50 protein-coding genes (2 of these 50 running past the window's edge) are annotated in these 56440 nt (G+C 67.4%); 23 read left to right on the top strand and 27 right to left on the bottom strand.

The window, feature by feature from the left end; translation table 11 throughout:
• Positions 1-364, top strand: the 3' portion of a protein-coding gene (locus QTI68_RS07170; protein WP_286520608.1) for a serine hydrolase domain-containing protein. The gene continues 851 nt to the left of window position 1, outside the view; the window shows 364 of its 1215 coding nt (coding positions 852-1215); the start codon falls outside the window, past its left edge; its stop codon occupies positions 362-364.
• A 74-nt stretch (positions 365-438) separates the two neighbouring features.
• Here the strand turns inward: QTI68_RS07170 and QTI68_RS07165 are convergent, their stop codons facing one another.
• From QTI68_RS07165 to QTI68_RS07145, 5 genes are read right to left on the bottom strand one after another with little or no spacing between them, the layout of a single operon-like run.
• The gene (locus QTI68_RS07165; protein ID WP_286520606.1) at positions 439-2175 is read right to left on the bottom strand and encodes an acetyl/propionyl/methylcrotonyl-CoA carboxylase subunit alpha; all 1737 of its coding nucleotides are present in this window, start codon (positions 2173-2175) and stop codon (positions 439-441) included.
• Complete coding sequence (locus QTI68_RS07160; protein WP_286521538.1) at positions 2172-3782, bottom strand: 5-oxoprolinase subunit B/C family protein; 1611 nt, start codon at positions 3780-3782, stop codon at positions 2172-2174. The genes QTI68_RS07165 and QTI68_RS07160 overlap by 4 nt, the downstream gene beginning before the upstream one ends.
• A complete protein-coding gene (locus QTI68_RS07155; RefSeq protein ID WP_286520604.1) occupies positions 3782-4564 on the bottom strand; it encodes a LamB/YcsF family protein in 783 nt (260 codons plus the stop codon). Before QTI68_RS07155 ends, QTI68_RS07160 begins: the two co-directional genes overlap by 1 nt.
• A 10-nt stretch (positions 4565-4574) precedes the next feature.
• Positions 4575-5531, bottom strand: a complete 957-nt coding sequence (locus QTI68_RS07150) for a DUF979 domain-containing protein (RefSeq protein ID WP_286520603.1) — start codon at positions 5529-5531, stop codon at positions 4575-4577.
• A 2-nt stretch (positions 5532-5533) separates the two neighbouring features.
• Entirely contained in the window at positions 5534-6271 is a 738-nt protein-coding gene (locus tag QTI68_RS07145) for a DUF969 domain-containing protein (RefSeq protein ID WP_286520602.1), read from the bottom strand.
• A gap of 187 nt (positions 6272-6458) precedes the next feature.
• On the opposite strand from QTI68_RS07145, the gene QTI68_RS07140 reads away from it, so the two are divergent.
• Entirely contained in the window at positions 6459-7172 is a 714-nt protein-coding gene (locus QTI68_RS07140; RefSeq protein ID WP_286520601.1) for a GntR family transcriptional regulator, read from the top strand.
• 4 nt (positions 7173-7176) lie between these two features.
• Here the strand turns inward: QTI68_RS07140 and QTI68_RS07135 are convergent, their stop codons facing one another.
• Entirely contained in the window at positions 7177-7779 is a 603-nt protein-coding gene (locus QTI68_RS07135; protein ID WP_286520600.1) for a DJ-1/PfpI family protein, read from the bottom strand.
• 63 nt (positions 7780-7842) lie between these two features.
• On the opposite strand from QTI68_RS07135, the gene QTI68_RS07130 reads away from it, so the two are divergent.
• Genes QTI68_RS07130 through QTI68_RS07120 form a run of 3 tightly spaced genes read left to right on the top strand, consistent with a single transcriptional unit; the run spans position 7843 to position 12608 of the window.
• Positions 7843-9177: an aminotransferase-like domain-containing protein gene (locus QTI68_RS07130; RefSeq protein ID WP_286520599.1), complete on the top strand. Its 1335-nt coding sequence runs from the start codon at positions 7843-7845 to the stop codon at positions 9175-9177.
• A 51-nt stretch (positions 9178-9228) separates the two neighbouring features.
• Positions 9229-9945, top strand: a complete 717-nt coding sequence (locus tag QTI68_RS07125; protein WP_286520598.1) for an EAL domain-containing protein — start codon at positions 9229-9231, stop codon at positions 9943-9945.
• Between the two features lie 14 nt (positions 9946-9959).
• Complete coding sequence (locus QTI68_RS07120; RefSeq protein ID WP_286520597.1) at positions 9960-12608, top strand: diguanylate cyclase domain-containing protein; 2649 nt, start codon at positions 9960-9962, stop codon at positions 12606-12608.
• Between the two features lie 34 nt (positions 12609-12642).
• Here the strand turns inward: QTI68_RS07120 and QTI68_RS07115 are convergent, their stop codons facing one another.
• Positions 12643-13671 carry a zinc-dependent alcohol dehydrogenase gene (locus tag QTI68_RS07115; RefSeq protein WP_286520595.1) on the bottom strand — a complete coding sequence of 343 codons (1029 nt, stop codon included), beginning with the start codon at positions 13669-13671 and terminating at the stop codon, positions 12643-12645.
• A gap of 206 nt (positions 13672-13877) precedes the next feature.
• Here QTI68_RS07115 and QTI68_RS07110 point away from each other — a divergent pair, with 206 nt between their 5' ends.
• The 3 genes from QTI68_RS07110 (at position 13878) to QTI68_RS07100 (ending at position 16741) form a co-directional block, all read left to right on the top strand.
• A complete protein-coding gene (locus QTI68_RS07110; RefSeq protein WP_286520594.1) occupies positions 13878-14474 on the top strand; it encodes a TetR/AcrR family transcriptional regulator in 597 nt (198 codons plus the stop codon).
• 102 nt (positions 14475-14576) lie between these two features.
• Positions 14577-15281 (top strand): SDR family oxidoreductase, encoded by a 705-nt coding sequence (locus QTI68_RS07105; protein ID WP_286520592.1) that lies wholly within the window; start codon positions 14577-14579, stop codon positions 15279-15281.
• Between the two features lie 29 nt (positions 15282-15310).
• Positions 15311-16741 (top strand): MFS transporter, encoded by a 1431-nt coding sequence (locus tag QTI68_RS07100; RefSeq protein WP_286520590.1) that lies wholly within the window; start codon positions 15311-15313, stop codon positions 16739-16741.
• On the opposite strand, the gene QTI68_RS07095 is transcribed toward QTI68_RS07100, so the two are convergent.
• A complete protein-coding gene (locus QTI68_RS07095) occupies positions 16738-17847 on the bottom strand; it encodes an OmpA family protein (RefSeq protein WP_286520589.1) in 1110 nt (369 codons plus the stop codon). The genes QTI68_RS07100 and QTI68_RS07095 overlap by 4 nt on opposite strands.
• 324 nt (positions 17848-18171) lie before the next feature.
• On the opposite strand from QTI68_RS07095, the gene QTI68_RS07090 reads away from it, so the two are divergent.
• A complete protein-coding gene (locus tag QTI68_RS07090) occupies positions 18172-19338 on the top strand; it encodes a hypothetical protein (protein ID WP_286520588.1) in 1167 nt (388 codons plus the stop codon).
• Between the two features lie 15 nt (positions 19339-19353).
• Here QTI68_RS07090 and QTI68_RS07085 read toward each other — a convergent pair whose 3' ends face one another.
• The 5 genes from QTI68_RS07085 to msrB all read right to left on the bottom strand — a co-directional run bounded on the left by QTI68_RS07085 (position 19354) and on the right by msrB (position 22132).
• Positions 19354-19728 (bottom strand): hydroxyisourate hydrolase, encoded by a 375-nt coding sequence (locus QTI68_RS07085; protein ID WP_286520587.1) that lies wholly within the window; start codon positions 19726-19728, stop codon positions 19354-19356.
• A gap of 104 nt (positions 19729-19832) precedes the next feature.
• On the bottom strand, positions 19833-20192 hold the full coding sequence (locus tag QTI68_RS07080; protein WP_286521537.1) for a c-type cytochrome: 360 nt from the start codon (positions 20190-20192) through the stop codon (positions 19833-19835).
• A 41-nt stretch (positions 20193-20233) separates the two neighbouring features.
• On the bottom strand, positions 20234-20803 hold the full coding sequence (locus QTI68_RS07075) for a ferritin-like domain-containing protein (protein WP_286520586.1): 570 nt from the start codon (positions 20801-20803) through the stop codon (positions 20234-20236).
• A gap of 2 nt (positions 20804-20805) precedes the next feature.
• Positions 20806-21531 carry an RNA polymerase sigma factor gene (locus tag QTI68_RS07070; RefSeq protein WP_286520585.1) on the bottom strand — a complete coding sequence of 242 codons (726 nt, stop codon included), beginning with the start codon at positions 21529-21531 and terminating at the stop codon, positions 20806-20808.
• Positions 21532-21622: 91 nt separating this feature from the next.
• Entirely contained in the window at positions 21623-22132 is a 510-nt protein-coding gene (gene msrB, locus QTI68_RS07065) for a peptide-methionine (R)-S-oxide reductase MsrB (protein WP_286520584.1), read from the bottom strand.
• Between the two features lie 181 nt (positions 22133-22313).
• Between msrB and msrA the strand changes: the two genes are divergently transcribed.
• A complete protein-coding gene (gene msrA / locus QTI68_RS07060) occupies positions 22314-23069 on the top strand; it encodes a peptide-methionine (S)-S-oxide reductase MsrA (protein WP_286520582.1) in 756 nt (251 codons plus the stop codon).
• A gap of 31 nt (positions 23070-23100) precedes the next feature.
• Here msrA and QTI68_RS07055 read toward each other — a convergent pair whose 3' ends face one another.
• From QTI68_RS07055 to QTI68_RS07045, 3 genes are read right to left on the bottom strand one after another with little or no spacing between them, the layout of a single operon-like run.
• Positions 23101-23949, bottom strand: coding sequence for a fumarylacetoacetate hydrolase family protein (locus QTI68_RS07055; RefSeq protein ID WP_286520581.1), 849 nt, complete (start codon positions 23947-23949; stop codon positions 23101-23103).
• 52 nt (positions 23950-24001) lie between these two features.
• On the bottom strand, positions 24002-25501 hold the full coding sequence (mhpA, locus tag QTI68_RS07050) for a bifunctional 3-(3-hydroxy-phenyl)propionate/3-hydroxycinnamic acid hydroxylase MhpA (protein ID WP_286520580.1): 1500 nt from the start codon (positions 25499-25501) through the stop codon (positions 24002-24004).
• Complete coding sequence (locus tag QTI68_RS07045; RefSeq protein WP_286520579.1) at positions 25494-26051, bottom strand: VOC family protein; 558 nt, start codon at positions 26049-26051, stop codon at positions 25494-25496. Before QTI68_RS07045 ends, mhpA begins: the two co-directional genes overlap by 8 nt.
• A 148-nt stretch (positions 26052-26199) precedes the next feature.
• On the opposite strand from QTI68_RS07045, the gene QTI68_RS07040 reads away from it, so the two are divergent.
• Entirely contained in the window at positions 26200-26889 is a 690-nt protein-coding gene (locus QTI68_RS07040; protein ID WP_286520578.1) for a glutathione S-transferase family protein, read from the top strand.
• A gap of 10 nt (positions 26890-26899) precedes the next feature.
• Here the strand turns inward: QTI68_RS07040 and QTI68_RS07035 are convergent, their stop codons facing one another.
• Positions 26900-28396, bottom strand: coding sequence for a DASS family sodium-coupled anion symporter (locus QTI68_RS07035; protein ID WP_286520577.1), 1497 nt, complete (start codon positions 28394-28396; stop codon positions 26900-26902).
• A 241-nt stretch (positions 28397-28637) separates the two neighbouring features.
• Here QTI68_RS07035 and QTI68_RS07030 point away from each other — a divergent pair, with 241 nt between their 5' ends.
• The 3 genes from QTI68_RS07030 (at position 28638) to QTI68_RS07020 (ending at position 37343) form a co-directional block, all read left to right on the top strand.
• A complete protein-coding gene (locus QTI68_RS07030) occupies positions 28638-29681 on the top strand; it encodes a catalase family peroxidase (RefSeq protein WP_286520576.1) in 1044 nt (347 codons plus the stop codon).
• A gap of 95 nt (positions 29682-29776) precedes the next feature.
• On the top strand, positions 29777-36586 hold the full coding sequence (locus QTI68_RS07025) for a PAS domain-containing protein (protein WP_286520575.1): 6810 nt from the start codon (positions 29777-29779) through the stop codon (positions 36584-36586).
• Positions 36587-36599: 13 nt separating this feature from the next.
• On the top strand, positions 36600-37343 hold the full coding sequence (locus tag QTI68_RS07020) for a response regulator (protein WP_286520574.1): 744 nt from the start codon (positions 36600-36602) through the stop codon (positions 37341-37343).
• Here QTI68_RS07020 and QTI68_RS07015 read toward each other — a convergent pair.
• The gene (locus QTI68_RS07015; protein ID WP_286520573.1) at positions 37304-37714 is read right to left on the bottom strand and encodes a response regulator transcription factor; all 411 of its coding nucleotides are present in this window, start codon (positions 37712-37714) and stop codon (positions 37304-37306) included. The two genes, QTI68_RS07020 and QTI68_RS07015, sit on opposite strands and share 40 nt — an antisense overlap.
• Before the next feature lie 284 nt (positions 37715-37998).
• On the opposite strand from QTI68_RS07015, the gene QTI68_RS07010 reads away from it, so the two are divergent.
• Positions 37999-38760, top strand: a complete 762-nt coding sequence (locus QTI68_RS07010; RefSeq protein WP_286520571.1) for a helix-turn-helix domain-containing protein — start codon at positions 37999-38001, stop codon at positions 38758-38760.
• 30 nt (positions 38761-38790) lie between these two features.
• Here the strand turns inward: QTI68_RS07010 and QTI68_RS07005 are convergent, their stop codons facing one another.
• Positions 38791-39417, bottom strand: coding sequence for an SCO family protein (locus QTI68_RS07005; protein WP_286520570.1), 627 nt, complete (start codon positions 39415-39417; stop codon positions 38791-38793).
• Positions 39414-41024, bottom strand: coding sequence for a linalool dehydratase/isomerase domain-containing protein (locus QTI68_RS07000; protein ID WP_286520569.1), 1611 nt, complete (start codon positions 41022-41024; stop codon positions 39414-39416). The genes QTI68_RS07005 and QTI68_RS07000 overlap by 4 nt, the downstream gene beginning before the upstream one ends.
• Positions 41025-41209: 185 nt before the next feature.
• Between QTI68_RS07000 and QTI68_RS06995 the strand changes: the two genes are divergently transcribed.
• Positions 41210-41872, top strand: coding sequence for a TetR/AcrR family transcriptional regulator (locus QTI68_RS06995; protein WP_286520568.1), 663 nt, complete (start codon positions 41210-41212; stop codon positions 41870-41872).
• A gap of 35 nt (positions 41873-41907) precedes the next feature.
• Here the strand turns inward: QTI68_RS06995 and QTI68_RS06990 are convergent, their stop codons facing one another.
• Positions 41908-43500: an MFS transporter gene (locus tag QTI68_RS06990; RefSeq protein WP_286520567.1), complete on the bottom strand. Its 1593-nt coding sequence runs from the start codon at positions 43498-43500 to the stop codon at positions 41908-41910.
• An 11-nt stretch (positions 43501-43511) separates the two neighbouring features.
• A complete protein-coding gene (locus tag QTI68_RS06985) occupies positions 43512-44852 on the bottom strand; it encodes an HlyD family secretion protein (protein ID WP_286520566.1) in 1341 nt (446 codons plus the stop codon).
• 54 nt (positions 44853-44906) lie between these two features.
• On the opposite strand from QTI68_RS06985, the gene QTI68_RS06980 reads away from it, so the two are divergent.
• Entirely contained in the window at positions 44907-45485 is a 579-nt protein-coding gene (locus tag QTI68_RS06980; RefSeq protein WP_286520565.1) for a cupin domain-containing protein, read from the top strand.
• A 13-nt stretch (positions 45486-45498) separates the two neighbouring features.
• Entirely contained in the window at positions 45499-45954 is a 456-nt protein-coding gene (locus QTI68_RS06975; protein WP_286520564.1) for a carboxymuconolactone decarboxylase family protein, read from the top strand.
• 21 nt (positions 45955-45975) lie between these two features.
• Here the strand turns inward: QTI68_RS06975 and QTI68_RS06970 are convergent, their stop codons facing one another.
• A complete protein-coding gene (locus QTI68_RS06970; protein WP_286520562.1) occupies positions 45976-47427 on the bottom strand; it encodes an efflux transporter outer membrane subunit in 1452 nt (483 codons plus the stop codon).
• A gap of 237 nt (positions 47428-47664) precedes the next feature.
• On the opposite strand from QTI68_RS06970, the gene QTI68_RS06965 reads away from it, so the two are divergent.
• Genes QTI68_RS06965 through QTI68_RS06945 form a run of 5 tightly spaced genes read left to right on the top strand, consistent with a single transcriptional unit; the run spans position 47665 to position 52593 of the window.
• On the top strand, positions 47665-48216 hold the full coding sequence (locus tag QTI68_RS06965) for a flavin reductase (RefSeq protein ID WP_286520560.1): 552 nt from the start codon (positions 47665-47667) through the stop codon (positions 48214-48216).
• Between the two features lie 39 nt (positions 48217-48255).
• Positions 48256-49809 (top strand): 4-hydroxyphenylacetate 3-hydroxylase N-terminal domain-containing protein, encoded by a 1554-nt coding sequence (locus QTI68_RS06960; RefSeq protein ID WP_286520559.1) that lies wholly within the window; start codon positions 48256-48258, stop codon positions 49807-49809.
• Between the two features lie 9 nt (positions 49810-49818).
• Positions 49819-50700 (top strand): FAD synthetase family protein, encoded by an 882-nt coding sequence (locus QTI68_RS06955; protein ID WP_286520558.1) that lies wholly within the window; start codon positions 49819-49821, stop codon positions 50698-50700.
• Positions 50697-51677, top strand: coding sequence for a SphA family protein (locus QTI68_RS06950; protein ID WP_286520557.1), 981 nt, complete (start codon positions 50697-50699; stop codon positions 51675-51677). The genes QTI68_RS06955 and QTI68_RS06950 overlap by 4 nt, the downstream gene beginning before the upstream one ends.
• A 34-nt stretch (positions 51678-51711) precedes the next feature.
• On the top strand, positions 51712-52593 hold the full coding sequence (locus tag QTI68_RS06945) for an intradiol ring-cleavage dioxygenase (protein ID WP_286520555.1): 882 nt from the start codon (positions 51712-51714) through the stop codon (positions 52591-52593).
• Here the strand turns inward: QTI68_RS06945 and QTI68_RS06940 are convergent.
• The 4 genes from QTI68_RS06940 to pyk all read right to left on the bottom strand — a co-directional run.
• Positions 52581-53561 (bottom strand): LysR family transcriptional regulator, encoded by a 981-nt coding sequence (locus tag QTI68_RS06940; protein ID WP_286520554.1) that lies wholly within the window; start codon positions 53559-53561, stop codon positions 52581-52583. The genes QTI68_RS06945 and QTI68_RS06940 overlap by 13 nt on opposite strands.
• A gap of 149 nt (positions 53562-53710) precedes the next feature.
• Positions 53711-54685 carry a Bug family tripartite tricarboxylate transporter substrate binding protein gene (locus QTI68_RS06935; protein ID WP_286520553.1) on the bottom strand — a complete coding sequence of 325 codons (975 nt, stop codon included), beginning with the start codon at positions 54683-54685 and terminating at the stop codon, positions 53711-53713.
• Between the two features lie 76 nt (positions 54686-54761).
• Positions 54762-56054 carry a phosphopyruvate hydratase gene (gene eno / locus QTI68_RS06930; protein ID WP_286520552.1) on the bottom strand — a complete coding sequence of 431 codons (1293 nt, stop codon included), beginning with the start codon at positions 56052-56054 and terminating at the stop codon, positions 54762-54764.
• Positions 56055-56064: 10 nt separating this feature from the next.
• Positions 56065-56440 carry the 3' portion of a pyruvate kinase gene (gene pyk, locus QTI68_RS06925; protein WP_286520550.1) on the bottom strand. It continues 1040 nt past the right edge of the window, so only the last 376 of its 1416 coding nucleotides appear in the window; the start codon falls outside the window, past its right edge; the stop codon is at positions 56065-56067.

Here is a 56440-nt window from a genome sequence, read left to right as displayed (position 1 = left end):
GGCGGCCACGCGCGACTTCGCGCGCTTCGGGCAGTTCGTCCTCGACGGCGCGCGTGCCGGCGGGCAGCCCGTGGTGGCGGACGGCTGGCTGGCCGAGGCCACCACGCGACAGGCCGACATCGGGCAGCCGGGCCGCGGCTACGGCTTCCAGTGGTGGACCTACGACGACGGCAGCTTCGCGGCGCGCGGCATCTTCGGCCAGGGCATCTTCATCGATCCGAAGCGCAGGCTGGTGATCGCCTCCAACGGCGATTGGGCGGGCGGGGCCAACGACCGTGCCGACAGCATGGCGCGAGAGGACTTCTACAAGGCGGTGCGCAAGGCGATCGACGACGAGTCGGCGCCGGCTGCGGGAACTCGGTGAAGATTCGACTCAGGCCAGATCCCGCCTGGCGCGCTCGATGGGTCGAGTGGACGGCTTGAGTCCGACCTGCTCGGTCAATGAATCTCCGCGATGCTCGCTCCCGCGGCGACATAGGCGCCCTGCGCCGACTTCAGCGTGATGCGTCCGGTGCGATGCGCCTTGACCTGCATCTCCATCTTCATGGCCTCCATCGTGCCGATCGTGTCGCCCGCTGCGACGGCGTCGCCGTCGGCCACGGCCCACGCATGCAGGGTGCCGGAGATCGGCGCCGCGATCGATGCGGGATCGACCGTCGCCGGCGCCTCGGCCGTGCCTTCGCTTGCCGCGCCGGTGCCCGCTGCCGAGCCGAGCCCACGCAACAGCGCGGCCGGCAGGCCCAGCGCCATCCGGCGGCCGTCGATCTCCACCGCCGTCCGCACGAGCGCCACGTCCGCCAAAGGCTCGGGCCGCACCGCCGCGGCCAGCGTGTTCGCGAAGTCGGTTTCGATCCAGCGGGTGTGGACCTTGAAGGCATCGGCGGAGACGAAGTCGGCGTGCGCCATCACCGCGCGGTGAAAGGGAAGCACCGAAGCCACCCCTTCGATGCGGAACTCCTTGAGCGCACGACGCGCTCGCGCGATGGCCTGCGCGCGCGTCGCACCGGTGACGATCAGCTTGGCCATCAGCGAATCGAAAGTGCCCGGCACCGTCGAGCCCGACTGCACGCCGGTGTCGACACGCACGCCGGGACCCGAAGGCGCTTCGAAGAGGTGCACCGGTCCGGGCGTGGGCAGGAAGCCGCGGCCGACGTCCTCGGCGTTGATGCGGAACTCGAAGGCGTGGCCGCGCGGCCGGGGCGTCTCGGTGATCGACAGCGGCAAGCCGTCGGCGATGCGCAGCTGTTCGACGACCAGGTCGATGCCCGTGGTTTCCTCGGTCACCGGATGCTCCACCTGCAGGCGCGTATTCACTTCGAGAAAGGAGATCGTTCCCGAAGGGCTCAGCAGGAACTCGACCGTGCCTGCACCGACGTAGCCGGCACGCGCGCAGACATCGCGCGCGGCCTGATGGATGCGTTCGCGCTGCAGGTCGCTGAGGAATGGCGCGGGCGCTTCCTCCACCAGCTTCTGGTTGCGCCGTTGCAGCGAGCAGTCTCGCGTGCCGAGCACGACCACGTGACCGTGGGTGTCGGCGATCACCTGCGCCTCGATATGGCGCGGCCGATCGAGGAACTGCTCGACGAAACACTCGCCGCGTCCGAACGCGGTGACGGCCTCGCGCACGGCCGATTCGTAGAGATCGGCGACTTCGTCGAGCCGCCACGCGACCTTGAGCCCTCGGCCGCCGCCGCCGAAGGCCGCCTTGATGGCGATCGGCAGGCCGTTCTTCTCGGCGAAGGCGACGACCTCCTGCGCGTCGCGCACGGGTTCCGATGTGCCGGAGACCAGCGGCGCGCCGACTTCCAGCGCGATCTTGCGGGCCTGCACCTTGTCGCCCAGCGCCTCGATGGCCGCGGGCGGCGGGCCGATCCAGGTCAGGCCGGCGCCGATGACGGCACGCGCGAAGGCCGCGTTCTCCGACAGGAAGCCGTAGCCCGGGTGCACCGCATCGGCGCCGCTGCGTGCCGCCACTGTCAGCAGCTTGTCGATGTCGAGGTAGGTGTCGGCGGGCCGCTGGCCGTCGAGTCCGTAGGCCTCGTCGGCCATCCGCGCATGCATCGCGTCGAGGTCGGCATCGGCGTACACGGCGACAGACTGGACGCCGTAGTCGGCGCATGCGCGAACGATTCGCACGGCGATCTCGCCGCGATTGGCAATCAGGACTTTTTTCATGGGTTCTCTCGCGGGACGGAACGGGTGGTCGGATGGAAGGAGCGGATCGGGTTGAAGCGAACGACGGCGCCGATCGGGATCTGCCCGGCGCGATCGCGGTGATGCGGCGCCACGGTGCCGATCACTGGGTAGCCGCCGGTCAACGGGTGATCGGCAAGGAACAGCACGGGCTGGCCGCTCGGCGGCACCTGGATCGCGCCGAGCGCCGTGCCCTCGCTCGGCAGTTCACCGGCACGGGCGCGGGCCAGCGGGACTTCGCCCGCGAGGCGCAGGCCGACGCGGTTGGATTGCGGCGTCACGGACCACGACTGGCTCGCGAGCAGCGCGATCGCCTCGGACGTGAACCAGTCGGTGCGCGGGCCCATCACGACGTCGAGCACGACGACGTTGCCTGAAGTCGGCAGGTCGCCCGGCCCCGGTTCGGGCAGGCCCACCACGGCGCCGCGTTCGACCGGTCGCAGTCCGAGCCGGTCGCCGGCTTGGATGGGCGGCGGGCCGATGCGGGCCAGCGTGTCGGTCGAGCAGCTGTGCAGGACCGGGGCGACGTTGAAGCCGCCGCGAACCGCGAGGTACGTGCGGATGCCGGCGACCGGTTCGCCGAGCGTCACGGTGTCGCCGTCCGCGAGCGCCACGGCTTCATGGCGCCGAAGTGTCAGCACCGTGCCAGCGGCGTTCACGAGGCGAACCGGCGCATCGGCACCGGTGAAGGCCACCACGGCTTCGCCCCGGCAGACGAACTGGAAGCCGCCGTAGACGAGTTCGAGGCCGGCCGCGTCCGCGCGATTGCCGACCAGCCGGTTGGCCGCGCGCAAAGCGCCCTGGTCCATCGCGCCCGACGCCGACACGCCCTGTCCGGCCTGTCCATGCCGGCCCAGGTCCTGGAACAGTGCCTGCAATCCGGTGGCGACGACCTCCAGCGCCGCGACGCCGGGATCGGAGGCGACGGCCGGTTCGGCCGCCGCGATCCGCGGCGTTGGCGAGGGCGGGGCGGGCCGCCTGGCGGCGTCGACGAAGCGCACCTTGAAGCCCGGCTGCAGCAGCGCCGGCACCTCGCGGCCCAGGTCCCACATCGGCGTGGCGGTCAGGCCGATGATCTGCCAGCCGCCCGGGCTGGCTTGCGGATAGACGCCGCTGAACAGGCCCGCCAGGCCGACGGCGCCCGCGGGGATGCGCGTACGCGGTGTCGTGCGCCGCGGCACGTCGAGGCCCGGATCGCCGCCGCTCAGGTAGGCGAAGCCCGGCGCAAAGCCGGTGAAGGCGACGGTGTAGTCGCTGCCGGTGTGGCGACGGATCACTTCCTCGCGCGAGATCCCGAGCATCTGCGCGACCTCGTCGAGATCCTCGCCCTGGTAGTCGACCGGAATCTCGACCCGGGTCGCCGCGCGCGCCACCGGCGCGTGCAGGCTGCGGCCACCGATGCGCTCGACGAGTTCCTCGTGCGACACCCTCGTGGGTCGATAGCGGATCAGCAGCGTGCGTGCCGCGGGCACCAGTTCCTCGATGCCGGCGATGGGTTCGGCCTGGAGCGATTCGAGCAGGGCCAGCGTCTGCGCCAGGTCGTCGAGCTCGACCATCAGCGCGTCGAGGTTGACGGGCAGGAATCGCATCATCGCGGCGCCCCCTGGGCCGCGGCGTCGACGAAGGGCCGGATGGTCACGCCCGAGTGCTCGAGCAGGCTTCGCACCTGCCGTGCCATCTCGACGGCGCCGGGGCTGTCGCCATGCACGCAGATCGAGTCGGCCCGGATGCGTACCGTGCTGCCGTCGATGGCCTCGATCACGCCGTCGGTCGCGAGCCGCGACATGCGCGCCGCCACCGCCTGCGGATCGTGCAGCACGGCGCCCTGCAGGCGACGCGAGACCAGCGAGCCGTCGGGCATGTACGCACGATCGGCGAAGGCCTCGGACACGGTGTGCAGCCCGGCCGCCTCGGCCCAGTCGAGCAAGGGCGAGCCGGCCAATCCGACCAGCACCAGCCGGGCGTCGATCGCACGGATGGCGGCGATGACATCGCGCGCCTGGCGCTCGTCGTGCGCGATGGTGTTGTAGAGCGCGCCATGCGGCTTGACGTAGCGCACCGTGGTGCCCGCGGCCGTCGCGAGGCCCTGGAGTGCACCGATCTGGTAGATCACGTCCGCCACCAGGTCGGCGCTGGCGACGTCCATGTTGCGCCGGCCGAAGCCGGCGAGGTCGGGGTAGGCCACGTGGGCGCCCACCGCGACGCCGAGCGCCTGCGCCCGGCGCAGCGTCCGCAGGATGCCGGCCGCATCGCCCGCATGGAAGCCGCAGGCCACGTTGGCGCTGCTCACGATGCCGAGCATCGCGTCGTCGTCACCCATGCGCCAGGCGCCCAGGCTTTCGCCCAGGTCGCTGTTCAGGTCGATCTTCATCACGGAACCTTCAGCGGAACATCAGGAAGTACAGCAGGAACACGTTGCAGGTCAGCAGCGTGAGCGCGGTCGGTATCTGGGCGCGGATCACCGCGTTCTTGTCGGGCAGCTCCAGCAGCGCGGCGGGCACGATGTTGAAGTTGGCGGCCATCGGAGTCAGCAGCGTGCCGCAGTAACCCGAGAGCATGCCGATGGCGGCCATCACCGCCGGGTTGCCGTGGAACACCCCGACCAGGATCGGCACGCCCACGCCGCCCGTCATGACCGGGAAGGCCGCGAAGCCGTTGCCCATGATGACGGTGAAAAGCGCCATGCCCACCACGTACACGACGACGGCGAAGAAGCGCACGTCCATGTTGATGTAGTTGGTGGTGATGTGCGCGACGGCCTTGCCCACGCCCGCATCGGAGAACACCAGTCCCAGCATGCCGAGCATCTGCGGCAGCACCAGCGCCCAGCCGAGCGCATCGGTGAGGCGGCGCGATTCGCGGATGCCCTGCACCGGCGTTTCCTTGGTGAGCCAGCACGCCAGGCCCAGCGCGAAGATGCAGCCCACGCCCAGGCTCACCAGCGTGCTGTTCTTCGGATCGAGCAGGGGCGTGCCGCCGAACACGAGGTACTTGGCGAAGACGGTCCCGAGCATCGTGATCAGCGGGATCGCCAGCGCCGGAATGAACAGCTTGTTCCCCAGCCGCTTGGCGCTGGCCGCGTAGTCGGCCGCGGAACGCTCGCTGTGGCGGCCGACGCCCACACCGCCGAAGGCGGCGATCAGCGCCATGACCACGACGCCGATTCCGACCCACACCGGCGGCAACTGGTCGCCGACCAGGAACACCAGGGAATAGAGGCCCCAGAAGAAGGCACTCGAATAGCGCTTGGGATGCTGGCGGTCCCTGAGCGTCATGACCGCGGTGATGGCGAGTATCCCGCCGACCAGATAGTAGAGGTGAACGATCGAGAGCGTCATGATCAGGCGCCCTTCACTGCGACGTCATCGCCGGTCGCTGGCGCAGGCGCGGCGCCGCCGAGTTCGCGTTCCAGCATGCGGTCGAGCCGGCGCAGGCGCCAGGCGTGGATCAGGAAGGCGCAGGTCGCGGTCGGAATGCCCCACAGCGCGACATGGATCGGCTCGATGTCGATACCCGCCTCGCGCAGGAAGGTGGTCATGAGCACGATGGCGCCGAAGGCCACGAAGATGTCTTCGCCGAAGAACAGGCCGACGTTGTCGGTGGCGGCGGCGTAGGCGCGCAGCTTGTGGCGGATGCGGTCCGGCAGCTTGCCGTAGCGCGCTTCGGCCGCACCCTCGGCCATCGGTGCCAGCAGCGGCCGCACCATCTGCGGATGGCCGCCGAGGCTGGTGAGGCCGACCGCGGCCGTCAGTTGCCGTGCGCCCAGGTAGACGATCAGCAGGCGCCCGACCGTCGCCGACTTGATCGTGCTGATCCAGTTCTGGGCATGCTGGCGCAGCCCGTGGCGCTCGAGCAGGCCGACCACGGCCAGCGGCAGCAGGATGATCAGCGGCAGGTTGCGCGTCTTGATGAAGCCGGTGCCGATCGCCGCGAGGATCTTGTCGACCGGGAAGTGCGCGGCGAAGGCGGTGACGATGGCCGTGACGATGACGACCAGCATCGGATTGAAGCGCAGGATGAACCCCGCGATGATGACGGCGACCCCGAGCAGAGGCCAAAGGTTGATGTCGGTGGGCAAGGCGGTTACTCCTGGTGAAGGGTGGTTGGCTCAACAAATTGAATGTTCAGTTGAGTCAAAGGCATAAGATTGTTGAACAATTCAATGAAGATTGCTGGCAAGTTTCGTGCCAATCTATAGGTAAAAACCCCAGTTTTGTTGAGCAATCGCGGGGCGGTGGCAGCGCATCTGTTAGAACCAGGGCCCCATGAGGCCTGCCGCACCCCCCCCTTCTTCCCCGCCCCCCGTCCCCCTCGAGACGCAGAATCAGCCGCTCAGCGAGCGTCTGGCCGAACAGCTGCGCCTGAAGATCACCCAGGGCGAGTTCTCACCCGGCCAGCGGCTCTCCGAGCAGGCGTTGAGCGACAGCATGGGCGTCTCGCGCAACACGCTGCGCGAGGTCTTCCGCGTGCTGACCAAGGACGGCCTCGTCAAGCACGCGCCCAACCGCGGGGTGTTCGTCGCGGTTCCGAGCATCGCGTCGATCATCGACATCTACCGCGTGCGGCGGCTCATCGAGTGCCAGGCACTCGCCCAGGCTTATCCAAGGCATCCGGCCAAGAAGAAGATGCGCGACGCGGTCGAGACCGCGCTGCGTTGCCGTGCCGAAGGCGACTGGCTGGGCGTGGGCACCGCGAACATGGCCTTCCACATGGCCGTTGTCGAGCTGGCCGACAGCGAGCGGCTCAATCAACTGTTCGCGCCGGTCCTGGCCGAATTGCGGCTGGCCTTCGGGCTGTTGCGCGATCCCGAGTTCCTGCACGCACCGTACGTCGACATGAACGTCAAGATCCTCCAACTCGCGGAAGCCGGCGACTACGCGGGCGCGGCGGCCGCGCTCAACGACTACCTCGTGCATTCCGAGCGCATCGTGCTGGCGGTCTATGCGCGGCATATCAGCGACGCCGGCCGGGAGAGCTGAGACCTTATTGCGGCAGGTACGGTGCGATCTGCCCGAAGGCATTGGCGACGTACGCTTCCTTCTCCCCCACGGGCGCCACGTAGTGCAGCGCCGCCCTCGCGGCCTCGGGTCCTTCGGTGCGGGCGATGATCCAGGCCGCCAGGTAGGGTGAGGCCAGGCAGCCACCCGCGGTGGCGACGTTGCCGCGTGCATGGAAGGGCTGGTTCAGGACTTCGACGCCGGCCGCCTGCACCCAGGGCCTGGTGGTCAGGTCGGTGCAGGCCGGCACGCCGCCGAGCAGGCCGAGCCTGGCCAGGATCAAGGCGCCGGAACACTGGGCCGCGATCAGCTGCCGGCCGGAGTCGAAGGCCAGGCGCCCCATCAGCGCAGGGTCGTCGACGACTTCACGTGTCCGCACGCCGCTGCCGACGACGACGGCATCCGCATCTCGAGCGTCCGCCAGCGACGACTGGGCGCGCACGGTGACGCCGTTCATGGACGTGACTTCCGCCGTCGGGCAGCACAGCGTCACGCGCCAGTCAGGCTTCTTGATCCGGTTCAGGACGCCCAGGGCGATCAGCGAATCCAGTTCGTTGAAGCCGTCGAAGGTGAGGATGGCAATGTGCATGGTGTTGCCATCGTAGGCGCAGCGATCAATACAATCAAAAAATTGTCATGAATACACCGAACGATGGCCGAAGCCCGATACAAGCAGCTGGTCGATGAACTCGCAGCCGAGATCCGCACCGGGCGTCTTCCGCCGGGCACGCGCCTGCCCACCCATCGCCGGCTGGCCGAGCGCCACGGCCTGGGCCTGGTCACGGCGTCGCGTGTGTATGCGGAGCTCGAGGCCATGGGCCTGGTCAGCGGCGAGGTCGGACGCGGCACTTTCGTTCGGGAGGCGGCGCTTCCCTACGGCCAGGGCGTCGACCAGCAGGCGGTGGCGGCGGGCCTGGTGGACCTGAACTTCAACTACCCGTCGCTGCCGGGACAGGCCGAGCTGCTGCGCGCGGCCCTGCGACAGGTCGCCGCCGGCGGCGATCTGGAAGCGATGCTGCGCTATGCGCCCCATGGCGGGCGCATGCACGAGCGCGCCTGCGTCGCCCGGCACCTCGCGTCGCGGGGGCTGGCGGCCGAGGCGTCTTCGGTACTGATCGTGGATGGCGCGCAGCACGGCCTGGCGGTGACGGTGATGGCGCTGCTGCAACCGGGCGACGTGGTCGCGGTCGATGCGCTGACCTACCCGGGATTCAAGGTCCTGGCCGAGGCGCAACGGCTGGAACTGGCGCCCGTTCCGGCCGCGGGGCAGGGGCCCGACCTCGACGCACTGGAGCGGTTGTGCGCGCGGCGCCGGGTCCGGGCCGTCTACACGATGCCGACCCTGCACAACCCGCTCGGCTGGGTGATGAGCGCGACCCGTCGCCGCCGCCTGGCCGCGATCGCCCGGCAGCACGGCCTGCTCGTCATCGAGGACGCGGCCTATGCCTTCCTGGCCGACAACCCGCCGCCGCCGATGGCGATGCTGGTGCCGGACCGCACGGTTTATGTCTCGGGCCTGTCGAAGAGCGTGGCGACCGGGCTGCGCGTGGGCTTCGTCGTCGCGCCCCAGGCCTGGGTGCCGAGGATCGAGCGCGCGATCCGGGCCACCACCTGGTGCGCGCCGGGCGTGACGACGGCGATCGCCTGCGGCTGGCTGGAGGACGGCACGGTCGCGCGGCTCGAAGCCGAGAAGCGACAGGACGCCGCGCGGCGCCAGTCGATGGCCGGCGCCGCGCTCGCCGGCCTGCGCTGCGTGCGCCATCCGTCGTCGTACTTCGCCTGGCTGCCGCTGCCCGAAGAGGTCCGCGCCGACCGGGTCGCGGCGGCGCTGATGCGCGAAGGGGTTTCGGTGTCGACGGCCGAGCCCTTTGCGACCTCGCGGCAGGTGCCGCACGCCCTGCGCCTGGCGCTCGGCTCGGTCGCGCTCGACAGCCTGGACAGTGCCTTGAGGACGGTGCGGCGGGTGGTCGGGGAGTACGCCTTCTGAGGGCGCGGCCCCGGCACTCAACTTTCGGCGCCGGGCGCCGATAGAGGAGAGATGGCTTCCCCCACCCTCCCCGCCTTCACCATGGCGTTCCAGCCCATCGTGGACGCCGACCAGCGCGCGGTCTTCGCCTATGAGGCACTCGTGCGGGGGCTCGAGGGGGAGGGCGCACTCGAGGTGCTGGGACAGGTCGGCCCCGAGCAGCGCTTCGCCTTCCACGAGGCCTGCCGCATGCGCGCCATCGAACTGGCGGCCCGGCTGGGCATGCGGGCCAAGCTGAGCCTCAACGTCATGCCCAACGACGTGGCCGGCCAGGAGCAGTGCTTTCGCAGCGCGATGGCCGCTGCGGCGCGCTTCGGCTTCCCGGTCGAACAGCTGATGTTCGAACTCACGGAGGGCGAACGGGTGCAGAACCTGCCCGGCCTGGCGGCGTCGTTCAAGACTTTCAAGTGCTACGGCTTCACCTCGGCGATCGACGACTTCGGCGCTGCCTACGCGGGCTTCGAGCTGCTGGCGGGCTTCCAGCCCGACATCGTGAAGGTCGACATGAGCCTGGTGCGGGGCGTCGATGCCGACCCGGTGCGCCTGGCCATCGTGCGCGGCTTCGTCCAGACCTGCGGCGAGTTGCGCGTGCGCGTCGTCGCCGAGGGCATCGAGACGCGCGAAGAGTTGCGCGCGTTGCGCGGCATCGGCGTCAAGCTGTTCCAGGGCTATCTCTTCTCGCGGCCTGTCATCGCGTCCCTGCCGCCGATCGCCTGGGACGCCGAGTGATGAAGCGCATGCGCATGAACCTGCCCACCCGATCCGCGCTGCTGACGACCTCGCTGGTGCTGATGTTGGTCGGCGCCACCGCGGCCTGGCAGTACCGGCAGTTGTCGAGCGGGTACACGGCACTGCTCGGCCAGCAGCTCCAGGGCCTCGCGCAAGCCGCGGCCGCGGACCTCGACTACAAGCTCGCGATGCACCTCGCGACGCTGTCGCGAGAGGCGCGGCGCGGCGATGCCGCGACCTTCTCCGATCCCGGGCGGCGTGCGCCATTCCTCGCCCACAGCGGTCTGCGCCCGATGTTCGACGGCATCGCACTGATCGACGTCGCGGGCCACATCCTCCAGGCCGAGCCGCCGCCGGTCGCCAAGGAGGTCAGCGTGGCCGACCGCGACTACTTCCGGCGCGCCCGCGACACCGGGGTCGCCGCGGTCTCGCAGCCGCTGAGCGCGCGCACCAGCGGCGAGTCGGCGGTGCTCATGGCGGTGTCGGTCAAGGACGCCGACGGGCGCGTGCTGGGCGTGCTCGGTGGCGGCCTGAACCTGCATCGGCCGAACATGCTGGGCAACCTGGCGGCGGCGCGCCTGGGCGGCGAGGGCTACTACATCGTCGACTCCGGCGGCGAGTCGCCGGTCTACGTCGTCCACCCCGACCCGGCGCGCGTGCTTCAGCCGGTGCGAGGCGGGGAGGCGGACACCGAGTGGCGCCAGCCCGATGACCTCGAAAGCAGCGCGAAGATCGCGGCCACCGGCTGGAACGTGCATGTGGTGCTGCCGGCCCGGACCGCCTATGCGCCGCTGGCGAAGGCGCGCCGGGCGCTGCTGCTCCAGATGCTGCTGCTCGCGGTGCTGACCGGCATCCTGGTGTGGGCCGGCACGCTGTGGCTGGTGCGCCCGCTCGGCTCTTTGCATTCGGTGATCCGGCGCCTCCGCCGCAATCCCGACGCGCCAGTGTTGCTGGACGTGCGCGCGAACGGCGAGTACGGCGACCTCGCGCGCGAGTTCGATGCGCTGATGACCGAGTTGCGCACGCAGCGCAGCGAAAAGGCCGCGCTGACCGACGCCGCGCCGGTCGGCCTCTTTCGTTGCGACGAGCGGGGGCGGATGGTGGACGTCAACGATGCCTACCTGGCCATCCACGGGATCGAGCGGGCACATGCGGCCGATGGCTGGCTCGGGTGCATCCGGCCCGCGCAACGCGAGGAGACATGGCGGCAATGGCTCGCGCGGGTGGCCAGCAACGAGCCGTTCCAGTTGAAGCGCTGGATCCGGCGCTCCGACGGCAGCAGCGTGCTGGTGTCCCTGCAGATGCAGCCGATCGTCGCGGCCGGCCGGGTGGTCGGCCAGGTCGGCACGCTGATCGACATCACCGAGCGCACGCTGGCCGAGCAGGCGCTGCGCACCCAGACCGCGATCTTCGAGAAGACCACCGACTACGTGGTGCAGCTCGACAAGCATGGCCGCCTGAGCTATATGAATCCGGCGGCGCGCCAGCGCACCGGCGTGGCCCAGGACGCGCCTGTCACGCATTTCACGATGGCTGACTTCATGCCGCCGGCCACCCTGCTGCGGCTGCGGGAAACCATCGTCCCCACGGCCGTTTCCCGCGGCGTCTGGGTGGGCGAATCGGACATCTGCGGTGCCCATCCGGCGGACGTGTTTCCGGTCAGCCACATGGTCATCGCCCACCGCGACAAGGCCGGCAAGATCGAACGCTTCTCGGGCATCATGCGCGACATCTCGGAAGCCAAGGCGACCGAGGTCGCGCTCTTCGAGAGCGAGGCGCGATTGCGCACCATCGCCGATGCGCTGCCGATGCGGGTGGCGTTCATCGACACCTCGCAGCGCTACAGGTTCGTGAACCGCGCCTACGAAGGCGCCTTCGGCATCCCGCGGGAGGCGATCGTCGGCCGGACGGTGAAGGAGCTGTTCGGCAGCCGCTTTCATTCGATCGAGGCCCACGTGGCCCGGGCCCTGCAAGGGGAGCCGGTCACGTTCCAGAGCGAGCTGGTCAGCGACGGCGGCTATGCCTGCTTCGAATCGAACTACATTCCCCAGCGCGGCATCGACGGCAGCGTCCTCACGGGCTTCCACGCGGTCTCGACCGATGTCACGCGCCAGAAGCAGGAAGAGAAGCGCCTGCTGCAGCTCGCGCACGAGGACCCGCTCACCGGGCTGGCCAACCGCGCCGGCTTCAACCGGCGGCTTGAGGAAACGCTGGCGGCGGCGCCCGGGGGAGGCCGCGTGGCGGCCTTGATGTTCCTGGACCTCGACCGCTTCAAGCAGGTCAACGACCAGTTCGGCCACGGCACCGGGGATGCCTTGCTGCGCGAGGTGGCCGACCGGCTGGTCCAGGCCCTGCGGGCACGCGATTTCGTCGCCCGCGTGGGCGGCGACGAGTTCACGGTGATCATCGGGCAGGTGGCCGACGCCCAGACCGCGGCACGCATCGCCGCCAAGATCGTCGACGCCTTGAGCCGGCCCTACATGCTGAGCGGCTGCCGCGTCGACGTCAGCGCCAGCGTGGGGGTGGCCTTCCATGTCGCCGGCAGCGCGGCGACCGCCACGCAGCTGATGCTTGCCGCCGACGAGATGCTCTACCAGGCCAAGGGCGCGGGCCGCAACGACTACCGGCTGGCGGAGTTTCCCGAGGCGCGCGCGACGGCCTGAGGCGCGGATTCGCCAGGCCATCTGCACCCTGCGGTCAGCCGTCGGCCAGCTTCATCACGACGCGCCCCTCGATGGCGCCCTGGCGCATGCGATCGAAGATGCCGTTGACGTTCTCCAGCGTGTCTTCGGAGTAGACAGTGTGCACCTTGCCATCGCCGGCGAAGGCCAGGGCTTCCTGCAGGTCCATGCGGGTACCGACGATCGAGCCTCGGATGGTCTTGGCGTTGAGCACGACGTCGAAGATCGGCAGGCCGAACTCGCCGGGCGGCAGGCCGACGAGCGACATCGTGCCGCGCTTGTGCATCATGCCCAGTGCCTGATCGAAGGCCTTGCGCGAGGGCGCGGTGACCAGCACGCCGTGCGCGCCGCGCAGCGCGCGCTGCAGTTCCTTGGCCGGGTCCACCTTGCTGGCGTTGACGACGAGCTCGGCGCCGACCTTGCTGGCCAGCGCCAGCTTCTCGTCGTCGACGTCGACCGCGGCGACGTGGAAGCCCATCGCCTTGGCGTACTGCACCGCCATGTGGCCCAGGCCGCCCACGCCGGAGATCGCGATCCAGTCGCCGGGCTTGCAGTCGAGTACCTTCAGGCCCTTGTAGACCGTCACGCCCGCGCAGAGCACCGGCGCGATGGCCGAAAAGCCGATGTTCGACGGCAGGTGGCCGACATAGCCCGGGTCGGCCTGCACGTATTCGGCATAGCCGCCGTTGACGGTGTAGCCGGTCATCTGCTGGCCGTCGCACAGCGTCTCCCAGCCGGTCATGCAATGCTCGCAATGGCCGCAGGCGGTGTGCAGCCAGGGGATGCCCACGCGGTCGCCCTCCTTGACATGCTTCACGCCGGCGCCAACCGCCGAGACGTAGCCGACGCCTTCGTGGCCCGGAATGAACGGCGGGCTGGGCTTCACGGGCCAATCGCCATCGGCGGCGTGCAGGTCGGTGTGGCAGACGCCGGATGCCATGACCTTGACGACGATGCGGCCCGGCACGGCCTCGGGAACGGGGACCTCGTCGATCGTCAACGGCTGCTTGAAGGCGTGGACGACGGCGGCTTTCATGGTCGGCATGCTGTGCTCCTTGGTCGAGGGTGGAGTACCTGACTGACGCGAGCGCCTGCCCCGCACGGCGCGCAGGCGCTTGCACGTGGCGAAGTTTTTCAATGTAGCGACCGGGTCGGCGCTTGTCCAGTCCGGCGGTGCCGCGCAGATTGACAACCGGCAATCTGCAGAATATGATTACGATCATATTAATTCCGATTGGCACGAGCCTTTTTATGAGCCGCACCCCGAACAGCCGCAAGGAAGAAACCCACGAGCGCATCGTCGCCGTGGCTGCCCGCGCGATCCGGGAGCGCGGCTATGCCGGGGTGGGCGTGGCCGATGTCATGAAGGAAGCCGGCCTGACGCATGGCGGCTTCTATGCCCATTTCGATTCGCGCGACGCCCTGCTGGTCGAGGCACTCGAACGGGCGGGCCGCGAGAGCGCCGAGGCCGTGGCCCTCGCCGCCGAGCGGCGCGCCCGCAGGGGCGTGAGCGCATTCCGCGCGCTGGTCGAGACCTACCTGGCCGATTCGAACCTGGCATCGCTGGCGTGCGGCTGCCCCGTGGCTGCGCTCGGCTCCGACATGCCGCGGCAGTCCGAGGCCGTGCGCGAAGCCTCCGCCCACCGGGTACGGCGCCTGATCGCCGGCGTGCGCGGCGCCCTTCCAGACGCGCCACGCGCGGCTGCCGCGGCGGTGGCAGGCACCCTGGTCGGCGCACTGCAACTGGCGCGGGCGCTGGGCGACGGCGAAGAGGCGCGCGCGGTGCTGGCGGATGCGCGCAAGTCGCTGCTCGCGCAGTACGAGCCGCCCGCCGCCGCGACCCACTGAACCCCGCCGACTTTCTGCAATCGTCATGTCTTGCTTATTAATATGACATAGATCATATTGTTGTTCCCTCCCTCCACCCTCACTCGTCCCAAGGAAGCCATCATGAAAATCAGCAACGCCACCGTCCTCGTCACCGGCGCCAATCGCGGCATCGGCCTGGCCTTCACCCGTGAGCTGCTGGCGCGCGGCGCCCGCAAGGTCTACGCCGGCGCCCGCGATCCATCCAGCGTCACGCAGCCCGGCGTCGAGGCCATCCGGCTCGATGTCACGAAGCCCGACGAGGTCGCCGCGGCCGTGGCCCGCGCCGGCGACGTGACCCTGGTCATCAACAACGCCGGCGTCGCGCAGGTCGGCGGCTTCCTCGCGGCCGACAGCGAAGAGGTCGCGCGGCGCCAGTTCGAGACCAACTTCTTCGGCATGCTGCGCATGAGCAAGGCCTTCGCGCCGGTGCTGAAGGCCAACGGAGGCGGTGCGCTACTCAACGTGCTGTCGATCGTCTCGTGGATCAACGGCGGCCAGCTCGCCGGCTATGCGGCGACCAAATCGGCCGCCTGGTCGCTCACCAACTCGCTGCGCCACGAACTGGCGCCCCAGAACACGCAGGTCCTGGCGCTGCACATGGCCTTCGTCGACACCGACCTGGCGCGCGGACTCGAGGGCCCGAAGACCAGCCCCGAGGACATCGTCAAGAGCGCCCTCGATGGCCTCGAAGCCGGCCTCGACGAGGTGCTGGCCGACGACCGCACCCGGCTGGTCAAGCAGGGCCTGACGGCCGCCACGCCGAGCTACCTGCCGACGCGCGCCTGAGCGCCGGGCCGAATCCGACGGACGACACGATGACGATCGCCACCGCACCCACGGCTTCGGCTTCGGCCGGAGCCTCCCATCCACCCAAGGCCTCGCCCTGGCCGGTGTTCTGGGTCGCCAGCGTGGCGGCCTTCCTGGTCTCGCTCGACAGCACGATGCTGTATTCGGCCTTCGGCGCGCTGCGGACCGGTTTCCCGGACGCCAGCGCGGCCGAGATGTCGTGGGTGCTCAACGCCTACACGGTGGTCTATGCGGCCATGCTGATTCCCGCCGGCGGCCTGTCGGACGCCCACGGCCGCAAGCGGGTCTTCATGCTCGGCGTGACGCTGTTCATCGCCGCCTCGGCCGCCTGCGGACTGGCCGGCAGCGTCGGCTGGCTGATCGCCGCGCGGGTGCTGCAGGCGGTCGGCGCCGCGCTGCTGACGCCGGCGTCGCTGTCGATCGTGCTGGCGGCCTTTCCGCAGAGCAAGCGTGCAGTCACGGTCAGCCTGTGGGGCGCGGTGGGCGGCTTCGCTGCGGCGGTCGGGCCGAGCCTGGGTTCCTTCGTGATCCAGACCATCGGCTGGCCCTGGGCCTTCTTCATCAACCTGCCGATCGGGGCCCTGTCGCTCTGGTGCGGCGCCTACCTGCTGACCGAGTCGACGCGATCGGCCCACCGGACCAGGATCGACGGCGTCGGAATGAGCCTGCTGATCGTCGCCGTCGGTGCGCTGACGCTGGCGATCGTCGAGTCCGAATCGCCCGCCTGGTCGCGCGGGCAGTTGGCGGCGGTCGCGGCGACGGGCGCGATCGCGCTGGTGAGCTTCGTCATCTGGGCCCGCAACGCGCGCGCGCCGCTCATCGACCTGGCGCTGTTTCGCCACCCGACCTACAGCGCGGTCAATGCCGCGACGCTCACGTTCGGGATCGCGTTCGCGATGATGTTTTTCGCCTTCTTCTTCTACATGAGCAATGTCTGGCACTACAGCCAGGCGCTCGCCGGCCTGGCGATCGCGCCGGGACCGTTGATGGTGATTCCGGTGGCCATCGTCACCGGCCGGCTCGCCGGACGCTACGGCCATCGGCCGTTCCTGGTCGGCGGCGCCTTGCTGTTCGCCGCCACCGGCCTGTGGTTCCTGCTGGTACCCGGCACCGAGCCGGCCTATGCGACGCAGTGGCTGCCTGGCCTGTTCCTGAGCGGGGCCAGTGTCGGCCTGGTGATGCCCTCGCTGTCGGGCGCGGCGGTGAGCAAGCTGCCCGCCGCCCATTACGCGGTCGGCAGCGCGGTCAACCAGGCCACGCGCCAGATCGGCTCCGTGATCGGCGTCGCGATCACGGTGGTGCTGCTCGGCCACGGCGTGCTGCAGCGCGGCGACTTCGACGCCCTCTACAAGTGGCACATCGGCCTGGCGCTGCTGACGGCGCTGCTGTGCACGCTGGTCAATACCCGACCAGCGGCGGCGGCGACGACGCGCGGCTAGCCCGGCTGCTCGCCCGTGGCGCGGATCTCCACGCGGCGGTTCGGCTCGAAGCAGGCGATGAGCGCGGTGCGGGTCTTCGCCTTGCCCTGGGCCCTGCAATCGGCTTCGGTGACCTTCAACTCCGAGAAACTGCGGCCTTCGGTCGTGATGATGTTGGCCGGGACGCCTTGGGCGACCAGGTAGTCACGCACGGAGTTGGCCCGCGCCAGCGACAGGCGCTGGTTGAACTCGTTGCTGCCGATCGGGTCGGTGTGGCCGACGATGGAGATCGCGCGCAGCCGGATGCCCGAGGACTTGAGCTCCGCGAGCGTGTTGTCGATCCGGGTGCGGCCGGTGGGCGTCAGATCCGACTTGGCGAAGGCGAAGGTGCCGTCGGCCTTGAGCTCGAAGTTGCGCGCAGCCGGCGGCGGCGGGGGCGGCGGCGGCATCGGTGCCGGCATCGCCGCCGGCGGGGCCGGTCGCGCCACCTGCGGGGCCGGCCCGAACGGAATCTGCAGGCCCACCGAGAACAGCCAGTCGTTCATGCTCTGCCGGTTGGCAGTCAAACTGTTGTTGGCGTTGTCGACATAGCGATAGCGTGCGTCTGCCACCAGGCGGCCCCAGGAGGAAAACGGCCAGACGATGCCGACCCCCGCATTGGCCATGAAACTCGTGCGGCTGTCGTTGATTCCGAACGCCCGCTCCACCTTGTTGTCGATGGCGCCTATGCCGCCCACGAGATAGGGATGCACCTTGTTCGACTGCCAGCGGTCGATCCCCAGGCGGCTCCAGGGGAACCACTGCGCGTCGAGCGTGCCGCTCCAGTTCTTGTACTTGTTCGTGCTGTTGAAGACGCCGAAGTTGGTGCCGACGTTGCCGTCCAGTTCCTCGTACTGGCCACGCAGCTCGATGTTCCAACTCGGGCTGATCGGCTTGCCGATGGAGAAGCCTCCGCCCCAACCGTTGTCGGCATTGCGGTCACCGTCGGGATGCACGTAGGTGCCGAACGGCGTGATGTACCAGCGGTTGTCGAAGTACTGGTCCGGTGCGAAGGTGGTCTGCGCGAGGCAGGCACCATACGGAAGAGCCAGCGCGCAGCAAGCTGCGAAAGTGCGTCGGACGAACATGAAAGCCTCACTTTGCTGATGTTGATGAGAGCCCTCGGCCGGAGCCAGTGCTGTGAAGCACGATAGGTGCGCGCAAGTCTGCGGGCCTGCCTACACGCAACCGGGTGTGTCTCACTCGCGGCACGGCCACTTCCGGTTTCACTTCTTTCACGATGGAGCGAAACCATTTGCGCGGCGGCCACGCTGGTGCCGCTGCGAAGCAGCGCTTGCACCAAAGGGCAATTGCACCCCGGCGCCATCACCGCCAACATCGGTTTCCTCGGCAGCCGCGGTGCGCGCAGGCGGCATGGCCGTGCTGTGCTCGAACAACAGGAGTGGCAGCGCATGCGCGTCTCGTTCAACAGGCACGGTCCGTTCTATCGCTTGCAGCGCCGTCTCGGCCTGCTGACCGACACCGATCTCGCGGCGGGTCGCCGTGCCGCGCTGTTCGTGGCCGTGGGGTGGATTCCCGCACTGGTCCTGGCCGCGTTCCAGGGCTTTGCCATCGATGCGCATCCGGAGCGCGCCATCTTGCTCGACTACAGCGCCTATGCGTACGCGTTCGCCATCGTGGCCTTCGTGTTGATGGAGCAGAGCTCGGACCAGCGCATGGCGCAGCTGGTCGGTCAATTCGAGGACCGGGGCATCGTGCCGCCGACATCGCGCAGCGGCTTTGCCAAGGCCCGCGCGAACATGGAAAGGCGCACCGGATCGTGGCTGGCCGAAGGCCTGATCCTCGTGCTGGCCTACCTGCTGTCCTGGCTGTGGCTCACCAAGGCCCCGATGGCTGCCGCTGGCGGCACATGGCACGGGCGCATGGTCGACGGCACCCTCCAACCGACCCTGGCCGGCTGGTGGGCCATGCTGGTCGCGCTGCCGCTGTACTGGTTCCTGCTCGGGCGCTGGCTGTGGCGCTTCGTGACATGGGGCTTGATGCTGTATGAGATCGCGCGCTGCGACATGCGCCTGGTCGCGACGCATCCCGATCGCTGCGGCGGACTCGCCTTCATGGGGCAGTACCCGAAGACCTACGTCCTGTTCGTGTTGGCCGAAAGCACGGTGGTGTCCGCCACGGTTCTCAAGCTGGTGGTGCACGGCGATGCCAGCCTGATGGGTTTCAAGTTTGCCCTGATCGGCATGATCGTCTTCTTCGCCATTGCCTTCGTCGCGCCGCTCGCGGTCTTCGCGCCCCGGCTCGTGGCGCTGAAGCACGCCGGTCTGGCGCACTACGGCTCGCTGGCCAGCCAGCACAACATCGCCTTCGAGAAGAAGTGGATCTCCGCGACCAGGGCACTACCGGCCGAAGAGATGCTGGGCTCGCCCGACCCGTCGTCGATGGCCGACTTCGCAGCCGGCTACGAACTGATCAAGCGCATGCTTCCGGTGCCGGTCACCCTGGAGAGCGTCATGCCGATCGTCCTTGCGGCGGTGCTTCCGCTGATTTGCGTGGCAGCCACGCAGATACCCCTTGCGCAGATCCTCGAGCAGGTCAAGACCCTGCTGCCTGTTTGAAGCAGGCCGGCAAGCTCAGGCGGCGCCGCGAAAGCAGGAGAGCCCCCAGGGGGTGAGCTTGACCGGCAGGTGGTAGTGCTGCGAAGGATCGGCCAGGCCGAAGCGGAAACACTGCACGTCCATGAAGGCCGGCTCGGGAAGCGCCTGTCCGCGCGCCCGGTAGTAGTCGCCCACGTGCAGCCGCATCTCGTAGACACCGATGTCGAACAGTTGGGCCTGCCCCTCGATGCCGTCCACCACGCCGTTGCGCCCCACCTTGCCGGCGACCAGCGGCTCCCAGCGCTCGGGCCGACCGCGTTCGCCGGTTTCCCTGCGCAGGACCTCGACCCGCATGCCGACCGCAACCACCCCGTTGGCCACGTCAACGACGTGGATCGACACAGCTTGCATTCTCGCTCCTTGCCTCCAGGCGCATGACGCGCGACAGGAGCGAATTTAACGGATGCCGGCGCGGTGCCGTCGGATGGGGCCGGTCGATTTTTCTCGGTGCGCCTTCAGGGCTGCGCCTTCGAGAGTGCGGCGCACGCCGGCGTCCCGTTGGCCTGCTTGAGATAGGCGATCAGGTCGGCGCGCTCGGCCGGGTCCGCGATCCCGGCATAGGTCATCGAGCTGCCGGGCACAGCCGCCAGGGGCATGGCGAGGAAGCGGTCGAGGGTGGCGTCGTTCCAGACGATGCGCGACTTCTTCATCGCCTCCGAGTAGTCGAAGCCGGGCACGCTGCCGGCCAGCCGGCCGAACAGTCCGCAGTGGTGCGGACCGACCCGGTCGGTGGCCAGTGCATGGCAGGCCTGGCAGCGGGCATAGACCTGTTCGCCGCGCAGCGCGTCCGGTGCGGCCTGCGCGGGCGCACCCATCCACGCGGCCAGCAGGCTGGCCGCCAATCGGCTGCAGGGCTTCACGACACGAAGGCCGACGGGACGGGCGCCTCGCCGATGGCCTGGCGCAGCACGGCCCAGTGCATCGCCTCGTCGCCGAGGATGCTGGCAGCGGCCTTGGCGAGGTCGGGGTTGCCGAACAACGGAACGGCGCCGAGGTAGGCGCTGACCGCGCCTTGCTCGAGGCGGGCGGCGAAGCGCAGCACGTCGGCCTGCGTCTTCAGCTGCTGCACCGGAAAGTCGTAGTTCGGCTTGGGCGTGGCCGGCTTGCCGCCCAGCGTGACGACCGTCTTGGCCAGCAACTCTGCATGCTCCTTGTGGTGGCCCTGGAAGGTCAGCGCCAGCGCGAGCGTCGGCTTCTCCAGCAGCTTGCTCTCGGCGCCCAGCTGGTAGGCGGCGATCGCCTCGAGTTCCGCACCCAGGGCGGTGTTGAGGATCTGGACGTCGTTGCCCGTCGCGCCGTCGGACTTGGCGGCCAGCGCGTCCTGCCCGGACAGCAGCGCGACCGCGCTCCCGGACAGGAGCAGGCCGGACTGGCCGAGGAACAGGCGCCGGGCGGCGATCGGGGCGGGCATTTGAAAGAACGACATGGCTAGTCTCCTGGTAGGTTGGGGTCGATGACGGGCGGGTGAGCAGCGGCGGCAACTTCGGCGAGCACGTGCGCCACGATGCGGTCGCAGCGCGCACCGTCGAACGAGAACGCATCGCCGAGCGCGACGTCGAGATCGCGCGAGAGGCCCTCGCGCAACAGGCTCCGGGCGCGGAAGAAGCGGATTCGCACCGTGGCTTCCGCAAGCTGCAGCATGGCCGCGGTCTCGGCGACGCTCAGTTCCTGGACCGCGCGCAGCATGAACACCGTGCGGTAGCTGTCCGGAAGCCGATCGATGCGGGCCTCCATGAGTCGTCGAATCTCGTCCCGCATGGCCAGTCCTTCGGGTCGGTCGCAGGGATCGTCCGCCATCCAGGGGGCGTCGCCATCGTCGGCGCCGATGGCGGTGTCCAGCGGAATCACCTGCGCGCTGCGCCGGCGCAGGCGTCCCAGCGATTCATTGATGACGATCCGGCTGAGCCAGGTGGCGAGCTGCGCGTCGTCGCGAAAGGTGCCGATCGCGCGCCAGGCACCGAGATAGGCGTCCTGCAGTGCGTCTTCGGCATCGTCGTCGCTCTTGAGGATGCCGCGCGCGATGCGAAACAGCAGCTGGTTGTGGCGTCGCATGATGCGCTCGAAGGCGGCCGCGTCGCCGCGTGCGGCCTGCAAGGCGAGTTCGTGGTCGGAGGCGGACTCCGGGGCGATGGGGTGGGGGGCGGTGTGTGGCATGGCTTCCTGCCCCATTAGATGGGGCGATGAAGCCGGGCGTTTCAGTTTTTTCCGGGCAAGCTCCCCGCCCGCTGCGGGGCCCCGAAGCCGATCAGGCCGCGGCCGGCGTGAACTTGAGCGCCACGCCGTTCATGCAGTAGCGCAGCCCGGTCGGCTTCGGCCCATCGTCGAACACATGGCCCAGGTGGCCGCCGCAGCGGCGGCAGTGAACCGCGGTGCGCACCATGCCGAAGGTCTTGTCCTCGGTCTGGCCGACGGCGTTCGGCAATGGCTGCCAGAAGCTCGGCCAGCCGGTTCCGCTGTCGAACTTGGTCTTCGAGGAAAAGGCGTCGAGGCTGCAGCCGGCGCAGGCGAAGACACCGGCACGGTGCTCGTCGTTCAGCGGACTGGAATAGGGTCGCTCGGTTCCCTCCTTGCGCAGCACGGCGTACTGGCTGGGCGTGAGCAGCTTGCGCCACTCCTCGTCGGTGTGGGTCACCTCGAACTTCGCCGGCTCCGCCGCGATGGCGGAGCGCGAGCTCCAGCCCAGCGCGTTGGCGATCGCCAGGCCAAGCGTGGAGCTGCCGGCCAGCAGGGCAAAGCGTCTTCCTTGGGGGCGCATGGTCGTTCCTTTGCAAATCAGTGCATCCGACACATAGTTCGTCGTGCGTCGGTCGGCGGTTACAGCCGGGGCCGCGACAACTTTCACGCCATGGGTGTAACCGGGAACCCGCGGCTCGCGAACTCACATCGAGCGGGACAGGCTCCCGAACGCAACCAACCCAGCGAAGGACGACGCCAGCATGAACAAGCCATCCACCCCCCCTGCGCCGCGTTTCGCCGGCGGCGCCTTCTTTTCGCGCCGTGCCGCCCTGGGCGCGGTCGCCGTTCTCGCCGGAGCGGCCGCCTTTCGGGTCGTCCCGTCGCTGGCGGCCGAGAGCGCAGTGGTGATTCCGGTGCCGGCCGACGACGCCGCGGCCGCGACCGCAGCGACCGAAACCGCCGTCGTTGCCGGTGGCTGCTTCTGGGGCGTGCAGGGCGTGTTCCAGCACGTGAAGGGCGTGACCAACGCGGTCTCCGGCTATGCCGGCGGCGACGAGAAGACCGCCAAATACGAGTCGGTGGGATCCGGGCGCACTGGCCATGCCGAAGCGGTGGCGATCACCTACGACCCGAAGCAGATCAGCTACGGGCGCATCCTGCAGATCTATTTCTCGGTGGCCCACAACCCGACCGAGCTCAACCGGCAGGGTCCGGACCACGGCACGCAGTACCGCTCGACGATCTTCGCGCAGAACGCGGAGCAGGCCAGGGTCGCCAAGGCCTATATCGAGCAGCTCGACAAGGCCAAGAGCTTCGGCCAGCCGATCGCGACGACCATCGAACTGCAGAAGCGCTTCTTCCCGGCGGAGGCCTACCACCAGGACTATCTGACGCGCAACCCGACGCAGCCGTACATCGTCTTCAACGACCTGCCCAAGATCGAGAACTTGAAGAAGGTGTTCCCGGATCGCTACCGCGCCGAGCCGGTGCTCGTCGGCGGCCGCACCGCCGGTTGAGCAACCCCTGCGTCGCCGTTGCGGCGCAGGCCTATTCGGCCCGGATGCCGTTGCGCAGGATGCCGATGGCGTCGACCTCGATCTCCACGATGTCGCCGGGCTTCATCCAGACCGGCGGCGTGCGCTTGGCACCGACGCCGCCGGGCGTGCCGGTCACGAGCACGTCGCCGGCGGCCAGCGGCGTGAAGGCCGAGATGTGGGCGATCTGGCGCGGGATGCTGTGGATCAGCTTGTCGGTGGTGGTGCGCTGCATCTCCTGGCCATTGAGTCGGGTCACCAGGGTCATCACCTGGCCATCGCGGATCTCGTCGCGCGTCACCATCCAGGGGCCGAAGCCGCCGGTGCGCCAGAAGTTCTTGCCCGCGGTCCATTGCGGCGTGGCCGATTGCCAGTCGCGGATGCTGCCGTCGTTGTAGCAGGCGTAGCCGGCGATGTGATCCCAGGCGTCCTGCTCGGCGATCCGGCGGCCTGCCTTGCCGATCACGACGGCGATCTCGCCTTCGTAGTCCAGCCGGGTCGACTCGGGCGGCAGCACGATGTCCTCGCCATGGGCGAGCTGCGACTCCGCCACGCGCAGGAAGAGGGTCGGCTGCTCGGTGATCTCGCGGCCGGTCTCGCGCACATGCTCGCCGTAGTTGAGCCCGACGCAGACGATCTTGCCCGGGTTGGGAATCACCGGCAGCAGCCGGACCTCGTCGAGCTTCGGCCCTGGCTCGGCGGCAGCGACGACCCGGCCCGCCTCGCCCAGCAGGCCGGCAGCGATCAGCGCCTTCAGGTCGGCGGCGCGCTCGCCGAAGGCCCGGCGCAGGTCGACGACGCGGTCGCCGACGACCGCGCCATAGCTGTCGGCGCCGTTGTGTTGGTAGCTGATGAGTTTCATGGAATGCCTCTGTGTGCAGGTGGATCGGATGGGTGTGTGCCTGGCCGCGGGTTCATGGCGCGACCGGCAGGTATTGCGAGATGCGATCGAGGTCCGTCCCCGTGCGCGCCACGCCGACGATGTAGCGGTCGGGCCGCAGGATCACGGCCTGGGCCTCGTGGGCCTGCAGCCAGCGGTCGAGCAAGGTGTCGGGCCGGTCGATGACGATGGCGCCGGCGCGGCGCCAGCGCTCGGCCGTGGCCGGAGCGGCCGCTGCCAGGGCCCCGGCCCGGCCGATCACCGCGCTGCGCCGTCCGAGCAATTCGTCGAGCAGGCGGCCATCGTCGAGGCGCGGTTGCGGAAACGGCCGGCCGGCTGGCGTGCCGGGCGTGGCATCGAAGGCCCCGGCGCCGAGCAACTGGGGGGGCAGCTCGAAGATCTCGGGCTGGGCGGTACGGAATCTGGCGTCGCGCTGGGCGGCGAGTTCGGGGTCGGTGGTCTGGATGATGTTGCCCAGGCGCACCGCCAGTTCGATCAGCGCCCGCACGTGCGGCGCGCGTTCGGACTCGTAGCTGTCCAGCAGCGCGGGCGGCGCCCCGTGCTTCAGCACGGCCTCGAGCTTCCACGCCAGGTTGGCGGCGTCTCGCAGGCCGGCGCACATGCCCTGGCCGAGGAAAGGCGGCGTCTGGTGGCAGGCGTCGCCGGCCAGCAGCAGGCGGCCCTGGCGCCAGCCTTCGGCAATGACGGAGTGGAAGGTGTAGATGGCGGCGCGCTCCAGTCGCGCCTGGTCGGGCCGCACCCAGGGGGCGACCATGCGCCACAGCGCGGCGGGTTGCACCATCGCGTCCCTGTCATCGTCCGGCAGGACCATGATCTCCCAGCGCCGCCGGCGGCCGACCACGTTGCAGTAGGTCATCGGCCGGGCCGGGTCGCAGTGCTGCACGGTATGGGTGGGCAGGGCGACGTCTTCCTCGAGCACGACATCGAACACCAGCCAGGGCTGCTTCAGGCCGAGGTCGACCATCCGGCTGCCCATGTGCTGGCGCACCGGCGAGCGCGCGCCATCGCAGCCGACCACGAAGCGGGCGCGGACGGCGGCGGTCTGCCCGTCGTCGAGGTTGCGCACCGTCAGCGTCGCGGCGTCCTCGTCCTGGGCCACGCCGACCACCTCGTGGCGCAGCCGTAGCTGCACGTCGGGGTAGCGCGCCAGCCCGGCGCGCAGGACGGCTTCGAGCTCCGGCTGGTGGAAGTAGTAGTTGTTGGCGCAGCCGTGCGGGCCCAGCGCCGCCGTGCCGCCGCGGATCAGCATGGTCTCGCCGGCCGCGTTCACGAAGTGCATGCCCTGCTCGCCGGCCCGGGCGATGGCCAGGGCCGGCTCGCGCAGCCCCGCGGCCTGGAGGATGCGCAGCACCTCGCCGTCGAAATGGATGGCCCGCGGGAGCGGGAAGATGCCGCCTTCCTTCTCGAGCACCAGCACCGACAGGCCGGCGGCGCCCAGAAGGTTAGCCAGGGTCGCGCCGGTCGGCCCGAGGCCGACGATCGCCACGTCGTGCACGCGCGCGGGCTCAGCCACGCTGGTCTTCCTGCATCCGGCGCGCCACGTCGGCCTGCCATTGCGCGCGGCTCATGAATTTCGGCAAGCGCTTGGCGATGGCTTCGGCTTGCGCGAGGATGGCCTCGTCCGAGCGTGACAGGTCGATCGGCTCGCGCAGCGGCTGCTCGCAGTACCAGGGCGTGTCGACGAACAGCTCCAGCCGGTTGCCCTCGGGATCCCGGCAGTAGACCGACACGGCGTTGCCGTGCGTGACCGGGTGCATGTCCAGCGCGCCTTCGGCCAGCAGGCGGTCGTGGAACAGGCGCAGCGTGGCGATGTCGGGGACGCGGAAGGAGATCTGGTTGACGACGTTGAAGCCGATCTCCCGGGGCCGTCCCGTGGCCAGCACCAGTTGGTGATGCTCGGACGGGTCGCGGCTCAGGAACACCAGCTGGACCGGCCCGAGGTCGCCGGCGTCGGTCTCGGTGAATCGCAGGGCCCGCTTGTAGAAGGCGGCCATCCGCGGCAAGTCGGTCACGTAGAGCCCCATGTGGCTGAACTGCAGCTGCGACGGGTTCTGTTCTGGCATGGGTTGTCTCCTGGAGAAAAATCTCGGCGATCTGTCGGCGATTGTTCGGATAAATTATGCATTGATTATCATAAAGTGACAATACACAAGTATTTTGCTTGCCGCCTGGCTTGACAACTTGCCGGATTCGCACACGATGCGGGTCGCCATGACCGCCCTCACGCTGCACTACCACCCCCTGTCGTCCTGCTGCCAGAAGGTGCTGATCGCGATCGACCTGCTCGGGGTCGAGGTCGACAAGCGGCTGCTCGACCTGGGCAACCCCGCCGAGCGCGACGCCTGGCTGGCCTTGTGGCCCACCGGCAAGATGCCGCTGCTCGTGGACCAGGGGCGGCCGGTGCCCGAATCGAGCATCATCATCGAGCACCTGCAGCACAGCCACGCCGCTGGCGGCCGTACGCTCATTCCGCATGACGCCGCCGACGCGCTCGACGTGCGCCTGTGGGATCGCCTCTTCGACCTCTACGTGATGACGCCAATGCAGGCGTTCACGGCCGACCTGCTCAAGCCCGAAGGCGACCGCGATCCGCGCAGCGTGGCCCGGGCGCGGGACACCCTGTCGATGGCCTACGCCATGATCGACCGCCGCCTCGAGGGTCGGACCTGGGTTGCTGGCGACGCGTTCAGCATGGCCGATTGCGCTGCGGCGCCGGCCTTGTTCTATGCCGCGACCTACCTGCCGCTGCCGCCGCAGCGGGTGCAACTGTCGGCCTACTTCGAGCGCTTGATGGATCACCCGTCGGTCGCGGCCGTGATCGACCAGGCGCGGCCCTATTTCAAGTTCTATCCGGGGCGGGCTGGCCTGTCGCGCCGGTTCTTCGACCCGACGGCCGCCTGAGCGAGGGCCTTCAGGTCCAGCCGAGCCAGTGCCAGTAGGTGACGGCGAACAGCAGCATCAGCGCATAGCCCGCGATCGTGATCGGCACGCCGACGCGCGCGAACTGCTTGCCGTTGAAGGTCTCGGTGCCCAGGCAGACCATGTTCTGGGGCGCGTTGATCGGCAGGATGAAGCCGAAGCTCACCGTGAAGCCGAGCAGCATGGTCATGCCGACCTTGTTGATGTCACCCGGCAGGGTCTGCAGCACCGAGATCAGGATCGGCAGCAGCGCCGCGGTGAGGGCGGTGGCGCTGGCGAAGCCCAGGTGGATGACGATCAGGAAAGCCGACAGGATCGCGAACACCATCACCGGCCCCTGCGTGGCCAGCCCCGAATGCGCGACCACGAAGCGGCCCAGCCACTGGCCCGCCTGCGTCGACAGCAGCGCCGTGCCCAGGCTGATGCCGACGCCGAAGACGATCAGCGTGCCCCAGGGGATGCGCCCCTGCAGCGATTTCCAGTCCATCACGCCGAGCCGCGGCAGCATCAGGACCACCAGGCCGACATAGGTGATCGAGGCGGTGTCGATGTCATGCAGCTTGCCCTCGGTGGCCCAGAACAGCAGCAGGCCGACCGACACCGCGGCCAGCCGCTTCTGCGGACCGGTCATCGGGCCCAGGGCCTCCAGGTCGCTCTGCACGGCTTCCTTGCCGCCGGCGATCGCCTCTGATTCGGGCGGCAGCAGCCAGCGGACCATGAAGTACAGCACGATCGACATCACGACGGCCCACGGCGCGCCGGCGATCAGCCATTGCAGCCAGCTGACGCGCTCGCCGAGCAGCTTGTCCATGAAGCCGACCGTGAGCAGGTTCTGCGCCGCCGCGGTCTGGATGCCGACGTTCCAGACGCTGGTGGCCATGGCCACGGTGATCATGATGCCGGCGGCGATGTTTGAGCGGCGGTCGACCCCGAAGGCAACGATCACGCCCATCATGATTGGCACCACGCAGGCGCTGCGCGCGGTGGCGCTCGGCACCACCAGCGACAGCACGATGGTGACCATGATGCTGCCGATCAGGATGCGCCGGGTGGTGGTGCCGATGATCGACAGCGTGACCAGCGCGATGCGCCGGTCGAGGCCGGTGATGGTCATGGCGGCGGCGATGCACAGGGCGGCGCCCACCAGCGCCAGCGCCGTGCTCGAGAAGCCCGCGAGCGCCATGCCCAGGGCCTGCGAGGTGCCGTAGAGGCGGGAAGGGTCGCCGACCTGCGGCGCCAGCCCGACCAGCGCCGCCATCAGCGAGGTGATCATGATGGCACTGGCTTCGTAGCTCACCGACTCGCTGATCCAGACGATGATCGCGAACACCAGGATGGCCAGCATGCGGTGCCCGGCGACCGGCAGGCCGTCCGGCAAGGGGAGGGCCAGCACGGCCACCATGGCCAGCGCGGCGAGGTAGAGGCCCCAGGGCGGCGGCTTGCGTGCGGTTGTGGCTTGTTGGCCCGGATCGTTGGTGGCAAGGCTCATCGACGGACCCCCTCCCGCGGGCCGGGTCGATCTTGGCGCAAGCGCGACAGGATGACAACCTGGTCGATCGTGACCTTCGCTTCCTTCACCAGCGACCAGGCCCTGTGCCTCTGTTCGCTGGTGCCAGTCTGCATCCACGGAATGCAGCGTGAATTCGCCAAAACACACTCGTTCCATCAAAGACGCCAATAGCCGACCCTGAAAAGATCCACATCACTTCATTCACCATCAAAGGGGCTATATGCGCGACCAGGACAAAGACTCCGAGAGCACACTCTGCCTTCGCGCAGCGCAACTTGGTGCCGGGACTGCCATGGCGATCGCCGGGCTCATGGCGGCGGCCTCGCCTGTCGAGGCAGGTGCTGCCCCCGAGTCTGTAATTCCAAATCAGTCCCCTGGCGATCTCGTCGATGCGTTGCACTCTGCATTCGGCGTGCACCGCGCCCGCGCTGTCCATGCCAAGGGCGTCATCCTTCGAGGAACCTTCAGCCCGGACCCTGGTGCCGGGTCGCTGTCGAAAGCAACGATCTTTGCGCGCGGACCGTTGCCGATGACCGTACGGTTTTCCGACTTCACAGGCATTCCCGACATTCCAGACACCATTCCGGAAGCCAACCCACGCGGCTTTGCGGTCAAGGTGAAAGCAAGAGACGGCGAGGAATTCGATATCGTCAGCCATAGCTACAACGGCTTCCCGACGTCGACGAGCGACGAGTTTGCCGCCTTGCTGCGCAGCATTGGCGCATCGGGGGGCGATGCACCCCATCCCACGGCGGTGGAGCGATTCCTGGCGGACCATCCGGTCGCCAAGACGTTCCTGACCAGTCAGAAGCCGCCCCCGGTCTCGTATGCGACGGCCGCCTATTTTGGTGTCAACTCGTTCAAGTTCACCAACGCTGCCGGCAAATCGGTCTTCGTCCGATACCGCTTCGTGCCGCGCGACGGCGAGCACTACCTGACGACGGAGGAGTTGAAAGCGAAGGGGCCGGGCTACCTGCGCGACGAACTGTCCCTACGGCTGGCCAAAGGCGCCATTGCCTTCGACTGGTTCGCTCAAATTGCCGACGACGGCGACAAGATTGAGGATCCTTCCATCGCATGGCCCGACGAGCGAAAACTGGTCAAGCTGGGGACACTTGCCGTCGCGACGCTCGCGGATGATGCAGCAACCGACAAAGCGACGCTCTTTCTGCCCGGCGTGCCGCATGCAGGCATCGAGGCCGCGGACCCGATGCTCAAGCTCCGTACCAGCGCCTACCCCCTATCGTTCGGGGGGCGCCAGTAAGGCCTTGACCGCGTTTTGTGTCAGCTGACATCCGTCGTTCAAAGAAATCAGCGTCCGATAGGCTATTCGTCGGGAAATTCGCGTCCAATCCGGGCATGGACGACCCTCCCGTTCAAATCCTGAGCCGTGCCGCCGCGGCCTCCGCGACGGAGATTCAGCTGCACGACGATGGCGACACGAGCCTCATCCGCCACTCGGACGTCGCTGCGGGTCGGTACGTTCTTCGCCGCACGCGCGTGCATCCGAGCTTGGCGTCGCTCCAGCGGTTGCAGCATGAGTTCCTGTTGCGCGAGCGCCTGCAAACGTCCTGGGCCACCGTTCCCTATGCGCTGGTTGCCACCGATGAACGGCAGGAACTGCGCATGACGGACCCTGGAGGCGCAGTGCTCGAGCACGCCATCGGAGAGCCTTGGGAGATCGAGCGCTTTCTGCGCGTTGCGGTGGGGGTCGCCGAAGCGCTTCGACGATCACACGACGCCGGACTCGTTCACAGGGATCTTCGTCCCGTCAACGTGTTCGTCGACATGTCCAGCGGGCGCGCCTGGCTCAGCGGCTTCGCCAACGCGGCCGCTTCGTACGGCAATCTATCGACGGCTTCAGGTTCAGAGGAAGGCCCCGGCACCTCGGCGCTGTCCCACGCGTCGCCCGAAATCAGCGGGCGAATCAACCACAGCGTCGACTCCCGCAGCGACCTCTATTCGCTCGGCGTCCTCTTCTATCAACTATTGACGGGGCGATTGCCCTTTCTCTCCACGGACGCTCGCGAACTGATCCACGCGCACCTCGCCAAGCCGCCACAGGCGCCGACGACGATCGTGGAAGGCGTGCCGCCGATGCTGGAACGCATCGTGCTCAAGCTGCTGTCCAAGGCTGCGGAGGACCGATACCAAAGCGCGGCGGGGGTCGAAGCAGACCTGCGCCTGTCCATGCACGCCTGGTCGACGCGCAGGCAGATCGATGACTTTGTGCTGGCCTCATCGGAGAGCCGCAGTCGACTGCGTGTACCGGAGCGACTCTATGGACGGGATCGCGAGTTGGCAGCGCTGCGAAATGCACTCACGAAGGCGGCTTCGCAGGACCGGGTCAAGATCGTCCTCCTGTCCGGGTACTCGGGCATTGGCAAATCGGCCCTCGTCGCCGAGTTTCAGCGATCGGTGCCCGCGGGGAGCGGATTTTTCGCCTCAGGCAAGGCGGATCAGTATCGATCGGAGGTGCCCCATGCCACCTTGGCGCAGGCCCTTCAGGCCCTCGTGAAGCCGCTGCTTGCCCTGCCTCCCATCGAGCGTGAAGCCTGGCAAACACGGCTGAACGAGGCCGTGCTGGCCAACGGTCGGATCATCGCGAACATGGCGCCCCAACTGCTAGAGCTTCTCGGTCCCCAGCAATCACTGCCGGATCTGTCGCCTCGCGACCATCAGGTCCAATTCCAGACGACGCTGACCCGGTTTCTCAAAGTCTTCGGCTCGGAACCGTTGCCATTCATCCTGTTTCTGGATGACCTCCAATGGACGGACAGCGCGACGCTGGAGTCCATCGACCACGCCTTGCTCGCCGAGTCCGGCCTGAAGCTGCTGCTCATATGCGCCTACAGAAGCAACGAGATCGAATCCAATCGTCCGCTGGCTGCCTGGCTGGAAAGACTGCGAACCCGGATGGCGGACGTCGAGGAGATATTCCTCGCGCCGCTGCTGGCCGGAGAAATCGGCAACCTGGTCGGCGACACGCTGGCCCGCACGCCGGAGACTTGTGCCGAAGTCGCGCAATTGGTGTATCGGGCCAGCGCCGGAAACCCCTTCTTTGCCACGCAGTTCATCAGCGGGCTCTCGGACGAAGGGCTCTTCGAGCGACGCAACGATTCGGGCGACTGGGTCTGGGACGTGGCACGCCTTCGCATCCATTCCCATCAAGCCGACTTGCCTGCGCTGATGATCGAACGGATCCGCAAGCTGCCGGCCACAACCCGCAAGGCCGTGAAGCTACTCGCGTGCCTCGGCATCCGCAGTCCGGCGGCGACCCTGGCGCATGTGGCCGGGTCGACCCAGGATGATCTGCACGAGGCGCTGTGGCCCGCCGTCATTGGAGGCCTGTGCCTCCGATCACCGGGCGAGTATCGATTTCTCCATGACCGCGTTCAGGAAGCCGCCTATGCAATGATCCCGCACGATCGGCGCGCGGCGGAGCACCTCGAGATCGCCCGTCGCCTGCGCGGGATGGCGATGGCCGCCTCCGATCGCACCGGGGACGCAGGCGGCTTCGACCTCGTGCGGCAGTTCAACCTCGGAGCTGTCGCATTGGGATCGCAGGCGGAACGCGACGAGGTCGCCGGGTTGAACCTGAAGGCGGCGCGAAACGCACTGACGGCGACGGCGCATGCCGCGGCCCGCGGCTTCGCAAAGGCAGGCATCGGTCTGCTGGGCCCAGAGGGTCACGTGCGGCAGCGACGCATCAGCTTCGAGCTCGAACTGACTTGCGCGGAAAGCGATTTCCTCGCGGGTCTGGTCGAGCCCGCCGAGCGTGCGCTGCGCCGCCTCATCCGGGGCGAACGCACCCCTCTGGAAAGCGCAGCCATAGGAGGACGGCTGATCGAACTCTACGTCGTGAGTTCTCGCTACACCGAAGCTGCGGAGCAGACGGTCAGTTGCCTGAAGCGCCTCGGGGTCGATATCGATCTCCACCCGCCGGTCGAGGAGGTGGACCGCACATTTGCCGAAACGATGGCGCTGCTCTCGACGCGCCCCATCGAAGGGCTTGTCGACCTGCCTGTGTCATCGGATCCCGAGGTCGCAGCGGCCATGAAGGTGCTGGGTGAGATTTTTTCTTTCTCCTACTTCACCGACGCGGGACTCGTGGTCATGCATCTCTGCCGGATGGTGCGGCTGACGTTGCAGCACGGGTTGACGCCGGCGTCGGCGCAGGGATTCGCCTGGTTCGGCGTCATGATCGGCCAACACTTCGGTCGCTACCTGGAGGGCTATCGGTTTGCGGAGCTGGCGCGCTGCATCGTCGACAAGCACGGCTTCGCCGCGAGCGAGGCGAAGACCGTCCTTGCGTTGCAGCTCGCAAGCGTCTGGGCGAAACCGATTTCCGTCGCTGTCGACACCGGCCGCGCGGCACTTGCGGCTGGCATGGACCGCGGCGACATCGCCGTCGCCTGCTGGGCCTGTCACCACACCGTCAACGATCTTCTGGTCCGAGGCGACCGTCTCGAAGACGTTGCAAGGGAAATCGAGGGTCATCTCGAGTTCGTTCGCCGCGCGCAGTTCCGCGACGTCGTCGATGAACTTGTCACGCAACAGCGTTTCGTGGCGGCATTGAGGGGCCTCACGCCGGAACTCGGCACCTTCGATGGCGAGGGCTTCGAGGAAGCCGAATTCGAGTCGAGCCTCGTCGATGGGCGCATGCCGACTTTGGCTTTCTGGTACTGGGTCTTCAAGGGCCAACTTCGGTTCATCGCCGGAAGGTTCGAGGAAGCCCGCGAAGCGCTTCGAAAGGCAACACCCTGGATGTCCTCGGCCGTCCAGAGCCAGCTGGTCAACTACCACCTGTACTCGGCGCTCGCCGCCGGCGCCGGAACGGGTATTTCGACACCGAAGGCGAGGGCGCTGACCTGCGCCACCGTCATGGCGCACCTTCAACGGCTCAGGGCTTGGCGTGTCTGCAATCCTGCAACCTTCGCGGACAAGAGCGAACTGGTCGAGGCTGAACTTGCGCGCTGCGAGGGCCGGGACCTGGATGCCGAGCTCCATTTCGAGGAGGCCGTTCGCCTCGCGCGCGCCAATGCGTGCACCTGGACCGAAGCATTGGCCAACGAGATGGCAGCGAGGTTTCATGCCGCAAGGGGCCTGGCCTCAGTCGCGCAGACCTACCTGCGTCAGGCGCACTCCGCGTACATCCGGTGGGACGCCGGCGGCAAGGTCAAAGTCATCGAGCGCGAAAACCCCTGGCTCTTCGAGAACGCGCCTGTGGGGGCGGTCGACCCGTCGCGCACATTCGTCGGATCGCTCGACCTCGAAACGGTCATCGCCGTCTCGGAGGCCATTTCCAGCGAGATCGACTCGGAACGCCTCATCGAAACCCTGATGCGGGTGGCGCTCGAGCACGCCGGCGCCCAGCGTGGACTGCTGTTCCTGCGCGGCCCGGGCGGCATGCAGTTCGAGGCACAGGCGGAGGTTCTCGGCGAGAGCGTCCGGGTCGCGCGTTCCGATGGCATGAATCCGGAGGTGCCCCGGCCGGCGTCGGTGCTGGAGATCGTGACGAAGAAGCTTCAAGCCGTCCTTCTCGACAATGCATGCCATTCGCCGGATCACGCAGGGGAGACCTATTTCCAGCAACGGGGCACGCGGTCCGTGCTGTGCCTGCCGTTGCTCGAGCAAGCGCGCCTGGCCGGAGTGCTTTATCTCGAGAACGACTTGATCACCGGCGCCTTCACCAGCAAGCGCATTGCAGTGCTCAGGCTGGTGGCTGCGCAAGCGGCCATCGCGCTGGAAAAAGCCCGGCTTTATCGCGAACTGAAACGCGAGAACCACGAACGCCAACTCGCGGAGGAGAGCGCCGAACGGACCGCGCGTGCGCTCCGCGAAAGCGAGGGGCGGTTCCGCGCGATGGTGGATGCCACGCCTGACGTCATATGGATCATGGAGACCGAGCCGGAGCGCGTGCTGTACGCAAGTCCCAGCTTCGAGCGCATATGGGGTGTCAGCCTGGAACGGCTCTACCAGGATCCGCGCCTATGGATGGAGGGCATCCATCCGGACGATAGATCCGGTGTTCGCGCCGCCTTCGGTGAATGGGTGCTATCGGACGGCCGTGCAGGCTGGAACGTCGAATTCCGGGTGCTCCCGCCCTCGGGATGCATTCGCTGGATCCATGAGCGTGGTGTCTTCCTGCGCGAGGAAAGCAACGGGCCGCGACGGGTCAGCGGCATCTCCTCGGATGTGACCGAACAACGGAGCGCGGTGCTTGCATTGCAGCAATCGGAAAGACGCCACTCGCTGGCCATGGAAGCTGCGCGCGACGGGCACTGGGACTGGATCGCCGAGACGGATGAGTACTACGCTTCGCCGCGGATGCTCGAGATCTACGGCTTTCCCCCTGATACTCGCTTCAATGGAAGGCAGGACTTTCTCGAGCGCTTTCCTTTCCATCCCGACGACCGTCCCCGATGGGAGGCGGCGGTGGCTGAGCACTTCGCGAGCGGAAGATCCCGCTTCGAGATCGAGCTCAGGTTGCTTCGCCATGGCGAGGTGCGCTGGATCCATACGAATGGGCTGCTGTCCCGCGATGACCAGGGTCGACCCAGGCGGTACACGGGTTCGGTCAGCGACATCACCGAGCGGAAGGCCGGGGAGGCCGCCCTGCGTGAGTCCGAAGAACGCTTTGCCCTTGCGACGGAGGGATCCAACGACGGATTGTGGGACTGGGACATGCGCACGGACCGGATGTTCCTGTCCCATCGCGCGCAGCATCTCTATGGCCTCGAGCACGGTGCCCTGATACGGCCGCGGGCTGAATGGGGCGCGATGGTGAGCCTCCACCCAGACGACGAGCAACGTCAGAACCAACTGCTCCGCGACTACCTGGACCGCCAAGTCGCCAGCTACGACAGCGAATGGCGCATCCTGCACCCAGATGGCGTCTATCGCTGGATCCGGCTTCGGGGCGTCTGCCTGCGCGACGACGAAGGTCAGCCGACACGCATGGCAGGATCGGTCAGTGACGTGGATGCACGTCGGCGCACGGAAGCCGCGATCCAGCAGATGCAAAGACTTGAGGCAGTGGGCACGCTCGCGGGCGGCGTGGCCCACGACTTCAACAACATCCTGGCGGTCATCCTCGGCTTCGGCGAAGCATCCATGAAGAACACGCGGCCAGGCAGCAGAATGCGCCGCGATCTGGAACGAATCCTGTCGGCCGGGGAGCGGGGGCGTGCCCTGGTGGAGCGCATCCTTACGTTCAGTCGCAGCAGTGTCGGCGCGCGCGTCGTGGTGCACGTCGAAAGCGTCGTTGCGGAGTCATTGGCGATGCTGGAGGCCATGCGCCCATCGCATGTGGAAGTGACCGCGCGGCTGGGCTCCGGCAGCGCGACCATGATCGGAGACCCCACCCAGGTCCACCAGCTCCTGATGAACCTCGCGACCAATGGCATCCAGGCGATGCGGTCCTCCGGGTGCCTGAAGATCGAGCTGTCGTGCGCATCCATCCAGGAGGAAAGGATGGCCACCACGGGGCCGTTGGCGCCGGGCGACTACATCGTGCTGTCCGTGCGCGACAACGGTGCAGGGATCGACCCAAGCATTCGAGACCGGATATTCGATCCGTTCTTCACGACGAAGGACGTCGGCACCGGCACGGGGCTCGGTCTTTCGCTCGTCCATGGCATCGTCACTGAACTTGGCGGCGCGATCGACGTGTCGACCGAACTCGATGTTGGCAGCTGCTTCAATGCATACCTGCCGCGCGCGGGCGAGAGGGCAGCGCCGTACGAGCAACGGTCGGTCCCTGCGGCACGGGGCAACAACGAGCGCGTCCTGATCGTCGACGACGAGGAGCCCCTCGTCCAGTTGACCAGCGACATGCTGTCGGAGCTCGGCTATCGACCCGCAGCCTACACTTCGGCTGAACTGGCGGTGGAGGCCCTTCGACAGGACGCCGGGTCCTTCGATGCAATCATCACTGACTTTCGGATGCCCCATATGTCCGGCATGGAATTCATCGATGCCGTGAGAGGCTTGGACGTGAAGGTGCCGATTCTCCTGATGAGTGGGTTCCTGGCCGGATCGACTGCTGAAAAGGCCCGCAAGTTGGGCGCCGACGTCATTCTTGCAAAGCCGCTTTCGCGGCGCGATCTCGCCCTGGCCCTCTCGGACGCGTTGCGGGTCGTTCCGCGGTCCGAGCCAGCATCATGAAAGGTGGCCCGTCATGCAGGCCTTGACCTCGACATCGCCCGCCCATGTGATCGCCGTCGATGACGATCCCCATGTGCTCGACCTCATCAGCAGCTACCTTGGCGACCATGACTTTCGCGTGAGCACGGCAACGAACGAGAGCGAGATGACCGGGTTGATGGCCCGGGACTCGGCAGACATTGTTGTCCTGGACCTTCGGCTCGCACGAGAGGACGGGCTCCAGATTGCCCGCCGCCTTCGCGAGCGCTCCAAGATCCCGATCATCATATTGACCGGCCGGCTCGACGAGGCAGATCGGGTCATGGGCCTCGAACTGGGTGCCGACGACTATGTCACCAAGCCATTCTCGCCCCGAGAACTTCTGGCACGCGTTCGCGCATTGTTGCGCCGAACCCGAATGCACGAGCGGATGTCCGACACGCTCGCAAGCGTGCGGGCCTATCGCTTCGCCGGCTGGGAGCTCAACATCCGATTGCGGCGATTGACTTCCCCGCTCCAACGCACGGTGACGTTGAGCAACAGCGAGTTCAACCTGCTGGTCGCGTTCCTCACCGCCCCGCGGACCGTACTGGATCGCGAGCGACTGCTCGAATCGTCCCGGCTTTACAACGCGGAAGTGTTCGATCGGGCCATCGACGTTCAAGTCGGGCGCCTGCGCAGGAAGATCGAGCCTGATCCGAAATCGCCGACATTCATTCTCACGGCGCGCGGCAAGGGCTATTCGTTCGAAGCTCTCGTCGATGTGCTGCGGGGCTGACTCCTGGCCTTTCCCCGCATGGTCAGCGACTGCCGGACCGCGGCGAGCAGTTGACGTTGGGTGAATGGCTTCGGAAGGACCGCGGCCACGCCGAGTTCGGTGGCGAGTTGTACCGAGCCGCCCTGGCCTGCGCGAAACCTCGCCGACAGCAGCAGGACCGGGATGTTCGAATGCGTCTGAAGAAGCCGGACGAGAAGTGGCGAGGCAGCGCGGGGGTTCGCGACGTCAGCGACTATGAGGTCGACTGCACCGATCGTGGAAGACACGGAATGCAGCTCGACGACATGACGCGCATCGCCAAGCCACCTTCGCACGAGTTCGCGCACGAGCTGGTCTCCCTCGATCACCGCAATGCGGCGCGCATTGGTCATTTCGTCGGGTTCCCCTTGGTCTCAGGTCGCATTGAACCTCAGTTGGGTGCTTCCAGTCCGGCAAAGTGCCAGTGCCCGCGTGTCACTTGACATAGTAGTCATCGGCGCTGTGCAGCGCGATCGCCCCGGCAACCCGGGCCGTCTTTGTCAGATGACATACCGAGTTTCCCGATCGGACATCGTGCAAGGGCGGAAGGACGTCAAGCTGGAGGCCCTACCTGCACAAAGAATCCGGAGTTCCCATGAGAACGCATGTTGTCTCTGCCTGGCCCGGCTCCTCGGCGATGAGCATCCTGATCTCGCATTCGAACGCTCTGATTTCTGCGGGTCTGGTGGCGACGATGCAGCAGTTGCGCGACTGCGAGATCCAGTGCAACACGGAGGGCGATGACATCGACTTCGCCAACCGGCTTGACGACATCGACTTGATCATCGCCGACTCCGCCTCACTGCCGCGGTCGACTCGGAGTGACCCCGGGGCGTGGCCCGCACCCGCGCGAGCGCGGCCGCAGATCGTCCTGTTGACAGCGTCGAGGGATGACGCGCCTGGGTTACAGGCATTGCCTCACGGCGTAAGCGCATGCCTGCCGTACAGCTGCCGTCAGGACGATCTGCTGAGGACGGTGTGCAGCCTGATGGGGACGATGGTCTTGCCTCGAACGCTGGGTGACTCGCATGATGCGAATGCCCGTCGGAAACGCAGCACCACCCCGCGAGGTGGTATTGCTCCATCTGCGCTGCATCGTGTGCGTGAGCATATCGACCAGAATCTTTGCGAGCATATCGACGTCGCTCAGCTGGCTGCCTTGACGGGTCTTTCAGCGTGCCACTTCTCGCGCGCCTTCAAGCAGAGCGTGGGCGTTCCGCCGCATCGATACGTGCTGTCGCGCCGCGTGCAGGCAGCGGCTGCCTTGATCAGGTCGACCGACAGGCCGATGTCCGATATCGCCTTGGAGGTCGGGTTCTTCGACCAGAGTCATTTCACCCGGGTGTTCACAGCGCATATGGGTGAGTCGCCGCGCCGGTTCAGGTATCTCCATCGGTGAAAGGCCGAGGCCCGATTCGCCAACCGTCGATCACACCGCTCCGCACTGGCCTTCCGAATCGTTGCCTTCGCTCGTCGGCGATGACGACGAATGCATTTGCTCGACCTCGCCCATGGCCAGCTTGCGGACCATGGTGACGGGATCGATGTTGTCGCCGAAGTGGGCAAGGTACCGCCCCTCGCGGTCGAGGAGGTAAGTGAATGCGGTGTGCGGCACGACATAGCCGCCGGGGGCCTCCGCATCCTCCTTCCGCCTGGCGAAGACCCTGAAGTTGGCCTTGGCGCTGTCGACCTGCGCGCGCGTGCCGGTCAGTCCCACGAAGGAGGGGTGGTAGTCGGCGAGAAAAGCGCGCATGCGCGCCGGCGTGTCGCGCTCCGGATCGACACTGATGTAGAGCGGTTGCAACCGCGCTGCCTCTTCTCCGAGGAGGTCGAGCGTGCGCGTCAATTTGGCGAGCTCGCGCGGGCAGACGACGGCGCAATGGGTGAAGCCGAAGAAGATCAGCTGAAAGCGGCCCGCATAGCTGCGCTCGGTGACTGGCTGGCCGAAGTGATCGACGAGGTCGTAGGCGCCTTTCACGGGCGGCGTCGCAAGGGCGGCTGGCGTGCCGCCGCAGCAGCACCCGGGCGCGGCACCCGCGGCGGCGGGGGTGCTCATTGCAGCTCCCATGCGAGGATCATGTCGGTGCTCCCGTTCAGATCGAACGCCAGCGTCATGTTGCCGTCCTCGACCCTCATGCCGACGCTCTCACGATCGACCTGCGCACCGTCGCGCAGCACGAGGCAGCGGCGACCGGCGTCGACACGATCAATGGTCAGCGAGAAGGACTGCAGGCCCGGCTTGCGTGGACTGAAGGTCAAGGCCAGCGCCTGCGTCTCGGCGTCGAAGCGCGCCCGCAGCAGGTCGAAGCCGGGTGAGATGGCGCTCACGACCGGCTGCTCGAAGTGCCTGGCATCCCAAGGCTTTTCGTACAGCGTGCGCAAGCCGTTGGCGACGTTGAGCCGCCCATAGGCAATCAACGCATTGCCGGTCAACGGGTCCATGTAGCGCATGTGGCCTTCGGCGTCCCAGCTCGCATCGTGGCGGGGGTAGTAGAGGCCGCCGTCCGCCCAGGTCGGATCCATGTAGAGGTCGGCATGCGCCAGGAGGCCATCCAGCAGTGGCTGATTGCCGAGTTCCGAAGCCCAGATCACCGCGTAGCCGAATTCGGGAGCGCCGAAGTTGTAGGTGGTGTCCTCGTCGGCGGGACGCGCAGTGCCCGCGGCCAGCGCCTCTCGCCGCGCCTTCACCACGGTCGGCGGCCGCAGCGACACCGTGCCGTCGGCATGGTGCTTGAACCAGTCCGTGGCCTGCGCCGGCGCGAGCGACTGGATCATCTCGGAATTCCAGGCGTTCATCACCGCGCCGAGCCAGGTGTCGGACATCGCCCGGCCGGGCGAGAAGAACACGTCCTGCTTCTGGCGCCAGAAATACTGGAAGTGTCCGTGTTCGTCGAGCATGCCCTTCTGCTGCCAGGCGGCGCGGTAGCTAGAGGTCGCTTCCTCGGCGAGCTGTGTGCCGTGCCGCAGGTCATGAAACCTGAAACCGAGCATCGGAAACTGGTTGCAGATCAGGAAGATGCAGTTTGGCTCGCAGGCCACGCCGAGCCAGCCGTTCTCGACCATCTGCCAGTAGATGGTGTCATTGATCTTCCGGAAGTCGTACTCGAACGTCTGCGGACCCAGGCCATAGAAGATCGGCTGGTGGACGAATGTGAGGGCGCCGGGCTGCGCATAGCGGTCGTCGTCGAACAGGACCGCGTACATGCCGGTCATCGCGTGCAGATGGCCGCTGTACATGATGTTCTCCTTCACCACCGGATCGATCCACGGCGCTCGCAGCTCGGTAAGGCCTGGATCGAGGAAGGGGCCCGACTGGCTCGTTTCCTTCCAATAACCCCAGACATCGCGCCGCAGCATCTTGCGGATCAACGTCTGCATGAGCGGCTGGAAGATGCACGGGGCTGCAGGCAGCCGGTGGTAGTGGGCGAGGCCGAGCGCATAGACCATCTTGGCGAGTTGGTAGCGATAGGCGTCCAGCCATTCCTGGCCCGGGTCTGCGGTGCCCATCAGCGACCAGTCGCCGTCAGGGCGGGCGGCAAGGTTCTCGATGTGGCGCAGGTGGCCGAGCTGCAACTTGTCGAGACGCGGTGATCGGGCGTCACATCGAAGCGCTTGCTCGAGCAGGACATCGTTGTCGATGAGGTTGGCGGGATTCGAGGACATTGGCATCGCTCCGTTTGAGGTGGCGCCACACGATTCATGCGCCGGATCGCATCATAAATGAACGCGTTCGATTAAGATGTCAGCGATTGTCAAGCACCCAGGCAGCGCTCCGGGCGACCTCGGCAAGTGAGGCCACCGGGCCACCCTATACGTCTCTCCGCCACTCTCACCGATCTTTCAGCGCCATGTCCTTCCGCGAACCCAAGAACGAGGTACTCAGCCGTGCCCGGACGCCGGAGGACAAGGCCAAGGTCAGGGACGCCTTCATCGCGGCCGGTCGCCGACTGCTGGCCGAGGGCGACCCCTCGCGGGTATCGCTTCGGATGATCGCCGCCGAAGCGGGCTATGCGCCCGGCGCGATCTACCAGTACTTCGCGGACCAGCGCGAACTCTTCTTCCATGTGCGTTCGCGCGACATGCATGCCGCGACGGAGCAGCTGCGCAGGCTCATCGCCCGGACGCGCGATCCCGCCAGGCGCGTTGAGAAGCTTTTCGTCGGCACCGCGGACTACTGGCTGGCGCACATGGAGGATTTCCTGATCATCTTTCCCGCGCCATCGACGCAGGACCCGAAGGTTGCACCGGGCGCGCTCCCGTTCGGCAGGTCCCCAGTCGTGCAGGAGAGCCTCGACCTTTACTACGAGACGGTTGACGGATTCTTCCGCACCCTGCCGCGAGCCCCCATGCCCTCCCGTCTCGCGGCGGACATGTTGATCGCCGCGGTTCACGGTGCGATCGTGTTCCCATGCATGACACGGACGATGGAATGGTCGGACACCCGCGCGATGGTGACTCGGCTGGTGACGACGGTGGTTCGCCAATGGAAATCTGCCGGGCAGGGTCGATGACACATCCGGCTCCCGAGCGACCGCGGGGGCGTGGGTCACGCTGACGATGTAGCGGTACGCCGCAGGTAGCGAAGCACGCGTTCCGCCAACACCGCCAACAGGCACAGTCCCGCCACGGCGGCGATCGAGACGAAGTAGTCCAGCGCGGCCATGAAGCTCGACTGCTGCTGCAGCAGTCCGTTGACCGTGGCGGTTGCCATGCGGGCGGCTGTTTCGGGGTCGTGCGTGGCGCTGTAGCGCAGTGCGAGGATGCGCAGCGTCTCCTGCAGCGCCAGGCTCGACGGGCCGAGCGCCTCGCCCACGCGCGCGTAGTGCAGGGTGGTGCGCCACTGGATGAAGAGCGTTGCGACGCACATGCCCGCGGCCACGCCGAATTGCGCGAGCACGTTCTTCACCTGGTTGGCATGCGAGAACAGGCTTTCGTCGCGCTGAAGGTCACGAAAGGTCTGCACGGCTGTCGTCGAAAGCACCGCGATCACGAAGGCGCCGTTGCACAGGAGCGCCGGCAGCAAATGGGCCTCGGGGTCCACCGTTTCGCTGAGCCTCCCCAGGAGGACGCCGCAGGCGGCCAGCAGCGAGAATCCCAGCACGTAGTAGCGCGTTGGCCCCGGGTTGCGCGGCACCAGGCGGGCCAGCAGGATCCAAACCATCACACCCCCCAAGCCGCCGACGGCCACGTAGCGGCCAATGACTTCCAGTGGCAGGTTCAGCCCTCGCAACAGCAGGAGCGGCACGGCCGTGTTGTTGCCGCCCAGTAGCGCGTAGCTGACGCCGAAGGCGGCCAGACCGACAAGGTAGCGGCGCTGCGACATTTCGTGCAGGCGGATGGCAGGCAGTTCGCTGCGTAGCACCAGCCATACCGCGAAGACGAGCGCGAGCAGGCCGATCGACGCATAGGCATACAGCGTCGGCCTCTCGGAGTAGAAGTCGAAGGCACTGCGCTGCAATGCAAACAGGATGAACGCGCTGCCGCCCGCCAGCGTGACGAGGCCGCGCGCATCGAAGGGCGCGCGCGTCGGCGGCGGCAGGTGCGGCAGCGAGAGTTCACCGAACAGCGTGATCAAGGCCGCAGGCACCACCTGCGCCGAGAAAGCAAGACGCCAGTCTTGCGCCGACAGCGCCGCCGATGCCAGCAATGGGCCGCACACGCCACCCCACGCAATGCCGGAAGCGAAGAACTTCACGCCGGTGAATCGCTTGGGCGATGGCGGGATGAGGTTCACCAGCACGCGCCCGGCAGTGAAGAAAGAGGCGCAGCCCATCGCCGTGATCAACCGTCCGGCTGCGAAGGTGGCCAGCGTGTCGCTCGTGGCGCACACGATGGCGCCAACCGCGAACAAGAAGCTCGCGCAGCGCATGAACCAGCGCCAGCCCATCTTCTCGACCAGCCAGCGGTGGTTGAAGATCATGCCAATGGCAGTGACGGCGTAGAACGTGGCCACCAGGCTGTATTCCTCGGGGCTGGCGCCGAGATCACCCATGATGGGCGCGGCGTTGAAGGCGAAGACACCTGTCTGCAGGAAGTCGCTGAAGGGCAGGGCGCCGATGAGCAGGAGCAGCGAAAGATGCTGCGTGCGCGACCTCGCGGGCGGGGCGGACTGTGCTGGGCTGGCGAGCATGGCGGGCATGTCTCAGGTGGTCAATCTGCCACCCGCACTCGAACGAGGTGCTCGTGCTTCTCTATCGAGTGCGAGCCAGGCGGGGATGTCGGAAATGCCGGCGTTCGGGTGGCCCCGGTCTTGCGCGTCGTCGCAGGGGTGCCCTCCGGCAGGTTCTCGCCGATGATCCGGCGCACCGCCTCGTCGGCCGCGCGATCCTCGCCGCCGAGGAAGGTGGTCACGGCCGCTGTCGGTGGCGCGACTTCGCCGAGCCGTGGTCCGTCGCTGCGCCGTGTGTCGACCGACACTTCGACCGACAACCCGATGCGCAGCGCATGAGCCGCCACCTCGCGCGGGTCCAGCTGAATGCGAACGGGCACGCGCTGCACGACCTTGATCCAGTTGCCGGTCGCGTTCTGCGCGGGTAGCAGCGCAAAGGCTGCGCCTGTGCCCGCCCCCAGCCCGGCGACCGTCCCGTGATAGCGCACGTCGTTGCCGTAGAGGTCGGACACCAGGGTTGCCGCCTGGCCCACGCGCAGGTGGCGCAACTGTGCCTCCTTGAAGTTGGCATCGACCCAGATGCCGTCCAGCGGCACCACCGTCATCAGGCCCGCGCCGGCCTGCACACGCTGGCCGACTTGCACGTTGCGCCGCGCCACGAAGCCGTCGACCGGCGCGTTCACTTCGGCGCGGTGCAGTGCGAGGTAGGCCTCGCGCACGCGTGCCGAGGCACGCAGCACGTTCGGATGGCGTTCGATCGTCGTGCGGTCGGTCAGCGACATGTTGGCCGCGAGTTGGGCCTGCGCAGCTCGCGAGGCGGCACGGGTCGACGCGAGCGCGCTGCGCGCCGACGTCAGTTGGGTGTTGGCGTGTTCGAACTCCTCACGTCCGACAGCACCGTCCTCTACCAGCGCCTCGCGACGACGCGCGTCGACCTGGGCGCGCGCCAGCTCCGATTCGAACCGGCTCACTTCCGCCTGCCGCAACGCGATCTGGGCGCCGAGCACCTCGTTGTTGGCATACAGCGTGCGCACTTCGCGCACTGTCTGCGCCAGTTGCGACTCGGCCTGGTCGAGGGCTACGCGCGAGTCGGCGGGGTCCAGCCGCGCCAGGAGCTGTCCCGCGCGCACGAAGTCGGTGTCGTCGGCGCGCACTTCCAGCACAGTGCCGGCGATTTGCGGCGTGATCTGGATCAAGTTGCCCTGCACGTACGCGTTGTCGGTGGTCACCGTGCCTCCGAGGCCGAGCAGACGGTAGCCGGCATAGCCGGACAAAGCGACCAGGACGAGGCCGCCGATGGCCAGGGTGATCCCGCGGCGCGATGCGTTGGCCGTGGGCAGGGGGGGCGGAACGGAGGCAGCGTTTTCGGTCGGTGTGTTCATGGCCAGGCTTCCCGGAAGCACCGATGGTCGGACGCGCGCCGGCGCGCTTCTTTCATGAATCGCGTCGATTTGGACGATACCGATCACGCGATACAGGCTCCGCCAGTTGTTGGCAGGACGCGGCCAAACACGCTTGCTTCATGCCATCGCGCGGCGTTGGATCGCGCCACGATCTCCACTTGTTCGATCACTCCGCAGGAGAACGTCATGCCCCTTCGAAAGTCCGCCATCGTCCTGGCTCTCGCTTGCACGGGAGGCTTGCTCTTTCACGCACCGCCCACCGACGCGCACGAGGCGGGCGAAGAGACCGTCTCGCCCAAGCTCACGCAGGCGCTGCCCAACGTGCCGGGCAAGACCTTCACCTCGGCCATTGTCGACTTCTCGCCGGGCGCGAAGGCGAAGCCGCACCGCCATGGCGACGCCTTCGTCTACGCCTATGTGCTCAAGGGGTCGGTGCGTAGCGCCCTGAACGACGAGGCGCCGCGTGTCTACCGTGCCGGCGACAACTGGTCCGAGCCGCCTGGCACGCGTCATCCCGTGACAGAAAACGCGAGCCGCACCCAACCGGCCCGCTTGTTGGTGGTGTTCGTTGCGAACACCGGCGACGCGCTCAAGACCCCCGATCAACCCTGAAGGAGAAAGCACCATGGAACAACGCCTGGACCATCAAGCCATCGCCCCCGAGGGCATGCGCAGCCTCGGTGGCGTCTACATGTATGTGCGCAAGTCGGGCCTGCCACACGAGCTGGTCGACCTCGTCTACCTGCGTGTGTCGCAAATCAATGGGTGCGCCTACTGCGTGTCCTCGCACTCGCGCGACTTGCTCAAGGCGGGCGTGCCGACCGGCACTTTGCTGATGCTCACGACCTGGCGCGAGGCCGGTAGCGTGTTTTCCGCACGGGAGCGCGCCGCGCTGCAATGGGCCGAATCGCTCACGCAAGTGTCGCAGACGCATGCGCCGGACGCTGACTACGAAGCCCTGTGCGAGCAGTTCACCGAACGCGAGCGCGTGGACCTGACCCTGGCCATCGGCCTCATCAATGCCTTCAACCGGCTGGCAATTGGCTTTCGCAAAACGCCCGAGGCCGTGTCGCCCGCATGACGGGAGCGCCTCGTCAGGCCTCTAGTACGTTCGATCGCTGTTCCCGGATGCGGTGTAGCCACCCCCGAGCGCCCGCATCAGCTCGGCCTGCCCGTCGAGGGCGCGGCCCCGCAGGTCGGCTGCGGCGCGACGTTGCGCCAGCACGCTCGACTCGGCCGTCAGCACGACCAGGTACGAGCCGATGCCGGCCTTGTAGCGCTGCACCGCGAGCCGATAGGCGCGCTCGGCGAAGACCTGCGCACGGGTCTGGTCTTGCTGCTGTCGATCGATCGACTGCAGCGCCAGAATCCGGTCGGCCGCGTCGCGGACCGCCTCCAGTACCGCTGCGTTGTAGGCGCCGATGGCGGCGTCGAGTTCGGCAGCCCTGGCCCGCTGGTTGGCGCGCAGCCGGCCGGCATCGAAGATCGGCAGTCGAATCGCGGGGCCGATGCCGAACTGACGGCTTCCGCTCTCGAACAGGTTGCCGAGGCCCAGCGCGCTGTAGCCCGCAAAGGCGATCAGGTTCACGCTGGGATAGAAGTCCGCGTGGGCGACGTCGAGGTCGCTGACGGCGACTTCGGCGCGACTTCGTGCGGCAGCGATATCCGCGCGGCGGCCGAGCAGATCCGCCGGTACGCTGGACGGCAGCGGCGCTGGACTGAGCTGCGCCATGCGTGGATCCAGTCCGGCAAGCGCGGAGGCGGGCTGAACGGTGAGCGCCGCCAGCGCGCTGCGGCGAGAGTCGATCTGTTCGTCCAGTGCCTCGATCGACTGCCGACTGTCGGGGATCGCCCCTTCGGCCTGCTGGAGATCGACCGCGGTATCGAGGCCCGCGCTGGTGCGGTGTCGTACCAGCGCCAGCACCTCGGCGCGCTGGGACAGCGAGCGTTCGGCCACTTCGCGCAGCGCAAGCAGGCGCGCCATCTGAACATACGTCCGCACGACCTGTGCCGCCAGCAACAGGCGCGCCATCGCGGCGTCGGCCTGCGTCGCACGCACCGTGCCGAGTGCCGATTCGAAGGCCGCGCGATGCCGGCCGAAGAAGTCCAGCTCCCAGACCATTGCAAGCTGCGCGGTCGCAAGATGCTGCCGCGTGCCAGCGACGGTGAGCGGGTAGAGCGCATGCTGCGGAAAGCGCTGCAGAGTGTCGTCGTAGCGGGCCACGATTTGCGGCCAGTCTTCGCTGTCGGCACGGTCTGCCAGCGCGTTCGCGCGCCGGAGGCGGGCCTCGGCAATGGTCATCGAGGGGTTGTCCCTGAGAGCCTTGTCCACCAGCGCGTCGAGTGACGGGTCATTGAAGATTCGCCACCAGTCCTCGTTGACCGAAACCGGCGCCGCGTCCTTGGGCAGGCCGAGCGCGGCACCGTCCAATCGTGACGCCGGGGGGTCGAGCTTCACCGGCAATGCGCAACTCGCCAGGAGCAGCGCGGTCGCCGCCATGAAGGAGGTGCTGATCGCAGTTCTGTTGCGCCGGAATGCATGGCGGGCGTTCATCGATGACCTCCGGATCTCGTTGGCCCCATGTTCCGCTGAACGCTTCATCGAATCTTTGACGATTCGCTTGAATCTAGGCCAGGACGATCACGTAGATGCCCTGGTGCCGACCCCCGATCGGGGAATAGTGTCTATTCCTCAGCGACCGATGGTGCTGCGCGCCTGCGCCGCCTACTATTTTCCTCACCTGCAGAGACCAGTCCGGCCTCTGTCTCAACGGCCCTGAGGAGCGCAGACATGACCCACCATGTATTGAACGATGCAGTCGAATCACTGGCCGGAGGAGGTGTCTCGGACCTCGAATTCCGGGAAGCGATGGCCCATGCGGTGACCGCCGTGACCGTCGTCACGACTGCCGGTCCCGCCGGCATCGCCGGGGTGACTTGCTCGGCCGTTGCTTCGGTTTGCGCGGACCCGCCCACGCTCCTCGTCTGCATGAACCGGCGCAGCTATGTCAACAGCGTCATAAAGACCAACGATGTGCTCTGCGTCAACTGGCTCAGCGCGCATCAGCGCAGCACCTCCGACCTGTTCGCCGGTGTCGGCGCCGTACCGATGAGCGAGCGCTTCGAGCAGGGCGGCTGGAGCACGCTTTCCACCGGCGCACCCTACAGCGAGGAAGCACTCGTCGCCCTCGACTGTCGCGTGGTCAGCGCGACGGAGGTCGGCACCCACAGCATTTTCATCGCCCATGTGCTGGCGACCGCAGCGCACACCGAAGAGCACCGGGATCCGCTTGTGTACTGCAAGAGGACCTATGCAACCACCCAGCCGACCGCTCACGTCTGAGCCCACGGCTTCGATCGTCACCACCACCAAGGAACAGCCATGCTGAGAACCGGAAAGCAATACCTCGAGTCCCTCAATGACGGCCGTGTCGTCTGGGTCGGCAACGAGAAGATCGACAACGTCGCCACGCACCCGAAGACCCGCGACTATGCCGAGCGCCACGCCGACTTCTACGATCTGCACCACCGCCCCGACTTGCAGGATGTGATGACTTATGTCGACGAGGCCGGCGAGCGCCGCTCGATGATGTGGTTCGGCCACCGGACCAAGGAAGAGCTCAAGAAGAAGCGTCGCTACCACGAGACAGTGATGCGCGAGATGATGGGTGCATCCTTCCCGCGGACGCCGGACGTCAACAACTACGTGCTGACGACGTACACCGACGATCCGATGCCCTGGCAGGCCCAGTCGATCGGCACCGAAGGCCAGCCGCTTGCTCAGCACATCACCAATTTCGCCGATTTTGTGCGCCAGCGCGACCACAACTGCGCGCCCAACTTCGTCGATCCGCAGATGGACCGCTCCAGCCCCGATGCCCAGGCCAGGTCCCCGGGTTTGCGTGTGATCGAGCGCAATGAGATGGGGATCGTGGTCGATGGCGTCAAGGCGGTGTCTACCGGTACTGCCTTCGCCGACTGGGTCCACATCGGCGTCTTCTTCCGTCCCGGGATTCCCGGAGACCAGATCATTTTTGCCGCTGTGCCGGTAGCCACCAAGGGCCTCAGCGTCGTGTGCCGCGAAAGCCTCGTGAAGGAGGATGCGATCGAGCATCCGCTGGCGTCCAAGGGGGACGAACTCGACGGCATGACCGTGTTCGACCACGTCTTCATTCCCTGGTCGCATGTGTTCCATCTCGGCAATGCCGAGCATGCGAAGCTCTATCCGCAGCGTGTCTTCGATTGGCTGCACTACCACGCACTGGTCCGCCAGATGGTCCGCGCCGAATTGATGGCCGGGCTGGCCGTGCTCATTACGGAACACATTGGCACGAGCAAGATTCCGGCGGTGCAGACGCGCGTTGCCAAGCTGATCGGTTTCCACCAGGCGATGCTGGCGCACGTGGTGGCAAGCGAGGAACTCGGCTTCCATACGCCGGGAGGACTCTACAAGCCGAACATCCTGATCTACGACTTCGGCCGGGCGCTGTACCTCGAGAACTTCTCGCAGATGATTTATGAGCTGGTCGACCTGTCGGGCCGCAGCGCGCTGCTCTTCGCGACGGAGGACCAGTGGGAAGACTCGAAGCTCAACGTGCTGTTCGAGAAGATGAACTCCGGACCGGTCGGCAGGCCGAAGGACCGCCTTCGCATCGGCCGCGTGATTCGTGACCTGTTCCTGACCGACTGGGGAAACCGGCTCTTCGTGTTCGAAAACTTCAACGGCACGCCGCTGCAGAGCATTCGCATGCTGACGATGCAGCGCGCGGAGTTTTCGGGCTCCGGCTCCTATGGCAAGCTGGCGCGCCAGGTCTGCGGCATCGAATCCGAAATCGACGACAACACCGACTACAAGGCGACGGCCGACTACGCGAAAGCGATGGACGCTGCGCGGCATCAGGAAAAGCTTTCGCTCAGCAGCACCCTCGCGATCTGAGGTGGTGCCATGAAGGTCATCCTTGACGCCAGTGGCTTCGCGATACCGGCCGCGGTCGTGTCGATCGGCATGTTCGACGGCGTCCACCGCGGTCACGCGAAGGTGCTCCGGCAACTTCGCGACCATGGCGAACGGCTCGGGCTGCCGACTGCGCTGGTGACCTTCGACCCGCATCCCCGCGCCGTCGTCCGGCCTGAGGCATGCCCGAGACTGTTGTCGAGCGTGGACGACCGCATGCAACTGCTGGCCGCGACCGGCGCGGTCGACCATTGCCTGGTGCTCCGCTTCGATCAGCAGCGAAGCCACCAGGACGCCGGGGCCTTCGTGCGCGACACATTGCTTGCGCAGTTGGGCATGCGCGAATTGATCGTCGGCGAGAACTTCGCCTGTGGGCGTGGGCGGGTCGGAACGGTCGCCTATCTCTCGTCACTGGGGTCGACGCTTGGTTTCAGCGTGTCGCCCGTCGCGCTCGATGCCGTGCCCGGCACGCAGGAGGCTGTGCGCAGTTCTTCCACCGAGGCGCGGCGCTTGATCCAGATCGGGGACTTGGCCGGCGCCTCGTCGGTCCTGCAGCGGCCGCACGAGATGACGGGCACCATCACACACACCTCCGGCGCCCCGCGGTCCCGCATCCACGCCGCCCTGGCGAGCGCCATGTGCGCGCCCGCCGAGGCGGACTATGTTGGCGCGGTCCGCCGCAACGGCTCGGCGGCTCCCTGGATTCCGGCCTTGCTGCGGGTGCGCGACGACCGACGGTCAAGGCGGCGAATGGTGCAGATGCAGGCGGTAGACGAAGTGGACGTTTCGCCCGGCGATGAATTGCGCATCCGTTTCGTCGACCGAGCCCGGCATGGAAAAGCGCCCAGCGGACAGGAAAGCATGCGCGCATGAAGGCCTTCACCCAATCCCGACGGCGAACGGCCAGCGTCAAGAGCCGTCGCAACCCGCCATGGAGCGCGCTGCTTGCGCTCGTCATCTGCTGCACCCCGGTGGGCGATGCGTTCGCCACCGAAGGCGGCGGAAACTCCTACCCGATCGGTGTAGACAACACCTTCGCCGGCTATATGCTGCCCGAGGGCGCTCACTGGCTGTTGTTCTATCAGCACTACACGGCGACCCAGTTCAAGGACAACACGGGCAGGGACAACCCTCGTTTCACCGACTTCCGGCTGCAGTCCGATGTGGTAGCACCGCGACTGTCGTATGTGTGGCCGGACGTCCTCGTCCTCGGTGCCAACGTCGAGACGCGGATCGTGCAGCCGGTCAGCGCGGTCGACCTCACCCTTGGAATCGCCCGGCCGGCGCCGCTCGCGCCGCTGGATCACGGTGGGCGGCATGGCGGGCTGTCCGACCTCTTCTTCTCACCGATCATCCTCGGCTGGCACGGCGCGACTTTCCATCAGACGCTGGGCGTGGAGACCAATCTGAGCACTGGCAGCTACGACGTTCACCGCTACGTCAACACCGGCCGCAACTACGACCAGGTCGCACCGGCCTATGCCTTCACCTGGTTCCCGACATCGCGCAGCGATATCAGCGCGAAGTTCCGCTGGGGCTTCAACGACCGCAACAAGGCGACCGGCTACCACTCGGGCAACGAGGCGTCGATCGAATTCAGTGCCGGCTTGCGCGCGACTTTGGAAATGCTCGTCGGGATCAACGGCTACATCTATCGGCAGACCACCGACGACGGGGTGAACGGTGTCCCGGTGAAGGGCAACAAGGGCCGCGTCAACGCGCTCGGGCCCTTCGCGAGTTTCCGTTTCAGCCCCAACTTCTCACTGACGTTGCGCGTCCAGTCGGAGTTCGGCGCGCGAAACCGTCCGCAGGGCACACGCTTCTGGGCCATGGCGCTGTGCCCCTTCTGAATGTCCGACCCACTTGTTTCAAGGAGACCCCACCATGCGCAACCTGAACCAGCACAACATCACCGATGCGGTGATTGAAAGATTTGCGGACACGCCGAGCCCGCGCCTGAAGCGTGTCCTGACGAGTCTCGTTCGGCACCTGCACGACTTCGCCCGCGAGGTCGCACTGACCGAGGACGAGTGGATGCAGGGCATCCAGTTCCTCACGGCAACGGGCAAGAAGTGCGACGACAAGCGGCAGGAGTTCATCCTTTTGAGTGACACGCTGGGCCTGTCGATGCTCACCATCATGATGAACCACGACAAGCCCGCAGGCTGCACCGAGGCTACCGTGTTCGGGCCTTTCCATGTCGAGGGGGCGCCGCGCTACGAAAACGGCGACGATGTCGGCAATGGTGCGAGCGGCGAGCCCTGCCTGGTGCGCGGCAGGGTGCGCTCGCTCGATGGCACTCCCATCGCGGGCGCCACGCTCGACGTCTGGCAGGCCGACAGCGGAGGTCACTATGACGTGCAGCACGCGGATCTCGACCATGCCCAGGGGCGCGGCGTGCTCCGCGCCGACGCGCAGGGCGGCTTCCACTTCCGCACCACTGCCGCTGTGGCCTATCCCATCCCCGATGACGGCCCGGTGGGCGACATGCTGCGCGCCACGCGACGCCATCCGTGGCGGCCGGCCCACCTGCACTTCATGGTGAAGGCACCCGGCTTCCAGACGCTGGTGACCCATGTGTTCCGCAAGGGCGATCCGTACCTCGATTCGGACGCGGTGTTCGGTGTGCGCGAATCGCTGGTGGGCGAGTGGGTGAAGCAGGCCGACGGCAGTTACCTGCTGGATTTCGACTTGGTCCTGAATCCCGAATCCGACGGGCCGGCCGCGGCGGCTTCGGTCCCGCAAGACGAAGCTCAAGCGGCCTGAGCGGCGTCGCGCAGGAACAGGCGGCGGAAGACTTCGCGCAGCCATTGGCTGCCCGGATCGCGGTGGAAGCGGTCGTGCCAGTACAGCGCGATGTCCATGCTGGGCAGTGGCAGGGGTGGCTCCACGGCGACCAGGTCCAGATCGTGGGCGAGAGCGACGCCCAGCGTGCGCGGCACGGTTGCGACGATGTCCGAGTTCCTGGCGATGTGCGCGGCAGCCGCGAAGGTTGGCACGCGGCACACGATGTTGCCGGACGGCAAGACCGATTCGAGCAGGCGCTCGGCATTCGCGTAGCCGTGTCCTGTGCCGGCCACCGAAACGAGTGCGTGCTGTTCAGCAACGAAGCGCTCGAGCGCCGTCGGTGTGCCTGCTTTGTCGGAATGCTCCATCAGGCTCCTGGCATCGAGTCGCGGATGTCCCTTGCGGAACAGGGAGACATAGCTTTCCGTCCACAGAGGATGTCGCCGGATACCTTGCGTGAGCGACTCGAAGGCGCCGATGGCCAGATCGACCAGGCCCGATTCGAGCCATTGGTCCAGGTGATGGACGTCGCAGGGAACGGCCTGCACGTGGACCTTGGGAGCCTCGACGCGAAGGATCGCGAGCAGCGGCGGGAGCAGCTGGACCACTGCGGCATCGATCATGAAGAAGGAGAATCGCCGCTCGGAGACCAGAGGGTCGAAGGGAGCATGGTCCGATCGCAGCGCGCGCACGCTATCAAGGATGGCGCGCACGGGTTGCGCCAGTTCGAGCGCCTTGGGCGTGGGCTCCATCTTGAGCGCAACACGCACGAAGAGAGGGTCGCCGAAGTAGATGCGAAGGCGCGCAAGCGTCTTGCTCAGCGCCGGCTGCGTCATGTTGAGCACGCGTGCGCAGCGCGTCAGATTGCGCTCAACAAGCAGGATGTCGAAGATCTGCAGATGCTGCAGATCGAGCTCGCCATCATTGATCCGGGGAATCGCGTCCATGTACTTCGGAGGTGAGCAAGGAGCGTACCTGCGCTGGAGGCGCACCGCAAGCGCCGCGAGGAGAGTTCCTCAGGACTGCGGCTTTGGCTCGGCGCAGGTGATCGCCCTGGCCCATCCGGAGTGGCGTTCACGAGATAGCCGACTCGTTGCTAGTCGATCGTGACCTTCGCGTCCTTCACCAGCTGCGCGTACTTGGCCGTGTCGCTCTTGATCTGCGTGGCCATCCGGGCCGGCGTGTCGCCGACCGGCTCGGCACCGATCTCGGCCATGCGCTTGCCGAACTCCGGCGACTGGATGATCTTCACCAGCTCGGTGTTCAGCCGCTCGACGATGTCCTTCGGCGTCGCGGCCGGTGCCAGGATGCCGAACCAGGTGCCCTGGTCGAAATCCTTGAGGCCGGATTCGGCCAGCGTGGGCACGTCGGGCAAGGTGCTCGAGCGCTTCGCCGTCGTGACCGCCAGCGCGCGCAGCTTGCCGCCCTTGATGTGCTGGACCACCGGCGTCAGCGTGTCGAAGGACATGTCGACCTGGCCGCCCAGCAGGTCGGTGGTCAGCGGCGCGCTCCCCTTGTAGGGCACGTGCAGCAGCTCCACGCCGGCCAGGCTCGCGAACTGCGTGCCGATCAGGTGCTGCACGGTGCCGTTGCCGTTCGAGCCGTAGGAGAGCTTGCCGGGCGATGCCTTGGCCAGGGCGACCAGCTGCTTGACGTCCGTGGCCGGCGACTTCGCATTGACCACCAGCACGTTGGGCACCATCGCGATGGTGGTGACCGGCGCGAAGCTCTTCTCGAAGTCGTAGGGCAGCTTCTTGTAGACGCTGGTGGCGATGGTGTGGTGCACGGCGCCCATCAGCAGCGTGTAGCCATCGGGCTTGGCCTTGGCCACGTAGTCGGCACCCAAGGTGGCGCCGGCGCCGGGCCGGCTTTCGACGATCACCGGCTGGCCCAGGCTCTGGCCGAGCTTGTCGCCGATGGCCCGCGCCAGCACGTCCGAACTGCCGCCGGGCGGGAAGGGCACGACGAGGCTGATCGGCTTGGTGGGCCACGCCTGGGCGCCGGCGAGGGTGGCGGCGAGGCCGAAGGCGAGCGCGGTGAGCACGCGGGCGCGCGCGAGAGTCGATGTCATGAATGTCTCCTTGTGGGTATGCGGGGAATGGTGTCAGCGATGCAGGCACTGAATCACTGCGAAAGTGAATCCATGGTTAACCTGCGTTCAACAATGAGCGGATCGCCCCGCGGCCCGCGAAACGGGCGGCGCCGCCCAGCTCGGCTTCGATCAGGAGCAAGCGGTTGTACTTGGCCATCCGGTCCGAACGGCACAGCGAGCCGGTCTTGATCTGGGTCGCGGCCGTGCACACGCCGAGGTCCGCGATGGTGGTGTCCTCGGTCTCGCCGGAGCGATGCGAGATGACGCTCGAATAGCCGGCCGCGTCGGACATCGCGATGGCCGCCAGCGTCTCGGTGAGCGTGCCGATCTGGTTCGGCTTGATCAGGATCGAATTGGCGGCGCCGCGCGAGATGCCCTGCCGCAGGATCTCGGTGTTGGTGACGAAAAGATCGTCGCCGACCAGCTGCACCCGGTGGCCCAGCCTCGCCGTCAGCAGTTCCCAGCCGGCCCAGTCGTCCTCGGCCATGCCGTCCTCGATGGTGACGATCGGATAGGCGTCGACCCAGCGCGCCAGGTGGTCGACGAAGCGGTCCGCCTCGAAGCGCTTGTTCTCCGACGCCAGCGTGTAGACGCCGTGCTGGTGGAACTCGGAGCTGGCGACGTCGAGCCCGAGTGCGATGTCCTGCCCGGCTTTGAAGCCGGCCTGCTCGATGGCTGCCAGGATGAGCTCGATGGCCGCTTCGTTGGACGACAGGTTCGGCGCGAAGCCGCCTTCGTCGCCGACGGCGGTCGCGAGCCCGCGCGACTTCAGCAGCGCCTTGAGGGCGTGGAAGACCTCGACGCCCCAGCGCATCGCTTCGGCAAAGCGCGGCGCACCGACCGGGACGATCATGAACTCCTGCATGTCGACGTTGTTGTCCGCATGCGCACCGCCGTTGATGATGTTCATCATGGGCATCGGCAGCCGTGGAGGCCGGCCGCGGCCGAGGTGGCGATACAGCGGCCGGCCGGCGGAGGCCGCCGACGCCTTGGCCAGCGCGAGCGACACCGCCAGGATGGCGTTGGCGCCCAGGCGGGCCTTGGTCGGCGTTCCGTCGAGCGCGATCATCAGCGCGTCGCACTCGGCCTGGTGCTCCGCGGCGCGGCCGGCCAGCGCCCGGGCCAGCTCGCCGTTGACGTGGGCCACGGCCTTCAGCACGCCCTTGCCGAGATAGCGGCGCGGATCGCCGTCGCGCAGCTCGATGGCCTCGCGCGCGCCGGTCGATGCGCCGGACGGCGCGGCCGCCTGGCCGCGCGCGCCGTCCGAGAGCACCACTTCGGCCGCGACGGTGGGGTTGCCGCGCGAATCGAGGATCTCGAATCCCCGCACTGTCTGGATCGATGCCATGGCGTGTCCTTCAGATCTGCGCGATGCGCAGCAGGTTGGTCGTGCCGGAGGTGCCGAACGGCATGCCGGCGGAAATGACGATGGTTTGCCCCGGGGCGCCGAAGCCTTCCTTCAGCGCGGTCCGGCTGGCGAGCTCGCTCATCTCCGGCACGTCCACGACCTCGTGGCAGAGCACGGCGTGCACGCCCCAGGCCAGTGCCAGGCGGCGCGCCGTGGCGAGGCGCGGCGTCATGCCGATGATCGGCGCGCGGGGCCGCTCGCGCGCCATGCGCAGGGCCGAGTAGCCCGAGCTGGTGTAGGCGACGGTGGCCGCGGCATTGAGCAGGCCGGTGATGTCGCGCATGGCGGCGCCGATCGCATCGGCGGTGCGCGCCAGCGGCTCCGGG

It is taken from the genome of Variovorax sp. J31P207, from assembly GCF_030316965.1.
Taxonomy (GTDB): domain Bacteria; phylum Pseudomonadota; class Gammaproteobacteria; order Burkholderiales; family Burkholderiaceae_C; genus Variovorax; species Variovorax ginsengisoli_B.
Note: the sequence above shows the minus strand (reverse complement) of the source record. Positions and strands in the feature narration are given on the sequence as shown.

Coding starts and splice junctions, on each gene's coding strand:
- QTI68_RS07165 (WP_286520606.1), bottom strand. CDS start 2,175: ATGAAAAAAGTCCTGATTGCCAATCGCGGCGAGATCGCCGTGCGAATC.
- QTI68_RS07160 (WP_286521538.1), bottom strand. CDS start 3,782: ATGCGATTCCTGCCCGTCAACCTCGACGCGCTGATGGTCGAGCTCGAC.
- QTI68_RS07155 (WP_286520604.1), bottom strand. CDS start 4,564: ATGAAGATCGACCTGAACAGCGACCTGGGCGAAAGCCTGGGCGCCTGG.
- QTI68_RS07150 (WP_286520603.1), bottom strand. CDS start 5,531: ATGACGCTCTCGATCGTTCACCTCTACTATCTGGTCGGCGGGATACTC.
- QTI68_RS07140 (WP_286520601.1), top strand. CDS start 6,459: ATGAGGCCTGCCGCACCCCCCCCTTCTTCCCCGCCCCCCGTCCCCCTC.
- QTI68_RS07135 (WP_286520600.1), bottom strand. CDS start 7,779: ATGCACATTGCCATCCTCACCTTCGACGGCTTCAACGAACTGGATTCG.
- QTI68_RS07130 (WP_286520599.1), top strand. CDS start 7,843: ATGGCCGAAGCCCGATACAAGCAGCTGGTCGATGAACTCGCAGCCGAG.
- QTI68_RS07125 (WP_286520598.1), top strand. CDS start 9,229: ATGGCTTCCCCCACCCTCCCCGCCTTCACCATGGCGTTCCAGCCCATC.
- QTI68_RS07120 (WP_286520597.1), top strand. CDS start 9,960: ATGAACCTGCCCACCCGATCCGCGCTGCTGACGACCTCGCTGGTGCTG.
- QTI68_RS07115 (WP_286520595.1), bottom strand. CDS start 13,671: ATGCCGACCATGAAAGCCGCCGTCGTCCACGCCTTCAAGCAGCCGTTG.
- QTI68_RS07110 (WP_286520594.1), top strand. CDS start 13,878: ATGAGCCGCACCCCGAACAGCCGCAAGGAAGAAACCCACGAGCGCATC.
- QTI68_RS07105 (WP_286520592.1), top strand. CDS start 14,577: ATGAAAATCAGCAACGCCACCGTCCTCGTCACCGGCGCCAATCGCGGC.
- QTI68_RS07100 (WP_286520590.1), top strand. CDS start 15,311: ATGACGATCGCCACCGCACCCACGGCTTCGGCTTCGGCCGGAGCCTCC.
- QTI68_RS07095 (WP_286520589.1), bottom strand. CDS start 17,847: ATGTTCGTCCGACGCACTTTCGCAGCTTGCTGCGCGCTGGCTCTTCCG.
- QTI68_RS07090 (WP_286520588.1), top strand. CDS start 18,172: ATGCGCGTCTCGTTCAACAGGCACGGTCCGTTCTATCGCTTGCAGCGC.
- QTI68_RS07085 (WP_286520587.1), bottom strand. CDS start 19,728: ATGCAAGCTGTGTCGATCCACGTCGTTGACGTGGCCAACGGGGTGGTT.
- QTI68_RS07080 (WP_286521537.1), bottom strand. CDS start 20,192: ATGGGTGCGCCCGCGCAGGCCGCACCGGACGCGCTGCGCGGCGAACAG.
- QTI68_RS07075 (WP_286520586.1), bottom strand. CDS start 20,803: ATGTCGTTCTTTCAAATGCCCGCCCCGATCGCCGCCCGGCGCCTGTTC.
- QTI68_RS07070 (WP_286520585.1), bottom strand. CDS start 21,531: ATGCCACACACCGCCCCCCACCCCATCGCCCCGGAGTCCGCCTCCGAC.
- msrB (WP_286520584.1), bottom strand. CDS start 22,132: ATGCGCCCCCAAGGAAGACGCTTTGCCCTGCTGGCCGGCAGCTCCACG.
- msrA (WP_286520582.1), top strand. CDS start 22,314: ATGAACAAGCCATCCACCCCCCCTGCGCCGCGTTTCGCCGGCGGCGCC.
- QTI68_RS07055 (WP_286520581.1), bottom strand. CDS start 23,949: ATGAAACTCATCAGCTACCAACACAACGGCGCCGACAGCTATGGCGCG.
- QTI68_RS07045 (WP_286520579.1), bottom strand. CDS start 26,051: ATGCCAGAACAGAACCCGTCGCAGCTGCAGTTCAGCCACATGGGGCTC.
- QTI68_RS07040 (WP_286520578.1), top strand. CDS start 26,200: ATGACCGCCCTCACGCTGCACTACCACCCCCTGTCGTCCTGCTGCCAG.
- QTI68_RS07035 (WP_286520577.1), bottom strand. CDS start 28,396: ATGAGCCTTGCCACCAACGATCCGGGCCAACAAGCCACAACCGCACGC.
- QTI68_RS07030 (WP_286520576.1), top strand. CDS start 28,638: ATGCGCGACCAGGACAAAGACTCCGAGAGCACACTCTGCCTTCGCGCA.
- QTI68_RS07025 (WP_286520575.1), top strand. CDS start 29,777: ATGGACGACCCTCCCGTTCAAATCCTGAGCCGTGCCGCCGCGGCCTCC.
- QTI68_RS07020 (WP_286520574.1), top strand. CDS start 36,600: ATGCAGGCCTTGACCTCGACATCGCCCGCCCATGTGATCGCCGTCGAT.
- QTI68_RS07015 (WP_286520573.1), bottom strand. CDS start 37,714: ATGACCAATGCGCGCCGCATTGCGGTGATCGAGGGAGACCAGCTCGTG.
- QTI68_RS07010 (WP_286520571.1), top strand. CDS start 37,999: ATGAGCATCCTGATCTCGCATTCGAACGCTCTGATTTCTGCGGGTCTG.
- QTI68_RS07005 (WP_286520570.1), bottom strand. CDS start 39,417: ATGAGCACCCCCGCCGCCGCGGGTGCCGCGCCCGGGTGCTGCTGCGGC.
- QTI68_RS07000 (WP_286520569.1), bottom strand. CDS start 41,024: ATGTCCTCGAATCCCGCCAACCTCATCGACAACGATGTCCTGCTCGAG.
- QTI68_RS06995 (WP_286520568.1), top strand. CDS start 41,210: ATGTCCTTCCGCGAACCCAAGAACGAGGTACTCAGCCGTGCCCGGACG.
- QTI68_RS06990 (WP_286520567.1), bottom strand. CDS start 43,500: ATGCCCGCCATGCTCGCCAGCCCAGCACAGTCCGCCCCGCCCGCGAGG.
- QTI68_RS06985 (WP_286520566.1), bottom strand. CDS start 44,852: ATGAACACACCGACCGAAAACGCTGCCTCCGTTCCGCCCCCCCTGCCC.
- QTI68_RS06980 (WP_286520565.1), top strand. CDS start 44,907: ATGAATCGCGTCGATTTGGACGATACCGATCACGCGATACAGGCTCCG.
- QTI68_RS06975 (WP_286520564.1), top strand. CDS start 45,499: ATGGAACAACGCCTGGACCATCAAGCCATCGCCCCCGAGGGCATGCGC.
- QTI68_RS06970 (WP_286520562.1), bottom strand. CDS start 47,427: ATGAACGCCCGCCATGCATTCCGGCGCAACAGAACTGCGATCAGCACC.
- QTI68_RS06965 (WP_286520560.1), top strand. CDS start 47,665: ATGACCCACCATGTATTGAACGATGCAGTCGAATCACTGGCCGGAGGA.
- QTI68_RS06960 (WP_286520559.1), top strand. CDS start 48,256: ATGCTGAGAACCGGAAAGCAATACCTCGAGTCCCTCAATGACGGCCGT.
- QTI68_RS06955 (WP_286520558.1), top strand. CDS start 49,819: ATGAAGGTCATCCTTGACGCCAGTGGCTTCGCGATACCGGCCGCGGTC.
- QTI68_RS06950 (WP_286520557.1), top strand. CDS start 50,697: ATGAAGGCCTTCACCCAATCCCGACGGCGAACGGCCAGCGTCAAGAGC.
- QTI68_RS06945 (WP_286520555.1), top strand. CDS start 51,712: ATGCGCAACCTGAACCAGCACAACATCACCGATGCGGTGATTGAAAGA.
- QTI68_RS06940 (WP_286520554.1), bottom strand. CDS start 53,561: ATGGACGCGATTCCCCGGATCAATGATGGCGAGCTCGATCTGCAGCAT.
- QTI68_RS06935 (WP_286520553.1), bottom strand. CDS start 54,685: ATGACATCGACTCTCGCGCGCGCCCGCGTGCTCACCGCGCTCGCCTTC.
- eno (WP_286520552.1), bottom strand. CDS start 56,054: ATGGCATCGATCCAGACAGTGCGGGGATTCGAGATCCTCGATTCGCGC.